Consider the following 56,966-nt stretch of genomic DNA (forward strand, 5'->3'; position numbering starts at 1 on the left):
AACCGTGTGCTGCTCGCGTCCGACGCGGGCGCGACCCTCGAGATCTTCGTGCTCGAGGACGACATCGTGCGCGTGCGCGTGCTGCCCGACGCGACGCCGCGCAACCCGCGCACCTGGACGATCGCACCGGGCCTCGACGACGTGCCGCTCGAGGGCCGCGACCGTCTCGACCTCGGCGGGTTCGCGCTGCCCGTCTACGACTTCGGCGAAGACGACGGCGGCGTGCGCATCGAGACCGCGCAGATCCGTCTTACGGTAAGCCGGCAAGGCGGCCATTGCACGTGGTCGATGCGTGGTGCCGACGGCACGTGGCGCGTCGTGCTCGCCGACCGCGCGACGCAGGCGTACAACTTCGGCTGGTGGGACGACCGCGCCTATCACTACGTCGCCCGCGAGCGCGGCGACAAGGTGTACGGCCTCGGCGAACGCGCGGGCGACCTCGACCGTACCGGCGCGCGCTTCGAGATGCGCAACATCGACGCGATGGGCTACAGCGCGAAGCACACGGACCCGCTCTACAAGCACATCCCGTTCTACGTGACCTGGTCGCCCGACGCGTGCCAGGGCTTCGGGCTGTTCTACGACACGCTGTCGGATTGCACGTTCGACATGGGCCGCGAGCTCGACAACTACCATGGGCTGTACCGCTACTTCGTCGCCGAGCACGGCGATCTCGACTACTACTTCATCGCATCGCCCGACACGCCGCTCACGGCCGCACGGCGCTTCACGTGGCTCACCGGGCGCCCGGCGCGCACGCCGAAATGGGGGCTCGGCTATTCGGGATCGACGATGAGCTACACCGACGCGCCGGACGCGCAGCGCCAGATGAACCGGTTCGTCGAGCAGTGTGAATCGCACGACATCCTGTGCGATTCGTTCCACCTGTCGTCGGGCTATACGTCGATCGGCGCGAAGCGCTACGTGTTCAACTGGAACCGCGAGAAGTTTCCCGACGCGAAGGGTTTCGTGAAGCACTACCGAGACCACGGCATCCGCCTGTGCGCGAACATCAAGCCGTGCCTGCTGCGCGACCATCCCGCATTCGAAGACGCTGCAGCGCGCGGGCTGCTGATCCGCTCGGCGTCCGGCGAACCCGCGTGGGTGCAGTTCTGGGACGAGGTCGGCGCATATATCGACTTCACGCAACCGGACGCTTGCCGCTGGTGGCGCGAGCAGGTCACGTCGGCGCTGCTCGACTACGGGATCGAGTCGACCTGGAACGACAACAACGAATACGAGATCTGGTCGCCCGACGCGATCGCGCACGGCTTCGGCCAGCCATTTCCCGCGCGCGAGGCGAAAGTGCTGCAGACGATGCTGATGATGCGTGCGTCGCGCGACGCGCAGCGCGCGCATGCGCCGGCGCAGCGGCCGTTCCTCGTGTCACGCTCCGGCGGCGCCGGCATGCAGCGTTATGTGCAGACCTGGTCCGGCGACAACTACACGTCATGGGAAACGCTGCGCTACAACCTGAAGATGGGCCTCGGGCTCGCGCTGTCGGGCGTGTCGAACATCGGTCACGACATCGGCGGCTTCTCCGGTCCCGCACCGTCGCCCGAGCTGCTGCTGCGCTGGGTCCAGTTCGGCATCTTCATGCCGCGCTTCAGCATCCATTCGTGGAATGACGACGGCACCGTCAACGAACCGTGGATGTATCCGGAGATCACCGCGCGGATCGCGTCGCTGATCAAGCAGCGCTACCGGCTGCTGCCTTATCTCTATCACCTGCTGTGGCTGTCGACCACGCGCTACGAGCCCGTGCTGCGGCCGACCTTCGGCGACTTCCCCCGCGACCCGCGCTGCTACGACGAATGCGACGACATGATGCTCGGCGACGCGCTGCTCGTCGCGCCGGTGGTCGACCCGGGCCGCACGGAGCGCACGGTCTACCTGCCGTCGGGCGCGCGCTGGCTGTGCTGCGCGAGCGCGCGATCGTTCGACGGCGGCGCGAGCGTGACGCTGCCCGCGCCGCTCGACACGCCGGTGATGCTGTTGCGCGAAGGCCGCGTGCTGCCGCTGAACGTCGCCGAGCAACGCTTCGGCGCGCGCGCGGACACGCGCGGCTTCCTCGTCGCGCCGCGCATCGAGGACGGTGTCGCATACGGCGAATGCGTCGAGGACGACGGCGAAACGGAAGCGTGGCGCGACGGCGAATACGGGCTGTGGCGCATCGAGACCGGCCGCCAGGCGTCGGGCGAACTCGGCGTGTCGGTCCGCTGGGACGGCCGCATGCATCGCCCCGCCGAGCGCCTCGAGATCCTGCTGCCGGCGTCGCTGCAAGGCGCGCTTGCGGTGCGCGGCGCGCGCGTCGAGCACGATGCGCGGGACGGCGCGTGGCGTCGCCTCGTCGTGGCGCTCGACGACTGACCGCGCACGCTCGGGCAAGCGCCGAGCCATGTTCGGGCGGACCGCGCACGCGGCCCGCCCCGCCATCCAAGAGGAGGCCGTCCAGCCTCCCGCCCCCTGAAGAGACCTGGAGATCGACAATGAAGGCACCGCATCATCATTATGTAATCCTGATTTTATCCGCCGCGTCGCTCGGCGCTTCCGCCGCCCATGCGCAGAGCAGCGTGACGCTGTACGGCGTGGTCGACGATTCGCTCGCGTACGTGAACAACCAGCAAGGCCACTCGAACGTGTACATGCGCGACGGCAACCTGTATGCGTCGAAGTTCGGGCTGCGCGGCGACGAGGATCTCGGCGGCGGCACGCACGCGATCTTCGACCTGCAATCCGGCTTCAACCTGAACACCGGCGCGCAAGCCGCCGCCGGCACGATCTTCAACCGCCAGGCCTTCGTCGGGCTGCGCAACGACCATTACGGCACGGTGACGGCCGGCCGCCAGTACACGCCGTACTTCCTGCTGGTCGGCCCCTACGCGTCGAGCAGCTGGCTGACCGGTGCGACCGGCGCGCATCCGGGCGACATCGACGGCCTCGACACGACCATCCGCGTGAACAACTCGGTCACCTATACGTCTCCGATCTTGTCCGGGCTGACCGCGAGCGCGATGTACGCGTTCGGCGGCATCGCCGGCGCGACCGGCAAGGGCAATACGTTCAGCGCCGCGCTGCGCTATGCGAACGGGCCGGTCGGAATCGCGGCCGGCTACCTGCGCATCAACAGTTCGGGTTCGTCGGCGGGGTTCCTGAATCCGGCGACCGCGGCGTCGGGCAGCTTCGCCGTGTCGGTGCTGAACCAGGGCTACCTGACCGCGAAGGCCGTCGAGCAGGTCGCGACGGCCGGCAACTACACGCTCGGCAACCTGACGATTGGCCTCAACTACTCGAACGTGAAGTACCTGCCCGGCAACGGCTCCGCGTTCGCGAATACGGCCGTGTTCAACACCTACGGCGCGCTCGCCGCGTACCGCTTCACGCCGACCTTCTCGGTGGCCGGCGCGTTCGCGTACACGCTCGCGTCGAAGGCGAACGGCGTGTCGAACGCGGCCCGCTACCAGCAGTATTCGCTGAAGGAGTCGTACAGCCTGTCGAAGCGCACGACGCTCTATGCGCTGCAGGCGTATACGCATTCGAGCGGGCGCACGCTCGGCGCGCAAGGTGCCGGCCATATCGTCGACGCGGCGCCGATCGTCGGCGACTCGCAGCAGCTCACGCCGTCGACGACGCACGGCCAGTTCGTCGGCATGGCCGGGATCGCCGTGACGTTCTGAAATCGCGGCAGCGCATCGCCTGCCGGCGCCCCGGACGGTCCGCATCATCCGGGGCGCCGGATTCCGCGCCTCGTCTGCGCTCGGTCTGCGCTCCGTCGCACGCGCCGCGCAGTGCGAGGGTTTTCGCGATCGGCCCGATACCCTACAATTCATCAGGTTAATCCCTGCTGCTTGCCCCTTCTTGCAGTCCCGACACCGCGCTACACTCGACGCACGCCGTATCAGGGTCCGACGTGCGACGCGCGCGCCGGGCGGCGTCGCGCCTCGTTGCGCCCACAACTGGATGCCAGCCATGCCAGGTTCCCGTCCCTCCACCCCCACGGCGTTCGAGCCGCAGGCCGTCGCCCCCAGCACGCCCGCCACCGCGCGCGAGGCCATGCTGATGCCCTTCTTCCACTGGGGCTTCCATGCATGGGCGATCTACGGGCTGACGGGGCTCGTGCTCGCGTACTTCGGTTTCCGCTACAACCTGCCGCTGACGCTGCGGTCCGGGCTGTATCCGATGCTGCGGGAGCGCGTGAACGGCCGGATCGGCCACGCGGTCGACGCGTTCATCGCATCGTGCGGACGCGTGGCCTCCGACGGAGTCGCACGATGAGCGGCCTGCTGCACGATCGCACCGGCGACTTCATCGCGCTCGCGACGCTCGCGGTGCTTTACCTCGGTGGCGTCGGCCTCGCGCTGTGGCGAATCCGCACCGCCGCGCCGCGCGGCAAGGTCTACTGGATCGTCTGCATCGCGTTGCTGGCCGGCGGTGCGATCGCGATCACCGCCAACCTGTCGCCCGTGCCGAACAGCGGCGAGATGCCGCCCGGTTTCGCGCTCGGCGTCGAGGCGGTGCTGCTCGGGCTCGCGCTCGTCGCGGCGGGCTGCGCGTGGCTGATGTTGCGTGCGAGGCGCGGCTGATATCTGTCGTTTGCGCGGCGGCGCGGCCTTGCCTCGTCATGCGCAAACGGCAGCGTGCATGCCGAACGTCGGTCGTCCTCGTAGCCTGACGCGTCATGCAGACGGCGCCCGCGCCGTGACGAGCCAGCACGCCGCGTCGAACCGCACGTCAGCGCCCTGCACGTAAGGCTCGAACGCAGCGCGCACTGTTTCGACCACACGCCGCCGCGTCGCGTCGTCCGCGTCCTGAAGCGCGAGCCCGACCGGGCCCAGCCGCGCGATGTAGTCGTTCAATGCCGCCTCGGGCAACGCGCACGCCTGGTCGATCGGCTCGATCGCGATGTCGGCCCAGCCGCTGTCCGACAGCACCGACGCGACCCGCTGCCGGTCGCCGAACGCGAATTGCCCCGGCGCCCCCGGCTGCCGCGCCGGCAGGTCCGGCAGCAACGTTGCCGCGACACGTTCGGCCGTCGTCATGAACGGATTGTCGGCGGCGCCGCGCCATGCAACGAATCGCAGTTGCGCGTTCGCGCGCGCCGCTTGCCGCAGGTTCGCGAAGGCGCGCACCGGATCGTCGAAGAACATCACGCCGAAGCGCGACACGATCAGGTCGAACCGAGCCGGCGCGAATGCATGCGTCTGCGCATCGGCATGCGCGAAGCCGGCGCCCAGGCCGGCGCGTTCGGCACGCGCCCGTGCGGCGGCAATCATCCGCGCCGAAATATCGACGCCGGTACAGTGCGCGTGCCTGCCAAGCCGCCGTGCGATCGCGAGCGTCACCGCGCCGGTGCCGCAGCCGACGTCGAGCACGCTGCGCGCGGATGCCGCGGCCGCCGCGTCCGCGAGCAGCGTCTCGAACGGCTCGAACATCCGGTCGAGCGAGCGCTGCGCGTCGACCCATGCCAGCCCCGACGGACCATTCCACAGCGCAGACTGCGCTTCGTTTGCCCGGCTGTCTTTCATCGTCGATTCTCCTTTTTCGTCCGTATCGTTGACCGTGATCCGGACTATGCTGCTTCAAGCCGGCTTGAGGTCAAGGCCGCGACCGCGGCACGACTCGCGCGCCGGCCGGCCGTCGGACTCCGCCCTTCACATTTCTTACACTCGCGCTGCGTATCGTTGACGACTTTCCTACGGTGCCTCTCATGCGACGACTCCTCCCGCGCGCACTGCTCGCGCGCTGCGCTCCGCTTGTTGCCCTCGCGGCGCTGTCCGCGTGTTCGAATCACATCGATACGCCCGCCGATCCGGCCAGCGCCGCGATCAACCTCCAGGCCGCGTGGGTCGAGATCGGCGACGCGAACCAGGCGATCGCACGCGTGATCACGAGCTACAGCCCCGCATCCGCGAGCGATCCGCTGTGCCCGCAACTGTCCGTCGACGGCAAGCTGTCACGCATGACGCTGCGCGCCGGCGCCGCGACCGTCGCGCAGCGTCCGACGGCGAGCGCCGCGGCCGACTCGAAACCGTCGAGCTTCCCGGTGTCGGTCTGCGAAGGGGCGCTGCCGGCCGATGCGCAAACGGCGAGCGTCGCGGGCCGCGCACTGCCGCTGCCGAAAGCGCAGCCGCAGCGCATCGCGATCATCGCCGACACCGGTTGCCGGATGAAGAAGGCCGACAACGCATGGCAGGCGTGCAACGACGCGACGGTCTGGCCGTTCGACACGATTGCGGCGAGCGTCGCGAAGCTGTCGCCGGACCTCGTGCTGCACGTCGGCGACTATCACTACCGCGAAAACGCGTGCCCGCCCGACATCGCCGGCTGCAAGGACAGCCCGTGGGGCTATGGCTGGGATGCGTGGCAGGCCGACCTGTTCCGCCCGGCCGCGCCGCTGTTCGCGAAAGCGCCGTGGGTCGTCGTGCGCGGCAACCACGAGGAATGCGCACGGGCCGGCCAGGGCTGGTACCGCTTCCTCGATCCGCGCCCGTATTCGGCGGCCCGTTCGTGCGACGATCCGGCCAACGACGACGACGCGAACTACTCGGATCCCTATGCGGTGTCGCTCGGCGGCGGTACGCAGGTGATCGTGTTCGACACCGCGAAGGTCGGCCGCAATCCGCTGAAGACGACCGACGCGCAATTCCGCATCTACCAGAAGCAGTTCCAGACGGTCGCGTCGCTCGCGTCGAAGGCCGGCATGTCGACGACGATCTTCACGAACCATCATCCGATCCTCGCGTTCGCGCCGATCGCCGGCAGCACGCCCGCGCCGGGCAACCTCGCGCTGCAGTCGGTGATGGCGAGCCTGAACGCGCAGGCGTACTACCCGCCCGGCATCCACGTCGCGCTGCACGGGCACGTGCACGACTTCCAGGCGATCAACTTCTCGTCCGGGCATCCGGCGACGATCGTGTCCGGCAACGGCGGCGACAACCTCGACGTCGCGCTGCCCGACCCGTTCCCCGCCGGCCTGACGCCGGCGCCGGGCGCCGTGATCGAACGGCTGTCGCACAACAACAGCTTCGGTTTCCTGATCATGGAGCGACGCGCGGCGCCGGCGACGGGCTGGGTGTTCCATGCGTATTCGGCGGCGGGCAAGCTGCTCGCGTCGTGCGACCAGTCGGGCAACACGCTCGCATGCGACAAGACGGGGTTCATCGCGCCGTGAGTGATGAAGTTCGATTGCATGGCGGTTTGATGGATTCGGCGTGTTCGGTGGATTCGGTGGATTCGGCGTATGCGGCGTATGCGGCGTGTTCGGCGTGTTCGGCGGATGCGGCCGGCTGCCGGGGACGAACTGCTGGATCGCGAAGGCAGCCGATTCCTTCGGTCGCCCTCGCCGGGCGTTCGGCGTCCGCCGCGGTTCCGGCCGCCGGCGGACGGGCGGTACGCGCCCTTGCCGCCGCCGTGCTCGCCGGAGCGGCGCTCGCGGCCCACGGCGCACCTGCCGAAACGACCCTGCTCCCCGGCGCGCCGCCTGCGCGCGTCGTCGGCACGATCGGCAACGGCACGCCGCAGGTGACCGACAAGGTCGACGCGGCCACCGCCCGTTTCGCGCCCGACCCGACGCTGGTTGCGCTGGGCCGCCGGATCTTCTTCGATCCGCGGCTGTCCGAGCCGCGCGGCATGTCGTGCGCGGGCTGCCACGATCCGGGGCGCGCGTTCGCGCCGACCTTGTCGGCCGCTTCGCTCGCGGGGCCGGGCGTGCCGGAAGGCAGCCGCCACGGGCGCTTCAGCCAGCGCAACGCGCCATCGCTGCTCTACGTGCGCTACGTGCCGCGCCGCCACTTCTACCAGGACGACGACGCGCCCGCGCCGTCGCCGTTCGGCGGCCTGTTCAGCGACGGCCGCGCGGACACGCTCGCCGAACAGATCCGCGGGCCGTTGTTCGACCCGAACGAGATGAACAACCGGTCGCCGGCCGCGCTGCTGCGCAAGGTCGACGGCACCAAACTGGCGGGCGATCTCGCCGCGCGCTTCGGCACGTCGGTGCGGCGCGATCCCGAGCAACTGGTGCGGGCGCTCGGCTCGGCCGTCGAGGCCTATCTGCAGAGCGACGAGATGGCGCCGTTCACGTCGCGCTTCGACGCGTTCCTGCGCACGCGCAAGCCGCTCGCGCCGGCCGAGATGCGCGGCCTGGCGCTGTTCCGCAATCCCGACAAGGGCAATTGCATGAGCTGCCATACGCTGTCGGAAACGTCGAGCCGGCCGGAGCGCTCGCTCTTCACCGATTTCGGCTACGACGCGATCGCGGTGCCGCGCAACCACGCGCTGCCCGCGAACCGCGATCCGCGCCATTTCGACAACGGTCTGTGCGATACGGCTGCGCGGCTGCGCTGGCCCGAGCCGACGCAATGGTGCGGCTACCTGCGCACGCCGGGACTGCGCAACGTCGCGGTCAAGCAGACGTTCATGCACAACGGCGTGTTCACGACGCTGCGCGACGCGGTCGCGTTCTACAACACGCGCTCGACCGACCCTGGCCGCTGGTATCACGGCGCCCGGACGTTCGACGACGTGCCGGCCGCCTATCGCGGCAACATCAACGTCAATTCGACGCCGATGAACCGCCGGCCCGGCACGCCGCCCGCGCTGACCGACGCGGAAATCGACGACATCGTCGCGTTCCTCGGCACGCTGACCGACGCACGCTACGCGAATCCCGTCCCGGCCGCCGCCCGCATCGCCCGCGCCGCCGCGCCGGCGCGTTGACCCTGGCCGAACGGCCAGGCGCGTGCGCATCCGCTTGCGGTCGCCGCAAACACTGGTTATATTTACAGTACTGTATTTATGAACAGTGAGGTGCGCGATGGAACATCTGGTCCGTATCGTCAACGACACCGATCGCCAAGTGCTGGCATGGCTGCGTGCGCAGGTGGGCGACGCCCGCGTCGAGCGTGCGGCGCGCCAGCTCGGGCATACGCGAAAGCCCTTTCCGTCGGCGGTATGCCGGTATCTGGGCATGAGCGCGCCGGCCACGCTGCGCCCGGCGGAGCGGCCGCGTGCCGCACGCGACTTCTCGGTCGGAGATCGCTATCTGTCGCTGATCCGTCAGCACCTCGCCGCGCATGCGGTCAGCCGATGAAATCGCCGAAATCGTATCGTCGGCGCGTCGCCGCGCGGCGGCCGGCCGCGGAGAATGCGGCGAGCCGGATCGGCCGGCCCGTGCTCTCGTCACGACCGCCGAGCCCGGTAGCCAACGCGCCGGCCCGATCGACACCCGCCCTGCTCACGCAGCGGCCGACGCGTCGCGTATCAACTGGCCGAGCGTTTCGATTGCCGCTTCATGTGCCGTGTCGAACACCCGCGTGCAGGCAAGCCGGATATACGCGTCAAAGCGGTCGGAATTCGAGAAGATCGCGCCTGGCGCGATCCTTACCCCGCGTGCGAGCGCGGCATCGAACAAGGCTTCGGAACGCACGCCGTCGGGCAGCGCGATCCACAGCAGCATGCCGCCGGGCGGCCGGTTCATCCGCGTGCCGGCGGGAAAATGGCGCGCGATCGCATCGATCGTCACATCGCGCTGCACGCGAAGCTGTTCGCGAAACCGGTGCAGGTGGCGGTCGAACGCACCCGAGCCGACGAATTCGGCCGCGACGGCCTGCAGCAACGCGGCGTTGTGCCGGCTTTGCGCGAACTTGAGCATCTTCACGCGCGCGTGCCAGCGGCCCGCGCTCATCCAGCCGAGCCGCATTCCGGGCGCCAGCACCTTGTTGAGCGACGGGCAATAGATCACCGTGCCGTCGCGATCCCATGCCTTCACGGGTTTCACCGCGTGCGGCGCTTCCACGAGTTCGCGATACGGCTCGTCCTCGATCACGGCCACGCCGTGACGCGAGCACAGCGCGACCAGCGCGGCCTTGCGTTCGTCGGGCATCACGCTGCCGAGCGGGTTCTGCAGATTCGGCACGACGACCACGGCCCGAATATCCGGGTACGCGGACAGCGCCACGTCGAGCGCTTCGATCGACAACCCGGTCGTCGGGCTGGCCGGAATCTCGAGCGCGCGCAGGCCGAGGCTTTCGAGCAGCTGGATCAAGCCGAAAAAGGCCGGCGATTCGATCGCGATCGTGTCGCCGGGGCGTCCCACCGCGCGCAACGCGAGATTCACGGCATCGACGCCGCCGCTCGTCGACATCACGTCGTCCGGCGACACGGTCACGCCGTACGACAACGCGCGTTTGGCCATCGTTTGCCGGAATTCGGCCGAACCGCCAACCGGCCCCGCGTCGGTCAGCAGCGTCGGCTTGCGCCGTAGCAGCCGGATCGCCAGCGCCTGCAAGCGCTCGGCCGGGTACAGCGTCGCCAGCGCGGATGCGCCACCGAGATTCAGCGCGTCGGGCGTCGCATTCGCGCGATCGATCACGCGCGACACGCGTTCGTGCAGCCCCGCGAACGGCGGCTCGACGCTCAGCGGCTGCCCGTCGCTTTCCGGCAGCGTGTCGAGCGCGGCCGCCGCGCGCCGGCGCACGAAGTAGCCCGAGCGCGGCCTGGCTTCGCACCAGCCCGTGTCCTCGAGCCGCCGGAAGGCCTGGGTCGCGGTAGACAGGCTCACGCCGTGCTGCGCCATGAACGCACGCACGGACGGCATCCGGTCGCCGGGCGACAGCGTGCCGGCCGCGATGATGCGGCGGTAATGCTCGGCGAGCCGTTCGTAAAGCGGCTCGCCGGCCATCGGCAAAGTCATGCGGGATGGATCGGTGATGGGCGTCATGCGGGCCATCCTGCCCGCGCGCCCGGGCGCACGCCAGATACAGATTCCGGGGAAACTCACCGATACAGCAACATGAAATCGCCGTCTGCACCGTAACAGATACCCGTCCCCTGAATCTGTCCTGCCCGCACGCGTTTCCTTAACCTGATTGCACGCCGTCGCCCTGCCATCGCCGGGCCGCGCAACCGGGAAAAGGACACGCCATGCGGACGCACGACATCCGGCTCGACGCCGGGCAAAGCCACTTTGCGTGGTTCGACAAGGGCAGCCGCGTCATCGTGCTCGACGGCGCGCTCGCGGTCACGTTACGTCACGGCGGGCTCGACTGGCTGCCCGATGCGCCGCAATACGTTCGCCGCGTGCTCGACGAAGGCGAATGCCTGACAATCGAGACGGCCGGTCACGTGGCATTGTCCGCCGGCGGCGCCGGGCCGGTTGCCGCGACCGTCGCGGCGCCCGTGGCTAGGCCCGGCGTGTTCGCGGTGTGGCGTGCGTGGCTGCAGCGGGCGTCCGCGCGGCTGCTCGGCGAGCGGCATGTGCGCGAGCAGTCCTGACGCGACGGCTACACACCGTCGCCGGTGTCGCCACGCGATCACCGCGTCGCTCCACCCGGCGACGAATTCGAGCCCGGCCGCGCGACGGCTACACACCGTCGCCGTTGTCGCCGCACGATCACCGTGTCGCCACCCGGCGACGAATTCGAGCCCGACCGCGCGACGCCTACACGCCGTCGCCGTTGTCGCCGCACGATCACCGTGTCGCTCCCCGGCGACGAATTCCAGCCCTGCCGGCGCCCTCGCCGGGCCGATTCGGCCACGCCGACAACCTCGGCCGCAGCAGCCGCGCGTTGCTACCGCACCTTCCGCGCGCGCTCGATCCATTCGAACAATGCCATCCCGGCCAGCATCGCGCCGACGAACGCGATGCCCTTCACCGACCCGAGCCCGATCGACACGATCGCCGGCCCCGGGCAGAACCCGGCAAGCCCCCAGCCGATGCCGAACACGGCGCTGCCGGCGACGAGGCGCACGGTAATCGTCCGCACGGCCGGCCACTGGATCGGCAGGCCGAGCAACGACCGCGACCGGTGCTTCGCCCATGCGAACGCGAACACGGCGACGCCGATCGCGCCGGCCATCACGAATGCGAGCGACGGATCCCAGCGGCCGGCCAGGTCGAGAAAGCCGAGTACCTTCTGCGGGTTGGCCATCCCCGACACGATGAGGCCGACGCCGAACACCAGCCCCGCGAGAAACGCGAATCCTGCCTGCATGTCAGCCCCCGAGCACGTGCCGTTGCACGAATACGGTCGCGAAGCCCGCGACCATGAAGACCGCCGTCGCGACGATCGAGCGCGTCGCGCCGCGCGACAGCCCGCAGACGCCGTGACCGCTCGTGCATCCGCCCGCATAGCGCGTGCCGATCCCGACCAGCAGGCCGGCCGCCAGCAACTCGCCCCAACCTGCATCGACCTGCGGCGTCACGGCGGCACCGGCGACACGCATCAGCAGCGGCGCGGCGATCAGCCCGGCGACGAACGCGGCACGCCAGCCGCGCTCCGCCGCACCGACCGTAAACAGGCTGCCGACGATACCGCTGATTCCGGCGATCCGCCCGTTGAACGCCATGAGCCACGCGGCCGCAAGCCCGATCAGCACGCCGCCGGCAAGCGACAGCCACGGCGTGAAATGAAGCGCATCAAGCTGCATCGCGCGTCCCCTTCGCGGCCGGGCCGCAGAACTGTTCGTACAGCACGCCCATCACCGCAATCGCAGCCGGGCTGTCGAGCGAGTAGTGGATGTTCTTGCCTTCGCGGCGCGTGCGGACGAGCGCGTTGTCCCGCAACACGCCGAGCTGCTGCGACAGTGTCGGCTGGCGAATATCCAGCCGCGCCTCGAGATCGCTCACGCAGCGTTCCCCCTGCGACAGTTCGCACAGCAGCAGCAAGCGATCGGGATTGGACAGTACCTTGAGCAGCGCGCACGCCGATTCGGCGGCGGCGCGCATCTGATCGGGCTCGGGCAGCCCGGTGGAAGGGTCGGCGTTCATGAGGGCGATCGCATTCGATTAACGAATCGATATTATATATATTTATATATCGTTGACTCGTACTTTCGGTCGGCGCCATCAGAAATCAGAAAAAAGGAAAGCGCCGTCTGCGACGCCCACCCCCGCCTCCGCTACGCCTGCTCGCCGGCAAGCGCATCGGCTGCCGCCGCGCGCTTCTCGCCGGCCCGTACCGCGCCCAGCACCAGCACCGCGATCCCGGCGATCACGCACGGCACCGCGACGAATGCGAAGGCGATCGGCAACGGCAGCCCCGTCGCGAGCATCGCCCCGCCCGCCATCGAACCGACGACCGACCCGCCGCGGCCGATCCCGTTCGCCCAGCTCACGCCCGTGGTCCGGCACTCGGTCGGGTAGTACGCGGCCGACAGCGCGTTCGCGCCGACCTGCGAGCCCGACACGCAAAAGCCCGCGGCGAACACGACCAGCGCGGCGCCCGCCGGCGACGCGGCCAGCACGCCGATCGCCGCGACGAACACGCCGGCCGCCGCATAGCTGCATGCCAACACGCGATGCGGATCGAAGCGGTCCATCAGCCCGCCGAGCACGATCGCGCCGAGCGTGCCGCCGACCTGGAACATCGCGGTCACGCGCGCGGCCGTCTGCAACGTCGCGCCGGTCGTGCGCAACAGCGTCGGCAGCCAGCTCGACAACAGGTAGATGACGAGCAGGCTCATGAAGAACGTGAGCCACAGCAGCAGCGTGCCGCGCAGCAGGTCGGCGCCGAACAGGCGGCCGAGCGGCGAAGCGGCCGGCTTGCCGCGCGGTGCGATGAACGACGCGTGCGCGAGATGCGGGTCCGGTGCGATGCGTGCGAGCATCGCCGCGACCCGTTCGCGCGCCGCGCCGGTGTTGACGAGGTAGCGCACCGATTCGGGCAAGCGCCATGCGAGCACCGGCAGAAGCAGCAGCGGCGCGGCACCGCCGACGACGAGCACCGCGCGCCAGCCGTCGCGTTCGATCAGCGACGCGGCCGCGAGTCCGCCGAGCGCGGAGCCGATCGTGAAGCCGCAGAACATCGTCGTCACGAGCAGCGAGCGCCGCCGCGCGGGGCAATACTCGGACGTCAGCGTGATCGCGTTCGGCATCGCGCCGCCGAGCCCGAGGCCCGTCACGAAGCGCCACGCGATCAGTTCGGTCAGACCGCCCGCGCTCGCCGACGCCGCACTCGCGATGCCGAAACACGCGACACAGGCGAGCAGCAGGCGCTTGCGGCCGAACCGGTCGCCGAACGGCCCGAACACGAGCGCACCGGCCATCAGCCCGGCGAGCCCCGCGCCGAACACCGGCGCGAGCTGCGCGGGCGACAGGCCCCATTCCGCGCGAATGACGGGGGCGATGAACCCGATCGATGCCGTGTCGAAACCGTCGATCGCGACGATCAGGAAGCACAGCACGACGATCGCGGCCTGAAACGGCGCAACGCGATGCCGGTCGATCCATTCGCTGACGTCGATGGACAGCGTATCGGCCATGATGATGTCTCCTCCATGAAGGCGGTCGCGCGCGATGTCGTTGAAATGCGCGCCGCCGGATGCAAACCGAAATGGGTCAGGCAACGGATGTCAGGCAATCCTCCGCGCGCCAGCCGTGCAGCCAGTCGAGCGAATCGTAGAACTGCGCCTGCGTGCGTCCGACCCACAGCGCGTTGCGCACCTGCCGCTCGACGCCCTTCGCGTGATAGATCCGCCCCATCTCGCGCGCCGAATACAGCACGCGCGCGGTGCGCGGAATCCGCACGCGCTCGTACAGCGCAAACGCGGCCTCGAAGTCGCCGTCGGTCTGCGCGACGGCCGCGCCGAGCGTCACCGCATCCTCGAGCGCCTGGCACGCGCCCTGCGCGAGGTATTGCGTCATCGGATGGGCAGCGTCGCCGAGCACCGTCGCGCGGCCCGCACTCCAGCGCTCGACCGGGTCGCGGTCGGCGGTCGCCCAGCGCTTCCACGACGTCGGCCGGTCGAGCATCTGCTTCGGCAGCGGATGGATGCCGTCGAAGTACGACAGCACTTCCTCCTTGCTGCCGTCGCGCACGCCCCAGGTTTCCTGCTCGCGGCTGTGGAACGTGACGACGAGGTTGTACTGCCGGCCGCCGCGCAGCGGATAGTGGACGAGATGGCAATGCGGGCCGGCCCAGACGACCGGCGCATTGATCTGTAGATCCTTCGGCATGTTGTCGACGTCGACGACCGCGCGATACACGACGTGCCCCGTCACGCGATGCGCGTCGCCGATCAGCGCGTGACGGATCGCGGACTTCACGCCGTCGCATCCGATCACCGCATCGGCGCGATAACGCTCGCCGTGCTGGTCGATCACGGTCACGCCGTGGTCATCCTGCTCGAACCCGCACACCTGCGTGCTGGTCCGGAACTCGATCAGCGGATGATCCTTGACCGCCTCGTAGATCGACAGGTGGATGTCCGCGCGATGGATCACCGCATACGGGTTGCCGAAGCGTTCGCGATACGCGGCGCCCGTATCGATGCACGCGACTTCCCGCGCATCGACCGCATCCATCAGTTGCAGCCAGTCGGTAAACACCGCCCGGCCGCGCGCGGCCTCGCCGACGCCCAGCGCGTCGAGCGCGTTGAACGCGTTTGCGGCGAGCTGGATGCCCGCGCCGATCTCGCCGATTTGCGCGGCCTGCTCGAGCAGCTTCACGCGAATGCCCTGGCGCGCGAGCGCCAGCGCCGCCGCGAGCCCGCCGATGCCGCCGCCGATCACGAGTACGCGTCGGCCTGTGTTGTGTGTCTCGCCCATGTCTGTCTCCTGCTTCGTGTTACGCGATGTAGTCCGGTTGCCGCTGCGGCTGCGCTGCGTCGAATGCCGGCTCGCGCCGCGCGTGTTCATGAATCGCGAGGCTGCGCGGATACGCGCTCAGGTCGCAATCCATCCGCAGCGCGTTCGCGACCTGCGGCACGAGGCATACGTCGGCGAGCGTCGGCGCCTCGCCGAAACACCACGGGCCCGTGTCCGCGCGCACGAGCAGACGCTCGACGCCGGCCATCCCTTCCGCGACCCAGTGCCGGTACCACGCGCTCTTCTGCTGCGGCGTGACCTGCAGTTCGCTGTCGAGGTAGCGCAGCACCCGCAGGTTGTTGACCGGGTGGATGTCGCATGCGATCAGCGTCGCGAGTTCCAGCACGCGTGCGCGCTGCCGCGGTTCGAGCGGAATCAGCCGCGGCGCCGGATGAATCCGGTCGAGGTAGTCGATGATCGCGAGCGACTGGCCGAGACGGAAATCGCCGTCGACGAGCGCCGGCACCGACGCCGACGGATTCACCTGCGCGACGTAGCCGGCCTCGCGGTGCTCGCCCGTGCGGATGTTCACGGGCAGCGTGTCGTACGGCAGTCCTTTCAGCGCGAGCGCGATGCGCACCCGATAGGACGTCGAACTGTTGAAGAAGCTATGCAGTTGCACGATGTGACCTTTCGAGGAAAGCAAGGCGCGCGCGTCAGACCACGCGCACGGCCAGTTCGCCGAGCCGCTCGACGCCGACCTGCATCACGTCGCCCTTGACCACCGCGCCGACGCCTTCCGGCGTGCCGGTGAAGATCACGTCGCCCGGCTCGAGGCGGAAGAACTTCGACAGGTCGGCGACCGTTTCCGCGACCGACCAGATCAGGTGCGACACGTCGCTCTTCTGCTTCGTCGCGCCGTTGACGGTCAGCCACAGGCCGGCCTGCTCGACATGACCGACTTCGCTCGCCGGATGCACGGGGCCGATCGGCGCGGAACGGTCGAACGCCTTGCCGATTTCCCACGGCCGGCCCATCTCGCGCATCTTCATCTGCAGGTCGCGGCGCGTCATGTCGAGGCCGACCGCATAACCCCACACGTGCTCGAGCGCACGCTCGAGCGGAATGTCGGCGCCGCCCTTGCCGATCACCGCGACGAGTTCGGCTTCGTAGTGATAGTTCTGCGTCTGCGACGGATACGCGAGATCGAGCGTTTCGCCGTAGGCGACCGGCACGATCGAATCGGCCGGCTTGCAGAAGAAGAACGGCGGTTCGCGATCGGGATCGAAACCCATTTCGCGCGCATGGGCCGCGTAGTTGCGGCCGACGCAGTACACGCGGCGCACCGCGAAGCGGGCGTCGCTGCCGGCGACGGGAAGCGCCACCGGCGCTTCGGGCGGGAAAACATAAGTCATGAACGGCTCCAGCGTAGGCATGAAGGAAGGAACGCGCGCCGCGTCGGCGGCGCACGCAACGAAGCGTGGAAAACCGGCGTCAGTCGCGCGCTTCGCGCAGCAGGTTCAGCGCGGACAGCACCGGCCGGTCGGAATAGCTGAACAGCACGCTGTCGGACGACGCCGACAGCCGCACCGGCGCCCACGACGGCGCGACGAAGATGTCGTGCGGCTCGAACGCGAACGCGTCGGCGCCGATGTGCGCGGTGCCGCTGCCTTCGACGACGCAGTAGATCGTCGCGTCGGTGCTGCGATACGTGCGGCCGTCGAAGCCGGCCGGCAGGAACTGCATGAAGGTCGCGATCGTCGGCATCGGCCAGCCGCCCGTGGCGGGGTTCACGTAGCGCAGCTTCACGCCGTCCCACGCGTCGAGTTCGCCGTTGCGGTACAGCGCGTCGAGCGCGTCGCGGGTGCGCGCATACGGATAGCTGAACACCGGCGACGTCGGATCGCTCGCGCGATGCCGCACCGGCGCCATGTTGTGGCCGAAGCGCGCGAAGCTGTCGCCTTCCGCGCGGCTCACCGGCTGCTCGGCCGTCGGATGGTTTTCGGCGAAACCCGCGTCGAGGTTCGCGACGAGCGGAATGTCGAGCCCGTCGAGCCACACGACCGGCTCGCCGCCGTCTTCCACCGCCGGGTTGCCGTGGTCGTGCCACGCCCAAGACGGCGTGATGATGAAGTCGCCCGGATGCATCGTCGTGCGCTCGCCGTTCACCGCGGTCCATGCGCCCTTGCCTTCGACGATGAACCGCAGCGCCGACTGCGTATGGCGGTGGCTCGGCGCGATCTCGCCGGGCTGGATCAGCTGCAGGCCTGCGTACAGGGTCGGCGTCATGCTCGACTTGCCGGGCAGGCCCGGGTTCTCCAGCACCAGCACGCGGCGCACGGCTTCTTCCGCGCTGATCACGCTGCCGGCCTGCATCACCAGGTCGCGCACCCGCGCGTACTTCCAGATCGCGGCCTGCGCGGCCGGCTGCGGCGTCTTCGGCACGAGGTTGTGCAGCGATTCCCACAACGGCGCGAGGCGCTGCTCGGCGATCCGGGCGTAGTAATCGGCGCGCGACGTATCCGGGTGTCGGCTGGTCATGATGTCTCCTTGGGGCGGCCGATCGCGGTCGGCGCTGTGTCGGGTCGGGGACCGCGTGCCGCAGTCCGTTAGCGCATTTATATTCGACGCAGACATACCCGGTAAAATGACGAAATCATCTAATCCATATTGATTCGGATATACCTTCCGATACGGAGCGTGCGATGGACTGGACCCACCGGCTGCGATTGCGGCACCTGCAGGTCCTGCTGAGCCTGGCCAGCACGGGCAACCTGAGCCAGTCGGCGGCTGCGCTCGCGACCACCCAGCCGGCGCTGTCGAAATGGCTGAAGGAACTCGAGGAGGATGTCGGCCTGCCGCTGTTCGAGCGGCATGCGCGCGGCTTGCGGCCGACGGCCTATGGCGACGCGCTGATCGAGCATGCGCGCCGCGTGGAGGCGCAGCTCGACGTCGCGCGCGACGACATGGCCGCGCTGCGCGAAGGCGGCAGCGGCCTGGTCACGATCGGCACGTCGGGCGTCGCGGCCGCCGATACGGTACCGCTCGCGGTATCGCAGTTGCTGAAGCGGATGCCGCGCGCGCAGGTGCGGCTCGCGGAGAGCACGATGAACCAGCTGATGCCGCAGCTCGCGCGCGGTGAGCTGGACATCGTCGTCGGCCGTTCAGGGTCCGCGTCCGTCGATCCGCACCTGCACGCCGAAGCGCTGTATGTCGATCCGGTGGTGTTCGTCGCGCGGCCCGATCACCCGCTCGTCGGCGCGGCATCCGTCGGCTGGGACGAGGTGCTGGCCTGCTCGTGGATCGTCTGGCCGCCCGGCACCCCCGTGCACAACGCGCTACAGGTCGCGCTGACGGCCGCCGGGCGCGTGCAGCCGCCGCATTGCGTCGAATCGAATTCGTCGATCCTGAACCTCACGCTGCTGAACAACACCGACCTGCTCGGCGTCGCATCGCATCGTGCCGCGCGGCGCTTCGAGCAATTGAACGCGATCCGCATCCTGCCGATGCGGCTCGAGGGCCAGGGCGCGGTGTCGATCTACTGGCATCCGGACAGCGCGAAGCGCGCGGCCGTGGCCGCCGCGATCGAGTGCCTGCGTGCCTGTGCGGCGCCGCAGGTGGGCGGATGGGAGAAAGTGAAGGCGGAGTGAGCGACGCAGCGACCCGGCGCGAACCGGGCGCTGCGCCGTGGCGCATCAGGCGCCGTCGCAGGACGCGATGTCGTCCAGCATCAGCGTGCCGACTCGCGCGGGCACGAGCGGCGTGCGCGGCACCGGCGGCGTCCAGCCGAACAGCGCCTGCGCGGCCGCGCCGCACACGCGGCCCTGGCATGCGCCCATCCCGCAGCGCGTCTGCAGCTTCGCGGCCGTCCAGCCCTGCGCCGGCGCGGCCGCGTCTGCGACCGCGTCGAAGCGCACGTCCTCGCAACGGCACAGCAGCGTGTCGGGGCGCGCGAGCTTGCGGATCGGCTCGCGTATCGCGAAGCGCTCGCGCACCGCATCCGCGAACGCCTGCCAGTGCGCGCGTTGCGCAATCCGCTCGGCCAGCGGCGCCGTCTGCCCGGTGGCCGCGTAGCCGGCGATTTCGCCTTCGACCATCGCCAGTTCGCTGCCGCCGACACCCGTGCACTCGCCCGCCGCGAAACAGCCGTCGCGGCTCGTGCGCTGATGCGCGTCGACCACCACCGCGCCGTTTTCTATCCGGCAGCCGAGGTGGCTCGGCAGCACGGTGTTCGGCACGAGGCCGAAGCCGCACGCGAGCCGGTCGCAGTCGACCTCGAACTCGCGCTCGCCCTGCCGGATCCGCACGCGTTCGAGCCGCTTGTCGCCGAACGCCTCGACGACGTGGGCATTGGGCCGGTAGGCTGCCGTGACGAGCTTCGCCGCCTGCATGAGTTTCGACGGCCAGCGCCAAAGCCCCGCGCCGAAACCGGCCACGTCGCTCCACGCCACCTGTTCGAGCACGTGCGACACCTGCGCGCCGGCCTGACGGGCCGTCGCCGCGCTCGCGAGCAGCAGCGGGCCGCTGCCGGCGATCACCGTGCGCTGCCCGCGCACGTCGAGGCCGTACTTGATCAGGGCCTGCAGGCCACCCGCGCCGGTCACGCCCGGCAGCGTCCAGCCCGGGAACGGCAGCAGCAGCTCGCGCGCGCCGCAACACACGATCAGCGTGTGGAATTCGAGCAGGAAGCCGCGCTCGTCGTCCTCGAGCAGCAGCGTGCCCGGCTGCGTTTCGGCCACGATGCGCGTGGCCGCGAGATGCGTGACGTTCGGCTGACGCAGCACGGCCAGGCGTTCCGCCGCGGCCGGCACCGGCGTCGCGGCCGCCGCCTGGCGCCAGATCTGCCCGCCCGCGCGCGGATTGTCGTCGACGATCGCGACCGTCGCGCCGCTTCGTGCGGCGGCCCGCGCCGCCGACAGCCCGGCCGGGCCCGCGCCGACAATCGCGACGTCGACGCTCAGTCGTTCCTGTTTCGCCGTGCTCATCGCGTGCGCTCCACCCGCATCCCGTCGCGGCACAGCGTCTGGCAAGCCAGGCGGCGGCGGCCGTCGATCGTCATCCTGCACTCCTGGCAGATGCCCATACCGCAAAACGGCGCGCGCGCCGCACCCGTGCACGACACGCGCGTCGTGTCGTCGCCGCTCGCCGCGACGGCGGCCGCGACGGTCGCACCGTCGGCCACCGTCAGCGCGCGGCCGTCCAGATGAATGATCATGTGAGCCTCCGGCGGGCCGCCCCCGCGGGGGGCGCCTTGCATGGGACCGGGGTAAGCGCTGAAGCGCCAACTCCGGTCGACGGCGAACGAAGTGTGCGTGGGGGTCGTTTCATGTCAGCGCTCCAGCTACGGGGGACGTCGTCAGGAAACGTCCCGGCAAATACGGTTCGATGTCGATGGGCGGCCGCTCGCCGGTCATCAATGCGGCGACGAGCCGCGCACTGCCCGGCGCGGTCGTCACGCCCAGCCCTTCGTGCCCGACCGCGAGCCATACGCCCGGCCGCGCCGGATGTTCGCCGAGCAGCGGCAGACCGTCGGGGCTCGCGGAACGGAAACCCGTCCATGCGCGAATCCCGTTCAGGTCGGCCAGGTCGGGCAAATAGCCGACAGCGCGGCGCAGCATGCGCGCGAGGACCGGCGGCTCGATGCGCGCGTCCTCGGTATCGAACTGGCGCGACGAGCCGATCAGCAGCTGGCCGGTCGGCCGCGGCTGCACGTTGAACGCGACCGACGTGCCGTCGCTCGCGTGCGCGCTCGCCGCATAGCCGAGTTCGACGAGCTGGTGCGACACTTGGCCCGGGTAACGATCGGTGATCAGCAGATGGCCCTTCTTCGGGCGCAGCGGCAGCTCGGGCAACAGCGTGCGCGCGGCGACGCCGTTCGCGACGACCACGCGTTCCGCGCGCAGCGTGTCGCCGTTCGCGAGCGTCACGCTCGGGCCGTCGACCGCCACCGCGCGTTCGCGCCGCAACGTGATGCCCGGCGCACGCTGCAGCAGCCAGCTGGCGGCGACGGGCGCATAGAGAATCGCGTCTCCGGGAATCTTCAGCGCGCCGCCGAGGCCCGCGCGCAGCATCGGCTCGAGTTGCGCCAGCGTCGCCGCGTCGATCAGTTCGCCCGCGACGCCATGTGCGGCGAGCGTCGCCTGCTTGGTGCGCGCGAGGTCCATCTCGCTGGCATCGGCCGCGAGCCACAGCGTGCCGCAGTTGCGGTACGCGCAGCCTTCCGGCATCTCGCCGGCGAGCGCGCCCCACAGCTCGATCGAGTAATGGCTCAGCGCGAGCTCCGCCGCGTTGTCGTCCATCGCGACGAGGTGCCCCATGCCGGCGCCGGTTGCGCCGCCGCTCGCGTCGTCGACGACGAGCACGCGCAGCCCGCGCTGCGCGAGTTCGTGCGCACACGCCGCGCCGACGATGCCGGCGCCGATCACGACGACGTCGGTCCTGATTTCACTCACGACACGATGCCCCAGCCGAACGGATCGTCTTCCTCGATCAGCAGCGTCGCTTCCGCGCTCAGGTGCGCGCTGCCGCGGATCGTCGGCACGATGCCGCCGTCGGCCTGCGCATAGCTCGCCTGGAACACGCTGCCGATCACGCTCGCCTGGCGCCACACGACGCCCGGCTCGAGCTTGCCGTCGGCCGCGAGGCACGCGAGCTTCGCGCTCGTGCCGGTGCCGCACGGCGAACGGTCGTACGCGTGGCCCGGGCACAGCACGAAGCTGCGGCTGTCGTGCTCGGGATCGTCAGCGAACAGTTCGATATGGTCGATCTCGCCGCCGTTCGCGCCGGTGATGCCCGCGCGCTCGAGCCCCGCGCGCACCGCGGACGAATAGGCGGTAAGCGCCGCAACGTTGTCGCCGGCCACGCGCTGGCCGTGATCGCTGATCAGGAAGAACCAGTTGCCGCCCCACGCGATGTCGCCCTTCACGGGGCCGTAGCCCGGCACGTCGACATCGACGGCCTTCGCGTGGCGATACGCGAGCACGTTGCGCACGCTGACCGACAGGTCGTCGTGCAGCGTCGCCTCGACGGTGCCGACCGGCGTTTCGATCCGGTGCACGCCCGGCTCGATGCGGCCCATGTGATGCAGCGTGCGCACGACGCCGATCGTGCCGTGCCCGCACATCCCGAGATAGCCGCTGTTGTTGAAGAAGATCACGCCGGCCGCCGCCTCCGGCGACACGGGATCGCACAGCAGCGCGCCGACCAGCACGTCGCTGCCGCGCGGCTCGAGAATGCACGCGGTGCGATAGCGATCGTGCTCGCGCGCGAGCACGTCGCGGCGCTCGGCCATCGTGCCGTTGCCGAGCGAGGGGAAACCGGACACGACGAGCCGCGTGGGTTCGCCGCCCGTGTGCGAATCGATGATCTGGATGCGCTTCATCATGAGCCGTCCGATGTGGGGAAAAGAGCATAGCTTCCTCCGTCGCGCGTCCGTCCGCTTGTGGCTTTTCGATAAGGACGGCGACGAAATCGGCACAGTGCGAAGCGCCCTTCGCGGCCCTTCCGGCCACTGTGCCGATTTCGTCATTTTGCTCCGCGATCCGGCTCAAGCGTGATGGGTGTTTGCACGGCGATACTGGTTGCACGTCGACACGCCTGTCGTCGACCGATACGAAGCAGGAGATTGCAGTGAGCCGAAACGCCATCCAGCGGACCGGAGTTTTCCCCGCCCTCAGCAACCGGTTCGCACCGGGCGCTTCCATCGCTTTCGACGCCGCGCACCGCGCCGAACGGAACCGGGCGAACCGCTGACCGATTTCCCCCCCGGCGGTGCAACGGCATCCCCCGTCGCATCGCCGCTTCCGGTCCGGCATGGCTCGCGCGGGCCGTTCGCTGCGGCGCCAACCCGCGCCGCGCATGAACGGCCCCCGGCCCGCGCCGGTCGCTCGAACCGGTCGCACGCCGGCCGGCAGGTGTTGCGCCGCTGCTCCGTCGGAGCGCGGCGCAAGCCACACCTGCACCGATATTTCCCAGGAGACAAACCCATGCCAGGCCAAGGCAACACCCACCCGTCCGTCCCGCTTTCCCGTTCCGTGCCCGCCGACGGCGGTCACGGCAAATTCAAGAAGCAGCTGTCGCTGACCGACCTGACGTTCATCGGCCTCGGCGCGATCTTCGGTTCGGGCTGGCTGTTCGCCGCGAGTCACGTGTCGACGATCGCCGGCCCGGCCGGCATCTTCTCGTGGCTGCTCGGCGGCTTCGCGGTGCTGCTGCTCGGCATCGTCTACTGCGAGCTCGGCGCCGCGCTGCCGCGCGCGGGCGGCGTGGTCCGCTACCCGGTGTTCTCGCACGGCCCGCTGCTCGGCTACCTGATGGGCTTCATCACGCTGATCGCGTTCTCGAGCCTGATCGCGATCGAAGTGGTCGCGGCGCGCCAATATGCGGCCGCGTGGTTTCCCGGTCTCACCAAGGCCGGCTCGAGCGACCCGACCACGCTCGGCTGGCTCGTGCAGGCCGCGCTGCTGTGCTTGTTCTTTTACCTGAACTATTCGAGCGTGAAGACGTTCGCGAAGGCGAACAACATCATCAGCATCTTCAAGTTCATCGTGCCGCTGTCGGTGATCGCGGTGCTGTTCACGTTCTTCAAGCCCGCCAACCTGACCATGCACGGCTTCGCGCCGTTCGGCATGCCGGGCATCGAGATGGCCGTGTCGGCCGGCGGCATCATCTTCGCGTACCTCGGCCTCACGCCGATCGTGTCGGTCGCGAGCGAAGTGCGCAATCCGCAGCGCACGATCCCGATCGCGCTGATCCTGTCGATCCTGCTGTCCACGCTGATCTACGTGCTGCTGCAGCTCGCCTTCATCGGCAGCATCCCGACCGACATGCTCGCCGCCGGCTGGCACGACGTGAGCAAGGCCTTCTCGCTGCCGTACCGCGACATCGCGCTCGCGCTCGGCGTGGGCTGGCTCGCGGTGATGGTGGTGGCCGACGCGATGATCTCGCCGAGCGGCTGCGGCAACATCTACATGAACGCGACGCCGCGCGTCGTCTACGGCTGGGCGAAGACGGGCACGTTCTTCAAGGTGTTCACGCGTGTCGACGAAGCGTCGGGCATCCCGCGCGCGGGCCTGTGGCTCACGTTCGGCCTCGCGATCTTCTGGACCATGCCGTTCCCGTCGTGGGAAGCGCTGATCAACATCGTGTCGGCCGCGCTCGTGCTGAGCTACGCGGTCGCGCCCGTGTCGGTCGCCGCGCTGCGCCGCACCGCGCCCGGCCTGCCGCGGCCGTTCCGCGCGGTGGCGTTCGGCATCACCGGCCCCGCGTCGTTCGTGATCGCCGCGCTGATCGTCTACTGGTCGGGCTGGAGCACGGTGTCCTGGCTGCTCGGCCTGCAGATCGTGATGTTCGTGATCTATCTCGCGTGCCGCCGCTGGGTGCCGACCGCGCACCTGAGCATCGCCGAACAGGTGCGCTCGTCCGCGTGGCTGATCGCGTTCTACGCGGCCATGATCGTGCTGTCGTACTTCGGCGGCTTCGGCGGCACGGGCCAGCTCGCGCATCCGTACGACACGGTCGTCGTCGCGGCCGTCGCGCTCGTGATCTTCTACTGGGGCGCCAACACCGGCATCCGTTCCGACAAGCTGCAGCTCGAAGACGACGAAGACTGACGCACCCGCTTTCCCCTTTCCACTCCGGCCGGGCGCATCACGTCCGGCCCCGCATTTTCCGAGGAAGAACCATGCAACTCACAGGTCAGCTCCTGATCGGCCAGTCGGCCGTCGCCGGACAGAACGGCACCCTTCACGCGATCGCCGCCGCGACCGGCGAACCGCTCGAGCCCGCGTTCGGCGGCGCGAGCCTGCGCGACCTGGAGACGGCCTGCGCGCTCGCCGACGAAGCCTTCGACACGTATCGCGAAACGGGCCCCGAGCAACGCGCCGCGTTTCTCGACGCGATCGGCCGCAACATCATGGCGCTCGGCGACGACCTGATCGAGCGCTGCGTCACCGAAACGGGGCTGCCGCGCGCACGCATCGAAGGCGAACGCGGCCGCACGGTCGGCCAGCTCGCGCTGTTCGCGTCGCTCGTGCGCGACGGCGGCTACGTCGATGCGCGCATCGACCCGGCCCGTCCGGACCGCAAGCCGCTGCCGCGCGTCGACCTGCGCCTGCGCAACGTCGCGATCGGGCCGGTCGCCGTGTTCGGCGCGTCGAACTTCCCGCTCGCGTTCTCGGTCGCGGGCGGCGATACGGCATCGGCACTCGCGGCCGGCTGCCCGGTGATCGTCAAGGCGCACTCCGCGCACCCGGGCACGTCCGAGCTCGTCGGCCGTGCGATCCAGCGGGCCGTGCGCGAATGCGGGCTGCCGGCCGGCGTGTTCTCGCTGCTGTTCGACGCGTCGCGTGAAATCGGCCAGGCGCTCGTCGCCGATCCGCGCATCAAGGCCGTCGGCTTCACCGGCTCGCGCCGCGGCGGCGTCGCGCTGATGAACATCGCGGCCGCGCGCCACGAGCCGATTCCGGTCTATGCGGAAATGAGCTCGATCAACCCGGTGCTGCTGTTCCCGGCCGCGCTCGACGCGCGCCACGACACGATCGCTCCGCAATTCGTCGCGTCGCTCGCCCTCGGCGCCGGCCAGTTCTGCACGAACCCGGGCCTCGTGCTCGCGGTCGACGGCCCCGCGCTGCGCGCGTTCGAAGCCGCGGCGGCCACCGCCGTGCAAGCAACCGCCGCGCAGACGATGCTGACGCCGCACATCCACGCGAGCTATGCGCAGGGCGTGGCCACCCTGCGCGCGCACGACGCGGTCGAGTTGCTCGCGGAAGGCGTGGAAGGCGGCCGCTACCAGGCGCGCGCGGCGCTGTTCGCGACGTCGGCGGACGCGTTCATCGCCCACCCCGAACTGCGCGACGAAGTGTTCGGCCCCGCGTCGCTGATCGTGCGCTGCCCGGATGCCGACACGCTGCACCGCGTGCTGAAGTCGCTCGAAGGCCAGCTGACGATCGCCGCGCATCTCGCCGACGGCGACGCCGCGCTGTTCGCCGCGCTGCGCCCGACGCTCGAGCGCAAGGCCGGCCGCATTCTCGTCAACGGCTTCGGCACGGGCGTCGAGGTCGGTCATGCGATGGTGCACGGCGGCCCGTTCCCGGCCACGTCCGACACGCGCACCACGTCGGTCGGCGCACGCGCGATCGAGCGCTTCCTGCGCCCCGTGTCGTACCAGGACGTGCCGGACGCGCTGCTGCCCGACGCCATCCGCAACGGCAACCCGCTGAACGTGCCGCAACGCATCGACGGCGTGCCCGCGCCGCGGGAAGCGAGCGATGTCTGAGCCGCTCGCCGAAGTCGTCCTGTCGCTCGACGAGGTGCACGCACTCGCGCTGCGGGTGCTGACGCACCACGGGATGTCCGCTGCGCACGCGCAGGCGATCGCCAGCGTGATCACGCAGGGCCAGCGCGACGAGTGCCACTCGCACGGCGTGTACCGGCTGCTCGTGTGCGTGCGCTCGCTGAAGAAAGGCAAGGTCGATCCGCAGGCCGTGCCGACGCTGCGCCGGCTGTCGTCGTCGATCGTCTCGGTCGACGCGCATCGCGGCTTCTCGCTGCTGAGCTTCGAGACCGGCCTGCCGGTGCTCGTCGAGATGGCGAAGCAGCACGGAATCGCCGCGATGACGATCAACCGCTGCTACCACTTCTCGGCGCTGTGGCCCGAGGTCGAGGCGATCGCCGCCGAGGGGCTGGCCGGCATCGCGATGAACCCGAGCCACAGCTGGGTCGCGCCGGAAGGCGGCCGCGAACCGGTGTTCGGCACGAACCCGATCGCATTCGCGTGGCCGCGCCCGGACGGCGTGCCGTTCGTGTTCGACTTCGCGACCAGCGCGATCGCGCGCGGCGACATCGAGCTGCATGCGAAACAGGGCAAGGCGATCCCGCCGCACTGGGCGATCAATGCCGACGGTCAGCCGACCACCGACCCGAAGGCCGCGCTGCAGGGCGCGATGCGTACCTTCGGCGGCCACAAGGGCTCGGCGCTCGCGGCGATGGTCGAACTGCTCGGCGGCGCGCTGATCGGCGACATGACGAGCCAGGAGTCGATGGATTTCGACGAAGGCGTCGGCGCGACGCCGTGCCACGGCGAACTCGTGATCGCGTTCGACCCGAAGGTGTTCCTCGGCGACGAGCTCGACGCAGGCCTCGCGCGCGGCGAGCGGATGTTCGCGTCGATCATCGGGCAAGGCGCGCGGCTGCCGTCGCAGCGGCGCTTCGATGCCCGCGCGCGCAGCATCGCGCACGGCGTGCGGATTCCGAAGGCGCTGTACGACGAAATCCTGACGCTGCTCGACTGACGCGCGATCGGCGGGTACGGCGCACTGCTTCATCGTCGGCAGAACGGGCGATGACGCCGCCGCCCGGCTCCGCCGGCGATGGCCGGCGTCCGCCTTCGTGCCTGGTGCGCCCGGTTCGCCTTCACGCTCGGCGCACCAAGGCGCTGTCCGGCGCACCACGCCACCCGCGCCCTCGCCCGCGTCCGCGGGCGCCGCACGCCCGGCGGCTGTGGGATAATCGCCGAGTTTGCCCAGGGCGCAGCTCAAGAGGTTGTTCGCACGGGCGCGCGAGAGGCCTTTATTCCCGTGCCTCCACCCTTTTCCGCGATATTTCTTCAGCCATACCATGCCCACATACCGTTCCAAAACTTCCACCGCCGGCCGCAACATGGCAGGTGCGCGCTCGCTGTGGCGCGCCACCGGCATGAAAGACGACGATTTCTCGAAGCCGATCATCGCGGTCGTCAACTCGTTCACGCAGTTCGTGCCCGGGCACGTGCACCTGAAGGATCTCGGCCAGCTCGTCGCGCGCGAGATCGAGGCCGCCGGCGGCGTCGCGAAGGAATTCAACACGATCGCGGTCGACGACGGCATCGCGATGGGCCATGACGGCATGCTCTACTCGCTGCCGAGCCGCGACATCATCGCCGACTCGGTCGAGTACATGGTGAACGCGCACTGCGCGGACGCGATGGTCTGCATCTCGAACTGCGACAAGATCACGCCGGGGATGCTGATGGCCGCGATGCGCCTGAACATCCCGGTGATCTTCGTGTCGGGCGGCCCGATGGAAGCCGGCAAGACGCGCCTCGCGAACCCGGTCACCAAGGCCATCGAACTGAAGAAGCTCGACCTCGTCGACGCGATGGTGATCGCGGCCGACCAGTCGTACTCGGACGCCGACGTCGCCGAAGTCGAACGCTCGGCGTGCCCGACCTGCGGTTCGTGCTCGGGCATGTTCACCGCGAACTCGATGAACTGCCTGACCGAAGCGCTCGGCCTGTCGCTGCCCGGCAACGGCACGGTCGTCGCGACGCACGCCGATCGCGAGCAGCTGTTCAAGCGCGCCGGCCGCCGCATCGTCGAGCTGACCCGCCAGCACTACGAGCAGGACGACCTGCGCGTGCTGCCGCGCTCGGTCGGCTTCAAGGCGTTCGAGAACGCGATGACGCTCGACATCGCGATGGGCGGTTCGACCAACACGATCCTGCACCTGCTGGCGATCGCGCAGGAAGCCGGCATCGACTTCACGATGAAGGACATCGACCGCCTGTCGCGCAGCGTGCCGCAGCTGTGCAAGGTCGCGCCGAACACGAACAAGTACCACATCGAGGACGTGCACCGCGCCGGCGGCATCATGGCGATCCTCGGCGAGCTCGACCGCGCCGGCAAGCTGCACACCGACGTGCCGACCGTGCACGCGCCGTCGCTGAAGGACGCGCTCGACCAGTGGGACATCGTCCGCACCGAAGACGAAGCGGTCCGCACGTTCTACCTGGCCGGCCCGGCCGGGATCCCGACGCAGGTCGCGTTCAGCCAGGACACGCGCTGGCCGAGCCTCGACCTCGACCGCGCCGAAGGCTGCATCCGCTCGTACGAGCATGCGTTCTCGAAGGAAGGCGGCCTCGCCGTGCTGACCGGCAACATCGCGCTCGACGGCTGCGTGGTGAAGACGGCCGGCGTCGATGAAAGCATCCTCGTGTTCGAGGGCTCGGCCCACGTGACCGAGTCGCAGGACGAAGCGGTCGAGAACATCCTGAACGACAAGGTCAAGGCCGGCGACGTCGTGATCGTCCGCTACGAAGGCCCGAAGGGCGGCCCCGGAATGCAGGAAATGCTGTACCCGACGAGCTACATCAAGTCGAAGGGCCTCGGCAAGGCATGCGCGCTGCTGACCGACGGCCGCTTCTCGGGCGGCACGTCGGGGCTGTCGATCGGTCACTGCTCGCCGGAAGCGGCAGCGGGCGGCGCGATCGGCCTCGTGCGCGACGGCGACAAGATCCGCATCGACATCCCGAACCGCACGATCGACGTGCTCGTTTCGGACGAGGAGCTCGCACGGCGCCGCGAGGAGCAGAACGCGAAGGGCTGGAAACCGGCGCAACTGCGCCCGCGCAAGGTGTCCGCCGCGCTGAAGGCCTATGCGAAGCTGGTGATGTCGGCCGACAAGGGCGCCGTGCGCGACCTGTCGCTGCTCGACGACTGACGCGCGCGGCGGGCCGTACGACGGGCCCGCCCGCCTAGATCGGGAGCCGCTCTCCGGAGCGGCATCGGACTGCTGACGAACCCCACGTTTTTCGGAGCGTGGGGTTTCGTTTTTTCAGGAACAGGCTTGCAGGGGCGCGATGAGCGAGCCGACCGATCCGTTTTTCGTCCGGCGCAGGCCAAGGGCCGCGACCCCGCTGCCGTCGGCCGGTCAACGGCGAAACTCGTCGCTGCTGCCTCCACCCCCGCCACCGCCGTGGTTCCCGCCTCCGTTTCCACCGCCCTGCGGCCGTGCGCCGCCGTAACCTCCACCACCCTGATGCGTCGGCGGCACCATCATCCGGGCCGCGCCACCGCTCGGTGCGGGCGGTGACGATTGCGGCGGGGGCGCCGGCTGACGGGCAGCCGCGCCAGGCATCGGCGCGGGCGCGGGTGCGGCCTGCGGCGCCGGCGCGCGGTTCGGGCCGTTCCAGCCGCCGCGCGTGGCCGACGGCCGTGCATCATGCCGCTCGGACGGCTCGCCGCCCGGCACGCGCTGAACCGGCCCGCCCGGCTGCGGGCGCCCGTAGGCCGGCGGCATCCCGCCGGGGCCGATGCGCGGCTCGGCACGATGCTCCCAGCGGTCGCGATCGTGAAACCACGGCCGGTGGCGGTAATAGCGGTCCCAGTACGCGCCGATCGCGAACCCGGTCACCGGCACGCCGATGATCGCGCCGTATTCGAGCAACGGCACGTAATTGCCCTGGTACGGATAGTCGAGCTGCTCCGCGTCGATCCAGCCGCGCACGCCCGGCAGCGCGACGTCGCACCACGAGTAGTCGCTGAGGCAGCCGAACACGTCCAGCGCGGTGCCGGGCGGGACCTGCGCGACGACCGGATAATCGGGCGCCGGCCCCGCATAGATTTCGGCCCCGGAATTCGTATAGGCGCTGCTTTGCGCGTCGGCGAGGCCCGGTATCGCGGCGACACCGAACAGGACGACGCACAGACTTCGGATGATCGTGTTGCTCATGTTGCTCTCCCGCGCGGTGCCGCCACGCGTCGGTCAGTGTCGATGGCCCCCGCCCCAATGCCCGCCTCCCCAGTGGCCGCCGCCCCAGGGACGGCGCCAGTACCCGCCGCGGTAGCCGCCGCCCCAATGCCCCCAGAAGCCGAGGCCGATCGTGACGGGCGGCCCGTACCAGCCCGGGTAATACGCGGGATAGTAGGCCGGGTAAGGCACATAGACCGGCGCGGCATAGACCGGAGCCGGCGCGTCGGCGTAATCGTCCGCCGGCGGCGGCACGGCCGGCACCGCGGGTGTCGACGGGACGACCGGCCCGGCATTTGCCGGCGCTGCCGGGAGTTCGCGCTGCGACACCGTGGCAGGCACGGGTGCGTAATACGGCGCATAGCCGTACGGGCTCGTGTAATAACAACCGCTCAGCGCGAGCATGGCCAGCGCCATGACGGCAGGCCTCGCGGCGGAAATCGGGTTCATTTCATGCTCCGAAGGAATCCGCGCGTCGCTGCGTGGCGCGCGCCTGACTCTAGCTTACGTCCCCCGCATATTTCTGCGGGTTTGATCCGTTACTTTTTGTTTCCACGGATCGAATGCGGTCGTAACCGGGCGGGCATGCCGCATGCTCGCGCGTCAGCCGCGCCGACGTTGAAGTTGACGCAAATGCCCTCAACTTGAACATCGAGTCAGGCTGGCCGGCGCGGACGGGCGTTCGCGGCCCCCGGGAGCCTGAAACCCGCGGACTTCGGCCCGCCCAGACAGGAACGCGGCTCACGCCGCCATCGACATGACTACGCCACGCCCCACGCTTCGGGCGGACACGCCCCTCGATCCGATCATCCAGCTGCTGGCGCTTGCCGGCGAACAGGGTTATCTGACGCACGCCGACCTCGTCGACGCGCTGCCGCCGGAAAGCGACAGCCCCGACGCGCTGGACGTCGTGCGCGCCGCGCTCGCGGACATCGGCATCGCCGTGCTCGACGAGCCGGCCGCGCCGGTGCCGTTCGCCGGTGCGGCGCCGGTCGACGTCGATCGCGACGCGCTCGACGAGGGCCGTGCGCTGCTCGGCGATCTGGCCCGCGGCACGAGCGCATCGACCGATCCGCTCGCGCTCTACATGCGGCGCATCCATGCGGTGCCCCTGCTCAAGCGCGAGGACGAAATCGTGCTGGCCCGCGAGATCGAAACGGGCCGCCATCAGATCCTGCACGCGCTCGCCGGCTGTCCGGCGGCCGTCGAGGCGCTGCTCGCGCGCCACGGCGCGACGAGCGCAACCGGCGCGGCCGCCAACGACGGCGATGACATCGGCGACGGCGAAGGCAACGCACCGGTGCCTGCACGCTACGACACGCTGCAGGACGCGGTGATGGCCGTGCGCCGCGCATTGCACGCGCAGGGCTGCCGCTCGGCCGAATACCGCGACGCGCGCAACCGTCTGGCCGCGCTGCTCGGTTCGCTCGCGTGGGTGGCACCGGCCGTCGACGACGCAAGCCGCGTCGTGCGCGCACTGGCCGCCGCGCCGGTCGGCGCCGCGACGGACGCCGCCGCGGGCACCGACGCCGCATGCTTCGACATGGTCGCGCGGCGTGCGCTCGGCGCCGCGCTGAGCGACGGCCAGCAGAAGGTGCGCGACGGTACGCGCGCGATGCTCGAGGCGAACCTGCGGCTCGTGCTGTCGATCGCGCGCAAGTACATGAACCGCGGCGTCGACCTGCCCGACCTCGTGCAGGACGGCTGCCTCGGCCTGATGCGCGCGATCGAGAAGTTCGAATACCGGCGCGGCTTCAAGTTCTCGACCTACGCGACCTGGTGGATCCGGCAGGCGGTCGCGCGCGCGGTAGCCGATCGCGCGCGCACGATCCGCGTGCCGGTGCACGTCGGCGATCAGTACCAGCGCGTGCATCGGCACGCACTGCGCTTCCGCCAGCGCACCGGCCGGCGCGCGACGCCGGCCGAACTCGCGGCCGAAACCGGGCTCGCCGAGGACAAGCTGCGCGCGGTGCTCGCGCTCCCTGCCGAGCCGGTGTCGCTCGACACGCCGCTGCCCGACGCGGACGCCGGCCTCGTCGACCTGATCGAGGACCAGGCATCGGCGAGCCCGTTCGAGCAGTTGGCCGACACGCGGATGCGCGAATGCGTGACGTCGCTGCTGCGCTCGGTCACGCCGGCCGAGGCCGACGTGCTGCGCCGCCGGTTCGGCCTCGGCGGCGCCGAGCCCGACACCTACGACGCGATCGCACAGGACGCGGGCATGTCGCGCGAACGCGTGCGGCAAATCGAGAAGCGCGCGCTCGCCGCGCTGCGCACGGCCGCGGAGGCAGAAGGCGCGCAGACGTTCCTCGAAGCGTGACGCATCGCACGTTCGTGCCGCGACCCGGCACGAACATGCGCGGCCCGCTTCCGCCTGTGCAACGTTTGCTATTGACGCACATCAAGTTTTGTTCGTCGCCCGCCCCGACAATATGTTGAAATAAAAGGTAGACCGGCGCGTGACCCGCCGCGTCCATTCCGTTTGCACATCCCCGGGCTCCGCACATGCAAACGACCATCGGCCAGACACACGAGGAAAACCGGCAAATCGCGGCCTGCCTGCGCGAAGCCGCGCAGTTGCTTGCCGAACAGGGGGCGAATCCTTATCGGGTTGCCGCCTACCGCGCGTCGGCCGACACGATCGCCGCGCTCGAAGACGGCATCCGCACCCGGTTCGACGCGGGCGGCGTCGATTCGCTCGGTGCACTGCCGGAGATCGGCACGGGCGTCGCCCAGGCGATCGCCGAATTGCTGGTGACCGGACGCTGGCGCCTGCTCGACCGGCTGCGCGGCGACGCGGAGCGCGCGTCCGCATTCGAAGCCGTGCCGGGCATCGGCCACGCGCTCGCGCTGCGGATTCACGACCAGTTGCACATCGATACGCTCGAGGATCTCGAACGCGCGGCCCGCAGCGGACAGCTCGAAGCGATCGCGGGCGTCGGCCCGCGTCGCGCGTCCGGCATCCGCGCGGCGCTCGACGACGTGCTGACCCGGCGCCGGCGCTGGCAAGGCCACGCGCGCAACGCCGATCTCGGCACGGAGCCGCCGGTCGAGCTGCTGCTTTATATCGACCGCCTGTACCGCAACAAGGCCGCCGCCGGCATCCTGCCCACGCTCGTGTCGCGTCGGCTGAACGCGGACCTGAGCGTTCAGCCGCCCGTGATGCACATGACGAAAGGCGGCTGGCATTTCACCGCGCTGTGCCCGTATCCGGTTCGCCCGCAGGAGTCCACCCGCACCGCCGACTGGGTCGCGCTCTACTTCTACGATGCGCTGCAATGCGAGTACCAGAGGACGGTCGTCACCGAAACGCTCGGCTCGCTCGTCGGCAAGCGCATCGTGCGCGGACGCGAGATGGAGTGTCGTGTGTATTACGCGGGATGATCCGCTCGGGAGCGCCGGCCGCCGCGGTACGGCCGCCCCGCCGCCCGCCCGCGCGCGCGCCGTTCCGGCAAACCGGACCGCTTGACCGCTTACGTGCCGTCCGTCTTCGTGCGGCGCACCGGATGACGATGCGCGGCGATGCGCAGCAGCTTGCGGAACGACGGACACTCGAGATGACTCGGCGCCGAGCACACGGCCGCATGGCGCAACGCATCGCGCACCGCGCCGAGACGGCGGATCGTACGGTCGAGCTCGTCGGCCTTGTCGTCGAGTTTCGCGCGGTCGATCGCGAGCCGGCCGTCCGCGCCGAACATCGCGACGATGTCGTCCAGCGAAAAACCGGCCTCGCGGCCGAGCGCGATCAGCGCCAGGCGCTCCAGCACCGATTCGTCATACTGGCGCCGCAGCCCGTGACGGCCGGTCGGCACGATCAATCCCTTTTCCTCGTAGTAGCGCAGCGTCGACGCGGGCAGTCCCGAGCGGCGCGCGACATCGGCGATGTCCAGACGGCTCATGCTTGATCTCAAGTGAACTTGAGGTTGCAAGATAGCGGCCCGACTCCTCCGACACAAGCCCGGACCGCCCCGCCGTTGCCGCAGCCGCCCCGCTGCTGCCGGCCGATTCAGCGGCGCCGCGCCCGCGCCCGCGTCATTCGCCGCCGCTGTCGATCAGGTTGTGACGCACGCGCCCGAGCAGGCGCACGAGCGTGTCGCGCTCGTCGCGCGTGAAGCCGCGCAGCCCATCGTCGGTGACGGTGTCGCCCACTTCCAGCATCTGCGGAAAGATCTCGCGCGACTTGTCGGTCAGCCGGATCACGAACGCGCGGCGATCGTCGTCGTTCGCGATGCGTTCGATCCACCCGCAGCCTTCCATCCGGTCGAGCAGCCGCGTCAGCGAGATCGGCGTGATCTCGAGCCACTCCGCGAGCCGCGCCTGATTCATCTCGCCCTTCCACGTCAGGTACGCGAGCACGCGGCTTTGCGCGCGCGTCAGCCCGATGCGCTTCGCGCGCCGGTCGAACAGGCGTCCTTGCAGGCGGGCCACGTCGGAAATCAGGTAGCCGATCCGGTTCTCGTAAGTCTTGTCCATGCGGCGATTATAGGGGCAGGCCGCGAATGACCCGCGGCTCGGATCAAGCGATGAGCACAAACATAATAAGCATGCTTATAATTCGAGCCGTACCGGATCGCCGCCCACGGCGACCACCCCACGGAGACACCCGCTTGAATCCCGCCGCCGACGCCCCCGCCTCGCCGCCCGCCCTCAATCGGCCGATGCTGACCCTGTCGATCATGCTCGCGACGCTGATCCAGACGCTCGACAGCACGATCGCGAACGTCGCGCTGCCGCACATGCAGGGCACGCTGTCCGCGTCGCAGGACGAAATCACCTGGGTACTGACTTCCTACATCGTCGCCGCGGCGATCGCGACGCCGCTGACCGGCTGGCTGTCCGACCGGCTCAGCATGAAACGGCTGCTGACGATCTCGATCGCGGGCTTCACGATCGCGTCCGCGCTGTGCGGGCTGTCCGAGTCGCTCGTGCAGATCGTCGGCGCGCGGCTGCTGCAGGGCGTATTCGGCGCCGCGCTGGTGCCGCTGTCGCAGTCGATCCTGCTCGACATCAACCCGCGCGAGAAACAGGGCCAGGCGATGGCGATCTGGGGGATGGGCGTGATGGTCGGCCCGATCCTCGGCCCGACGCTCGGCGGCTGGCTCACCGACAGTTACAACTGGCGCTGGGTGTTCTTCATCAACGTGCCGATCGGCGCGTTCGCACTGGCCGGCGTGCTGACCTTCCTACCCGCGCGCGCACCGCGCCCGCACGTGAAATTCGACGCGTTCGGCTTCGCGACGCTCGCGCTCGCGATCGGCGCGTTCCAGGCGATGCTCGACCGCGGCGAACAGCTCGACTGGTTCGGTTCGTACGAGATCCGCATCGAGGCGCTCGTCGCGGCACTGAGCTTCGCGTTCTTCCTCGTGCATACGGCGACCGCCGGCCACGCATCGTTCTTCAAGTCGGAATTGCTGCGCGACCCGAACTTCGCGACCGGCACGCTGTTCATCTTCGTCGTCGGCGCGGTGCTGTACGCAACGCGCGCGCTGCTGCCGCCGATGCTGCAGAACCTGATGGGCTATCCGGTCGCGACGACGGGGCTCGTCACCGCGCCGAGCGGCGCGGGCACGATGATCGCGATGCTGTTCGTCGGACGATTGCTGAAATACGTGGACGCGCGGGCGCTGCTGCTCGCCGGGCTGGCGATTTCCGCGCTCGCGCTGTGGCAGATGATGCAGTACACGATCGTGCTGTCCGAGGCGGACATCGTGTGGCCCGGGGTGGTCCAGGGCTTCGGCCTGGGGCTCGTGTTCGTGCCGCTGAGCGCGCTGTCGTTCTCGACGCTGCAGCCCGAACTGCGCGCGGACGGCACGGCCACCTACAGCCTGATGCGCAACATCGGCAGCAGTATCGGCATCTCGATCGTCCAGACGCTGATGACGCGCAACACGCAGGTCGCGCATGCCGACCTCGCGACCCACATCACGCCGTTCGACCCGGCCGTGCAGGCGATGGCCGGCAGCCACGTCGACATCGCGCTGCTCGACCGCACGATCAACCAGCAGGCCGCGATGATCGCCTACCTGAACGACTTCAAGCTGATGTTCGTCGCGACGCTGCTGATGATCCCGCTGTTGCTGCTGATCCGCCCGCCGCAGAAAACGGCGAGCGTCGACGTCGCGCACGCGGCGATGGATTGACGCAGTGCGGCGGGCACCTGCCCGCCGCGGGTCGCGACGTCAGGCCTTCATCGTCCCGGTGCGCACGTAGCGCTCGTGCCACGACAGCGCCTCGGCGAGCAGGTGCGGCGTGTGCTTGCCGAAGCTCTCGCGCGACGCGCGCTCGAAGTAGTCCTCGAGCATCGGCCGGTAGTCGGGATGCGCGCAGGTCGCGATGATCTTGCGCGCGCGCTGCTTCGGCGACAGGCCGCGCAGGTCGGCGAGCCCCTGCTCGGTGACGACCACCGCGACGTCGTGCTCCGTATGGTCGACGTGGCTCGCCATCGGCACGATCCGCGAGATCGCGCCGCCCTTCGCGGTACTCGCCGACATGAAGCACGACAGGTAGCCGTTGCGCGCGAAGTCGCCCGAACCGCCGATGCCGTTCTGGATCTTCGTGCCCATCACGTGCGTCGAGTTCACGTTGCCGTAGATGTCGGCCTCGATCATCCCGTTCATCGCGATGCAGCCGAGGCGGCGCACGAGTTCCGGATGATTGCTGATCTCCTGCGGGCGCAGCAGGATCTTTTCGCGGAACGTCGCGATCTCGTCCGCGAAGCGCTGCACCGCGGCCGGGCTCAGCGACAACGCCGTGGCCGACGCGAAGCTCAGCGTGCCGTCGTCGAGCAGGTCGAGCATGCCGTCCTGGATCACTTCCGTGTACGCGGTCAGGTTCGAGAAGCCGGCCGAGCTGAGTTCCGCGAGCACCGCGTTCGTGATGTTGCCGACGCCCGACTGCAGCGGCAGCAGGTTTTCAGGCAGGCGGCCGCGCTTCACCTCGTGGCGCAGGAAGTCGATCAGTTGCAGCGCGATCTGCTTCGACGTGGCGTCCGGCGCAGAGAATGCGTTGCTGCGGTCCGGCGCGTCGGTCTCGACGATCGCGACGATCTTCTCGGCCGGGCAGCGCAGGTACGGCTCGCCGATCCGGTCGTCGCTTTTCGTCAGCGGAATCGGCTTGCGGTGCGGCGGCAGCGCGGTGCCGTAATAGACGTCGTGCATCCCGTCGAGGCCGAGCGGCTGGCGCGCGTTGACTTCGAGGATCACGTGCTTCGCCTGCTCGAGCCACGTCTTGTTGTTGCCGATCGACGCGGACGGGATCAGCAACCCGTCCTCGCGGATACCCGCGACTTCGACGATCGCGACGTCGAGGTCGCCGTACAGCCCGAACCATGCGTATTGCGCGACGTGGCTCAGGTGGACGTCCTGGTAATCGACTTCGCCGTTGTTGATCTTGTCGCGCAGCGTCGGGTCGGACTGGTACGGCAGGCGCATCGAGATGCCGTTGGTGCGGGCGAGCGCGCCGTCGAGTTCCGGCGCGGTCGATGCGCCGGTCAGCACGTTGATCCGGAAGTCCTCGCCGCGCGCGTGGGCCGCGTCGATGTGGGCGGCGAGCGCGGCGGGCACGGCCTTCGGATAGCCGGAACCGGTGAAGCCGCTCATGGCGACGGTCATGCCGGGGCGGATCAGCGCGGCGGCTTCGTCGGCGGTGCGGACGAGCGAACGCAGGGCGGGAGCGAGGATGCGTGAAGAAGACATGGCTGTATATCTGACGCTTTTGGTCTGTCGTTGACGTCGCGGGGGGTGTCTCCTGGGCGACGCGAAGCCCTTGGGGCCGCGAGGGGCGGCCCGGCACCACGGGCACGGTCGGAGTATCGCAGAGGCCATCGCCGCGAAATGTCCGTTGAATGCAAAAGATACTTGCCGAATGCGCCGGGTATCGAACGGCCGTTCTGTGACAGGGAGCCGGCTGCGCATCGAATGCAGTCGAAAGGTGCGCGAAAGCGGACCGCCAATTTGCCGCACGCGGATTACAAATTGCTTGACGCCAATCGATCGAGATCTTTCCGGATTGACCGCGCAAACGCGGGGAATCCGCATGCGACGGCCGATCGGCGATCGCCGCAGCCGATTGTCTCCCGACGCGGCTTTTGCGGGCCTGATGCACATCAACGCGTCGACGCGCGCGGAGCGCCGCCGCGCCCGCGCGCAAGGCCCGTCCGCCCTTGACAGCCGCGCGACGCGAACCACACTGAAGCTGGTAAGGCCCGCCTGCGCGAACGCCGTTTCGCGCATCCGGTTCGCAACCGCCGATGTCCGGAATGCGCGGTAACACTCCCGTATGTCAGGACATTGATCGAATAAAAAGCAACAAATTACAATTCCGTATATATTTCGCCGATGGACCAAAGAAAAACCGCCACACGTTCCGAACCGCCCCTGCCACGCACCTGGGATGCGCGGCTCGCGCGCTCGCTCGTACGCCCGCTGATCGACACGCCCGTCACCCCGAATCACCTCACTACCCTTCGTCTGCTGATCGGCCTCGCCGGTGCCTGGTGCCTCGCGCAAGGCGGCTTCGCCTGGATCAACGCGGGGGCATTCCTGATCGTGCTGTCGAACTTCGTCGACCACACCGACGGCGAACTCGCGCGCATCAGCGGCAAGTCCAGCAAGATCGGTCACTTTTACGACCTCGCGGCCGACGCGCTCGTGACGGTCGCGCTGTTCGTCAGCATGGGCCTCGGCATCGTCGCCCAGGGCGGCCAGATGGCCGCGTCGCCGGTGCTGCTCGGCGCGGTGGCCGGTGCGGCCGTCGCGCTGATCTTCTTCCTGCGCATGCGGATCGAATCGATCGCCGGCAAGGCCGGCACCAAGCAGGCGTTCGCCGGCGGCTTCGAGACGGAAGACGTGCTCTACCTGCTGCCGATCGTGACGCTCGTCGACGGCGTGCAGCCGTTCCTGCTCGCGGCATCGATCGGCGCCCCGCTGTTCGCCGCGTGGGTCGTGATCGACTGGTGGCGCATCGTCCGCCGCGGCAATCTCCCGCAGAACCCTACCGAAATCCAGGTTTCCAAATGACTCCTAGCACGCGCGACGACTCCGTGCTGAGCCCGGCACGCCCCGCGCCTGCGCGCGCGGCAGCGGCCGATCCCGATCGCACCGTGGCCGACTGCGTCGGCCGTCTCGACCTCGACCGCCTGCGCGGCGACTACACGCGCCAGGGCTCGTTCCTGTACCTCGACGCATTCCTGCCGGCCGACGCGCACGCGAAGCTCGCGGCCGCCGCCCGCGCGATGCAGGCCGGCCTGAACCGCAATTACCTGCCCGGCCACAAGCAGGGCGGCAGCGTGAGCCGGCACACGATCGACGAGCAGGCGCCGTACATCGCGGAGCTGTACCGCTCGAAGGCGCTGATCGGCTTCCTCGAGAAGGTCACCGGCGACAAGCTGATGCTGTCGCCGGACGACGATCCGCATGCGTACGCGCTGTACTACTACACGAAGCCGGGCGACCACATCGGCTGGCACTACGACACGTCGTACTACGACGGCCGTCGTTACACGCTGCTGATCGGCGTGATCGACGAGTCGTCGTGCCGGCTCGACTACGAACTGCATACGCGCAATCCTGACGTGCCCGACGAATCGGGTTCCGTGCAGATCGCCGACGGCGGCATCGTGCTGTTCGACGGCGACAAGCTGCGCCATCGCATCACGCCGCTCGGCCAGAACGAGACGCGCGTGTCGCTCACGTTCGAATACGTGACCAACCCCGGCATGCGGCCGTGGAAGCGCTTCATCTCGAACATGAAGGACGCGATCGCGTATTTCGGTTTCCGCCAGGTGTTCAAGCAGCTGGCTACGCGCCGGTCGAGCGGGTCATGACACGCGCCGGCCTGATCCTGCTGTCCCTCGGAACGGCACTGTTCGTCGCCCTGCTCGCGTGGCAGGGCGTCGGCGCGGTCGGGTCGACGTTCCTCGCGGCCGGCTGGGGCCTCGCGCTCGTCGCGGCATTCCACGTCGTCCCGCTCGTGATCGACGCGCTGGCGATCTCGGTGATGTTCCGCCGCGGCCAGCCGGGCGCCGAGCTCGGCAACGCGCTGCGCGCGCGCTGGGTCGGCGAATCGGTGAACAGCCTGCTGCCCGCCGGGCAGATCGGCGGCCCGGTGCTGATGGTGCGCCACCTCGCGCAGCGCGGCACGCGGATGGCCGACGCGGCCGCCGCGGTCACCGTCAGCACGACGATGCAGGCGCTCGCGCAGATGGCGTTCGCGCTGATCGGCATCGCCACGTTCAGCGTGTATGCGACGCACGAGTCGGTCGCGCACCTGCGCACGCCGGCGCTGATCGCCACCGGCGTGCTCGGCGCGCTGGCCGTCGCGTTCTACGCGGCGCAGCGGCGCGGGCTGTTCGGCCGCGGGTTGCGTCTCGCGTCGAAGATGCTCGGCCCGCGCGACTGGTCGTCGCTCGCGACCCGCGCGGACGCGATCGACGACGCGGTCGGCGCGCTGTACCGCGATCGCGCGAAGGTCGCGAAGACCTTCGGATTGAGCCTCGCCGGCTGGATCGTCGGCACCGCCGAAGTGTGGCTCGCGCTGCACTTCCTCGGGCACCCGGTCAGCTGGCTCGACGCGCTGCTGCTCGAGAGCGTCGGCCAGGCGATTCGCGGTGCGGCATTCGCGATCCCGGGCTCGCTCGGCGCACAGGAAGGCGGTTACCTGCTGCTCGCCCCGCTGGTCGGCCTGCCGCCCGACGCGGCGCTCGCGCTGTCGCTCGCGAAGCGCGCGCGCGAACTCGCGCTCGGCCTGCCCGGCCTGCTCTATCTGCATTTCAGTGAAAGAAACTGGCAGCGGCGCCGTGCGCCGCAGCCCATCGCCGACTGATCGTTCAGATCCGCCGGCTTTTTGGTTGGAGAACCCATGCGAGCCATCATTCTTGCGGCAGGCCTCGGCTTGCGCCTGCAACAACCGCCCGAGGCGCAATTCCCGAAGTGCCTGCTGCGCTTCGACGACGTGTCGCTGCTCGAGCGCCATCTGCGCGTGCTCGACGCCGCGGGCGTCGATGAAATCGTGCTCGGGCTCGGCTTTCAGCACGAGAAGGTCGAGCAGGAACTGAAGCGCCTCGGCCGCACCGCCGAGATCGTGATCAACGAGCGCTACGACCTCGGCAGCGTGCTGACCGTGCATACCGTCGCCGACGCGATGACGCGCGGCGGCGACGTGCTGCTGATGGACGCCGACGTGCTGTACGACGAGAACATCCTGCACGCGCTGGTCGCCGATGCCGACCAGTCGGTCGACCGCCTGCTGATCGATCGCGACTTCGAGGCCGGCGACGAACCCGTCAAGCTGTGCCTGAAGAACGGCGTGCCGGTCGAGCTGCGCAAGCAGCTCGCGGTCGACCTCGACTACGACACGATCGGCGAGTCGGTCGGCTTCTTCCGCTTCACCGAAGGCACCGCGCGCCGCCTCGCGAAAATCGTCGCGGGCTACGTCGACAGCGGCCGCGCAAACATGCCGCACGAGGAAGCCGTGCGCGACCTGCTGCTCGAAGGCGGCCACGCGTTCGACGTCGCCGACGTCACGGGTTCGCCGTGGATCGAGATCGACTTCCCGAACGACGTCGCACGCGCGACGCAAGAAATTCTCCCCCTGATTCAACGCACGACCGCCGGAGCCGCACGATGAACGCACGCGAACCCAACTTCTCCGAATCGCGCAGCGCACGCCTGCGCCGCATGCTCGTCAGCAGCGAACTCGAATTCCTGATGGAAGCGCACAACGGCCTGTCCGCGCGCATCGTCCGCGAAGCGGGCTTCAAGGGGATCTGGGCATCGGGCCTCGCGATCTCCGCGCAGTTCGGCGTGCGCGACAACAACGAGGCAAGCTGGACGCAGGTCGTCGACGTGCTCGAGTTCATGGCCGACGCGAGCGACCTGCCGATCCTGCTCGACGGCGACACCGGCTACGGCAACTTCAACAACGTGCGCCGCCTCGTGAAGAAGCTCGAGCAGCGCGGCATCGCCGGCGTCTGTATCGAGGACAAGCAGTTCCCGAAGACCAACAGCTTCATCGGCGGCGAGCGCCAGCCGCTCGCGGAAATCGACGAGTTCTGCGGCAAGATCAAGGCCGGCAAGGATTCGCAGACCGATCCCGACTTCTCGATCGTCGCGCGTGTCGAAGCGCTGATCGCAGGCTGGGGGATGGACGAGGCGCTGCGTCGCGCGAACGCGTACGCGGAAGCCGGCGCCGACGCAATCCTGATCCACAGCAAGCTGTCGCGCCCGGACGAGATCCTGCAGTTCGCGCGCGAATGGAGCGGCAAGGCGCCGCTCGTGATCGTGCCGACCAAGTACTACAGCACGCCGACCGACGTGTTCCGCCAGGCCGGCATCAGCACCGTGATCTGGGCGAACCACCTGATCCGCGCGTCGGCATCCGCGATGCAGGCGACCGCGCGCGAGATCCACGAGAGCGAAACGCTGATCAACGTCGAGGACCGCGTTGCATCGGTCAACGAGATCTTCCGTCTGCAGGACGCCGACGAGTACTCGGCCGCCGAGCGCATCTACCTGTCGTCGTCGTCGCGCGCGTCGAACGCCGCGATCGTGCTCGCCGCGAGCCGCGGCAAGGGCCTCGAAGCCGTCACCGAAGACAAGCCGAAGGTCATGCTGCCGGTCGCCGGCAAGCCGTTGCTGCGCTGGCTCGTCGACGGCTTCAAGACGCACGGCGTGAACGACATCACCGTGGTCGGCGGCTATCGCGCCGACGCGATCGACACGTCGGGCATCAAGCTCGTGGTCAACGAACGCCATGCGCAGACGGGCGAACTCGCGTCGCTCGCATGTGCGGCCGAACGCCTGACCGGCGACACCGTGATCTCGTACGGCGACCTGCTGTTCCGCAGCTACATCGTGCGCGACCTCGCGGAGAGCGAGGCCGAGTTCAGCGTCGTCGTCGATTCGTCGCTGACGGAAACCAACCAGAGCGTGCGCGACTTCGCGCTGTGCTCGGCGGCGGACGACCGCGGCCTGTTCGGCCAGAAGACGTATCTGCAACGTGTGTCGAGCGACGTCGCCGCCGGCACGCCGCACGGCCGCTGGATCGGTCTCCTGAACGTGCGCGGCGCGGGCGTCGACCGCCTGAAGGCGATGCTCGCGACGCTGCAGGCACGCGACGATTTCGACACGCTCGACATCCCGTCGCTGCTCAACGAGCTGATCGCCGCCGGCGAGAAGATCGAGGTGCAGTACGTGCACGGCCACTGGCGCGGCGTCAACGACCTGGAAGACTTCCGCCGCGCGGGCGACTTCGCGCACGGCCAGACGCCGCTGTCCGAGCCGGGCGCCGGCAACGGGGGCGCGCAATGATCGAAGCGGCCCAGTTCGTCGAGGCCGCGCGCGAACGCGGTTTCGACTGGTACGCGGGCGTGCCCTGCTCGTACCTGACGCCGTTCATCAACTACGTGCTGCAGGACCCGACGCTGCACTACGTGTCGGCCGCGAACGAAGGCGACGCGGTCGCGCTGATCGCGGGCGCCACGCTCGGCGGCAAGCGCGGGATCGCGATGATGCAGAACTCGGGGCTCGGCAACGCGGTGAGCCCGCTCACGTCGCTGACCTGGACGTTCCGGCTGCCGCAGCTGCTGATCGTCACGTGGCGCGGCCAGCCGGGTGTCGCCGACGAGCCGCAGCATGCGCTGATGGGCCCGATCACGCCGGCGATGCTCGACACGATGGAGATCCCGTGGGAGACGTTCCCGACCGACCCCGAACAGGTCGGCCCGGCGCTCGACCGCGCGATCGCGCACATGGACGCGACGGGCCGCCCGTACGCGCTCGTGATGCAGAAAGGAAGCGTCGCGCCGTATGAGCTGAAGGCGAACCCGGCGGCCGCGCCGCGCGCGCATGTCGCCGCGCAATCGTCGTCGCGTGCCGCGTCGGCCGACGCGTGGCCGACCCGCCACGACGCGCTGCAGCGCGTGATCGCGCACACGCCGGTCGATTCGACCGTCGTGCTCGCGTCGACCGGCTTCTGCGGCCGCGAGCTCTATGCGATCGACGACCGCCCGAACCAGCTGTACATGGTCGGCTCGATGGGCTGCGTGACGCCGCTCGCGCTGGGTCTCGCGCTCGCGCGCCCCGACCTGCGCGTGGTGGCCGTCGACGGCGACGGCGCCGCGCTGATGCGCATGGGCGTGTTCGCGACGCTCGGCACCTACGGCCCGGCCAACCTCACGCACGTGCTGCTCGACAACGGCGCACACGAATCGACGGGCGGCCAGGCGACCGTGTCGCAGCATGTGTCGTTCGCGGGTGTCGCGGCCGCATGCGGCTATGCGTCGGCGGTCGAAGGCGACACGCTCGACGTGCTCGATGCAACGCTCGCCGCGCGGGCCGACGGTGCGCAGTTCGTGCGCGTGGCGATCCGCACGGGCGTGCCCGACGGCCTGCCCCGCCCGACCGTCACGCCGGTCGAAGTCAAGACCCGCCTGATGCGGCATATCGGCGCCGCGCAGGCTGAAGCCCACGCCGAAGGAGCTCATTGATGCTGCTGCTGAATCCCGGCCCGGTCACGCTCACCGAACGCGTGCGCCGCAGCCTGCTGCAACCCGACCTGTGCCATCGCGAAAGCGAATTCTTCGATCTGCAGGATGAAGCGCGTGCGCGCCTCGTCGCCGCGTACGAGCTCGATCCGGCCGAGTGGGCCGCCGTGCTGATGACCGGCTCGGGCACCGCCGCCGTCGAGAGCATGATCGCGGCGCTCGTGCCGCAGGACGGCAAGCTGCTCGTGATCGAGAACGGCGTGTACGGCGAGCGCATCACGCAGATCGCGACGCAGTACGGAATCGCGCACGAGGTGCTGAAGCACGAATGGATGCAGGCGCCCGATCTCGCGCAGATCGCCGCGCGTCTCGACGCGGGCGGTTATTCGCACGTCGCGGTGATTCATCACGAAACGACGACCGGCCGGCTGAACGACCTCGGCGCGATCGCCGACGTGTGCCGTGCGCGCGGCGTGAAGATGCTCGTCGACGGCGTCAGCAGCTTCGGCGCCGAAGCGATCGACTTCGCCGGCGGCGTGATCGACGCGGTCGCCGCGACCGCGAACAAGTGCCTGCACGGCGTGCCGGGTGCCGCGTTCGTGATCGTGCGCCGCAGCGCGCTCGCGAAGGCGGCGAGCCGCACGTATTACCTTGATCTCGGCCGGCTCGCGAAGCTGCAGGATCAGCGCAATACGCCGTTCACGCCGTCCGTGCACGCGTACTACGCGCTCGTCGAGGCGCTGCGCGAGTTCGATGAGGCCGGCGGCTGGCGTGCGCGGCATGCGCACTACAAGGCGCTCGCCGATCAGGCGCAGGCCGGGCTCGCGGCGCGCGGGATGTCGCTCGTGCTGCCGGAAGGCGCGTCGTCGGTCGTGCTGCGTGCGTACCGGCTGCCGCAAGGCGTCACGTACGAGACGCTGCACGACGGGCTGAAGGCGCGCGGCTTCGTGATTTATGCGGGGCAAGGCGGGTTGTCGAAGGAACTGTTCCGGATCTCGACGATGGGCGCGATTCAAGCGGCTGATGTCGAGCGGTTGCTGGAGGGGTTTACGGCGCTGACGCAGTAACGCTGAACGCTTTGGCAACGAAAGGCCCGCAAGGGCCTTTTTTGTTGGTCGCGAGATTTCGGGAAGGACGCTGCTGTGTGGGGTGACGTTTGGGCGGCAGCAGGTACATGCGACTGGCTGTTGGCGCCCCTTCTGCGCCGTTCGAGTCTTCCGCAACTCGATGGCGGCTATCCGAGTCCAACGGTCATCCGCCTTCACATTCGCTCGGCCAGGTGATCGGCCGACTCTGCCGCTGCATCGGATTGGACGGATTTCACGGGCAGATGGTCACAACGCCCCGTCCGGCTGGACGGCGACTCCTCGACGGGCTGTCCTGTAGGACTCCGATGCAAGTGTCGGTCCGATCAACAATTTGCCGAAGGTGAATTCCGTAGCCGGCCGGATTCGATGCGAATCTCGTGTGATCGAGTTCGTCAAGGTAACGCGGAAGCAGCCACCGAAATGATCCAGCGGCGCGCATTGGAGGAAGCTCAGAGCAAGGCGGTGCGGCACGGTACCTGATTCGGGGTAAAACGCAAAAAACCCCTCGCACGAGGCGAGGGGCCCAAAGCCAGGCCGAGGGGAAAGCCCCTCGGCGAAAGGCTCGACAGCTTAGGGACGGTCCATACTCAGGTTGTAGAAGTTTTGCGCGGCATTGGCGCTGATCGATGCGGAAAGTCCCGCTGCGGCGATTCTCAGGCCGATCGATTCGTTGACGTTCGTGGCAGCGGCCCGATGCCGCAGGCCAACAACGGGATCGTTGATGGTCCAGGTATCCACGCGCCCATCCTCGATACGTGTCCGGGTATAGGAGTTCGCGGTGGTGTCGACAGAGTCGATCCTGTTGCTGTAAGCGTCGAAGGCACTCATTGCGCCGGTCCGACTCATCGTCAAGTCCCAATAGGCATTCGTCGTGCCGACGGTCGGCAGCGTCATGGTGTAGGCCTTGGTAGCAACCGTGAAGCCACCAGGACGCGTCCAGAACATGGAGACGTGGCCATCGGTGCCGACGAAAGTGATCGCATATCCGGTGCCGCCGTTGGAAGGCGTGCTTGCCAGACCGTCCGCCCCTTCGGTGAAGACCGGGAAATCAGCGTCCGTCCAGACGTAGCACGGGACGCCCGCAAAGCAGCGACTGCCGGCCGTGACCTTGCCGTCGGCGCCGAGCGTCATGTTGACGCGACTCGGTACCAGATTGCCGGCGCTGTTGGCATTGGTCGCGTAGGTAAGACCCACCCAATTTCCCGCCTTTTGGTCCATGGAGACCTTTTGCGCCGGTACCAGGAACCTTGCGTACGTGGAGGCGCCACGCACGTCGCGCAAGAGCGCGATCCCGCCCTTGCCGACGACCATGTCATAGCCGTACTGACTATCCGAATTGAGGAAGCGGCACGCCTGACTGGAATCAGCCGTAAGCGTATCGACCGCGCCATCGCGCTGATAGGTCACGTTGAGCTTTGCAGCGTCCACTGTCACCGGCTCGATCGAGTTGTCGGCCGTATTGATACTGAAGTACTTGCCGCTGCGAAAGCTGGCGCAGGACGCCGCCGAAGGTTGCAGGATAGTTTGAATCGGGCCGGCCGAATTGCCGCCGGGATTCGCCGCGACTGCCGTGGATAGATCTTCCAGGGTCGTGCCGGACGAGGCCATCGCGGCACCGAGTTTGTCGATGGCCTGATCCATGGCGTTGCCGGCAGTACTGCCGGTTGCTGCGACAAGCGTGTCCGAAATGGGGTTCGCCCCACCCAGATCGACAATGCCGCTAAGCGTGAGGCTGACTGCCGAGACCGCGCTGGTGACGCCCTCGGAGGTCAGCTTGCCTTGCGCGGTCGGGTCAAAAGTATTGAAAAAATCAGTAGTGCTACCGCCTGCGATGGCCGCCGTAACGAGCTCGGTCAGCGGCGTGATATTCGCAACCGCAGCTGTGCCGGAACCCGCATCCACGACCGAGTGCATCACCGTCCCGTTCGGAGCCTGGACGCTCAGCACGCACGGGCGCACGGCGTTCGGAATATCAACAGTAAAGGTGCCATCCGCGGCAGTCGTGGCCGTACCCGCCCCCGTCGCGCATTTGGCTTGAACGGTGGCTCCCGCCAGTGCCGCACCCGTCGCCGCGGTGCCGCTGATCTTCGTCGTCGAGGTAGTCGTAGCCGCCCCACTGTTCTCGCCACCGCCACAAGCCGTCAAGGTAGCCGCAGCGACAGCCACAGCAAGCAGTTCTGCTTTCATTTTTCTGGCTCCTTAAAGTATCCCGCGCCCGGATCTGAACGACCCGTAGCGCCTTCCCGTCCGCTCTTTTTTGGTTTCGGCATGCGCAGCAAACAACCTGTGCAGCCGGGGAAAGTATGCGAGTGGAGCCAGAATGTCCGCATCATCAATATTGATAGTGAAACAACAGACCGTTTCACGGTATCGAACACACCTGCCATAGAGCGGCCGCCCACGCGAGCGAGCTTCAACGACCGATCCGTTTTCCGACAAGCCCGGTATCGGCGATGCGTTCGGCAACGCGGTTGCTGCGAACAACCCCGTCTGCTTTGAAATACCATGCAGCAACAGGCTCGGTCATCGGAGCGCCGCTGTGCCCGCGCCAGTCAATTGACCTTGTGTTGTGAGAGTACCGATAACATCGTGCTCACGGCTTTGACCTGCGATCGAGCGTCGGTCTTTGCAAGAATGGCCCGCACTTGGTATCTGACCGTGTTGGGTGAGACCCCTTTGGTGTCCGCATAATCCTCCGGCGGCGTGCCTTCGATCAGCGCCTCCGCCACGGCCGCTTCCGCTGGCGTCAAACCAAAAGCCTGTTGCAACTGCTTGGCGGTGACAGGCGGCCCGTTTCCACGCATCCTTGCCGTGATCAGGACCGATGCCGAGCCGAAAGTGGTCAGCGATTGCCCCGGAATGGCCGCAATACTCATGAACAGGTCGTGACTGGCTCCGGTGGCGTTTCGCAGCGCCAGGCTTTCCCCGTGTCTGGATCGCGCAACCCGAAGGATCGCCGCGAGCAGCGCGTCATTCTCCGGAGCGTGTGGCGCTGCCAGTCGACCGTACCTGAGCCTGAGCGCAGTGCCGGATTTCAGCATCGCCTCCCCAGCCTGATTGGAAAACACGAGGCGCCCATCCTTGTCGAGCGCGAAGACGGCAAGGCCCAGTTGCTCCATGAGTTCAGTCCCCAGCGCGGCGTCCCGGTGCAGTGCGTTGGCATCCTGCCAAAGATTGATCGTTCGGTGCAGGTGTGGGATCAGGCTGGCGGCAGTCTCCCGGTCTTCGTCCGAGTACGGAGTCCGCCCGGCGGCGCGCAGCAGGCCCAGGAGGGTATCGCTGCTGCCTGGTCGGGTAAGGCGGGCTCCCAGAAGATAGCGCAGCCCTGCGGTCGGGATCTGGTAGTCCTGGTAGAACTCGCTTTGCGCTACGTCACGCTCGCTGATGTGATCCTGGCAGGCGACGAGCGTGCCGGCGGGCGCTCGCTCCACCAAGCTCCGTCTCGGGTCCAGCGCACCATAGTATTGCTCGTAGAGCGTGATGATCGGGTCCCAGTCGATCCCTGGTGAATACACCGAGAGCCCGGGGCGGTTGTTCTCCGAATCCCAACTGAACATATGGAACCAGGTCGCGCCGATCGCCTCTGTAGTGCGCTGCAGGACTTCCAGGAAATCATCTTGCCGGATGGCGGCCTCGTAGAGGTCCCCAATCAGATGGTCTCTTAGCATGTCCGCTCCCCAACGGATTAGCGACCGGAGCCTGTCGGGCGGCTCTTGGGTCGAGGCTCGTAGATTTACTAGGTAAGGACGATAGCGAATCGTAATAACCCTGTAAAGCCACGTTGATCCGGAGGTGCGTAAACGCGAATACCGTGTCCGTAATGGATTTTTCGCCCGAGCCAATTAACGGGACGGTGTCAAGTAGGCAAACTGCGGACGCAGCCGCTCGCGCGGCCAGTTTTTAATTCCAGGGCCCGGATGCTGTGGACTGGCCGCGTCCGTTTCTTCGTTTGCTGCCTAAGACGGATCGCGCCACACACAGGTCAAGATCTACGAGATCGCAAGCGTCAAGAGACCTGAAATTGCATCCGTCACGATGTGCTCGACATAGGGGATGCGGTAGTGACTCGTGTGTGAGTACGCGTCGCCCAACGTTGTCAGGACGCCAACGATCAGCGCATTGCCGTATCGATGCGCGTAGAGTTTCGCCAAAGGCGTGAAAGTCAACAGTACGGCGAGAGTCTAGTAAGCAGTCCTGTATGAAATGCAATAGTCCAGCGCGCGAGGCTCATGACATTCCCCTGCTCCCCGGCATGCAGGTCATGCACGCACTGGTCGGCTGCCAGAAACGCTGGATAAACAGTCTGACGCGGTGCTTCTACTCGGTTGACATGATGCATTCCCATCGGTGACTGACCTGGGTGCCGGTTGTGAATGGCTGATAATGGCGGCGGATTCAACCGGTCGATGCAACAGCATGATGGAATCGTTCAGCCGGTGTATCGAAGTTTAGTGTCTTGCGTGGACGATCGCGGCCGTCGCGTTCGACACGCTGCCGCAAAGCAAGAACCCCGACGAAAGCCGCAAGCTGCAGATCGTCGCGCTGGTCGAGGGCGGCAAGGTCGTCGCGGCCGAGAAATCGACCGTCGAGGAAGACGCCACCACCGAAGTCGGCCCGAACAGCTATCGCATCGACACCGCGCCGTACCGTCTGTCGCCCGGCGTACGCGCGTTCGGCGTCGTGTTCGTGAGCAGCGCGCGCGGGCCGAGCTGTCCCGACGCGAATGCCGGCGAGGAGCTGACGCTGTGGGTGCGCGACGGCACCCGCATCCGGCCGGTGTTCGGCACCAATCTGTACGGCTGGATCAGCGTCGAAGGCGAGGCTTGCGGCGCCGGTGCCGGCGACGCGCGCAGCGAAGACGCGAAGATGACGATCGCCGTCGAGAAGACGATGAGCCACGGCTTTGCGGACCTGTCGATCACCGCGCACATCACGCAGACGAAACGCGAAGACGGCACCTATTCGGATACGGGCAAGCGAACCGCGCGCACGGTCGTCCGATACGACGGCAAGTCGTACGGAATCGATATGTTCCGGACCTTCTGGTATTCGCCGACGGCGGTCAAGCGCTTCAAGTGACGCGGCGGCGGGCCGCGACTCGCCAGCCTACTCCGCCACCTTCGGCCCGATCGCGTCGGCCGGCGCCGGCATCCGCAGCGCATCGTCGCGCATGCGTCGCGCCTCGCGCGCCGTATAGCGATCCTTCAACCGCAGGAACGGCTTCTCGACGAGGAAGTAGCTGGCCGTCGCGGCCAGCAGCGCCCACACGATGCCAAGTGGAAACGCATGCGCAACCGGCAGGCCCGGATTCGCGAACGGCTGCTGCCACAGATACAGGCTGAACGAGATCGTGCCGACGAACACGACCGGCGCGGCCCGCAGCCAGCGCGCGCACCAGAACTCGCTGCGAAAATTCAGCACGACGATCACGATCGCGATCAACGCGGCCTCGAGCGTCACGCCGTAGGTCGCATTCCAGAAGCCGCCGAGCCGATGTTCGGCAAGCGGCATCCCGAACAGCACGACGAAGACGAGCGCCGTCACGATGCGCGTCTCGCCGCGCCACGAGCCGATCCATGCTTCGAGCCGTTCGCGTTCGAGCGCCGCGTAGCAGCCGATCAGGATCGGATCGACGCCCGTATGCAGCATCATCCCGAGCTGCCCGCGCAGCGCCGGCGCGACGAAATACGTGAGCGCGCGCGCGAGCGGCACGGCCAGGATCAGCGCGGCCAGCCAGCGCGTGCCGCGACGGCGGGCGCCAAACACGAACAGCAACGGCCAGAACCAGTAGAACTGCTCCTCGAGCGCGAGCGACCAGAAATGGCCGAGATACCACGCGCCGTCCGGGTGCAGCACGTTGTCGCCGCTCAGCCCGAACCATGCCGAGTAATTCCACAGATGCAGCGCCGCATACAGCCACTGGCGGCGCCCGACGTCGAGCCAGCCGACGGCGGCGAGCACGCCGATGGTCGCGAGATACACGTAGCACGCCGGCCAGATCCGCAGCGCGCGGCGCACATAGAACGACGTCAGCGCGATCCCGCCGGTGCGCGCGCACTCCGCGCGCAGCACGTTGGTGATCAGGAAGCCGCTGAGGACGAAGAAGATCAGCACGCCGAGCCGGCCGTCGGCGACGAGCCGCAGCGGCGCGAGCCAGCCGGTATAGCCGCCCGGCAGCACGCGTTCCGCATGGCCGACGACGACCATCGTGACCGCGACGGCGCGCAACCCGGTCAGTTGCTTGACGCGATGGTTCATCGGTTCGTTTCCCGTTGGCACGGCGGAGGAACGGAATGAAGGCCGGCGCCCGCGATCGGTGCGCCGATATGCCGCCAGGATTTTGTCTGAAAAATATCGGAACGAAATTGGCGAAAAAAATTCCGCCGAGCATGCCGGCCGCCATGCCGCGCCGTGCAACCGGCTGCGCCATCGCACGCAACGGCCGGAATGAATGGGCATAATGACAAGCCTTGCCCGGCGGCCGCCGGGCCGATGCCGACACAACGAATCTGCGGCGCCGCAATATCCGCGATACCGGCGCTGCCGTATTCCGATCGCCCACCGGCCCGTGCCTCGTCCGCCGCCCTGCCGACCCTCACCCGGAGCCTGCCTGTGTACCCACCGATCGAACCCTACGCCCACGGCCACCTCGACACCGGCGACGGCCACCGCATCTACTGGGAGCGCTGCGGCAACCCGTCCGGCAAGCCCGCGGTGTTCCTGCACGGCGGCCCGGGCGCGGGCTGCAGCCCCGACCATCGCCGCCTGTTCGATCCCGAGCGCTACGACATCCTGCTGTTCGACCAGCGCGGCTGCGGGCGCTCCACACCGCATGCGAGCCTCGACAACAACACGACCTGGGACCTGGTGGCCGACATCGAGCGGTTGCGCGAGATGGTCGGCGCGCAACAGTGGCTCGTGTTCGGCGGCTCATGGGGCAGCGCGCTCGCCCTCGCCTACGCGCAGACGCATCCGCAACGCGTCAGCGCACTCGTCGTGCGCGGCATCTTCACGATGCGCCGCGCGGAGTTGCTGTGGTACTACCAGGAAGGCGCGTCGTGGCTGTTCCCGGACCTGTGGGAAGAATTCCTCGCGCCGATTCCGCAAGCCGAGCGCGATGACCTGATGGCCGCGTACCATCGCCGGCTGACGGGCGACGACGAAGCCGCGAAGCTCGAAGCCGCGCGCGCATGGAGCCTCTGGGAAGGCCGCACGATCACGCTGCTGCCGGACCCGGCGCTGGCCGCGCACTTCGCGGACGGCCACTATGCGCTCGCGTTCGCGCGGATCGAAAACCACTACTTCGTGAATCGCGGGTTCGTCGAGGAGGGCCAGTTGCTGCGCGACGCGCATCGCCTCGCCGGGATTCCGGGCGTGATCGTGCAAGGCCGCTACGATATCGCGACGCCCGCACGCACCGCGTGGGATCTCGCGAAGGCATGGCCCGACGCGAGGTTCGAGATCGTGCCGGATGCCGGACACGCGTTCAACGAACCGGGCATCCTGAAGGCGCTGCTCGCGGCGACGGACCGGTTCGCGGCGTAAGCGCAAGCAACGCAGCACGTACCGCGCAATACCACGCGGCGCGCGGCAGCCGGCCATGCCGGCCGGCGCGCGCCGCCCCGCTCAGAGCGCCGCTTCGACGATCGTGCGGCCGCTGATCGCCCGCTCGACGAGTCGTTCATCGCCAACCTTGCGGATCGCATCGTCGAGCAACCCTTCCGGCTCCTCGGTCGCGACCTTCAGCAGGCCCGACAGGCCACGCGCGTCGAGCACCACGAGCGTTTCCATCGAATCCGCACGGCTCACGAGCACGCGGCGGAACGCCGGGCCCGCGCCGAAGCTCGCGCAAAGCTCGATCGTCTCGTTGCCGAGCGTGTAGTCGAAGTTCTTGATCATGTCTGCCGCCGTTGCAAGGGAATGGCGACGCGCGACGGCGCGGCGCCGTGACGTCGACGCACCCGTGCGTGCCGCCGGCGCCGGATCGGGTCCGATCCGTTCGCCGGCAACACCATGCTAGGCGGGCAGTATTAACGACGACTTAAACGTCCGGCGGCCGGCGCATCAGGCCTTAGAGCGCCTCGTCGAGCGGCTCGACCGTCACACCGACCTTCAGCTCCTGATCCGCGCCGCCGCCGCGAATCACGCCGCGCAGCGGCGTCACGTCCGCGTAGTCGCGGCCGATCGACAGCATCACGTAGTCGTCGCCCGGCGCGCGGTCGTTGGTCGGATCGAGCTGCAGCCAGCCGCCGTCTTCGGGCCACGCCGGGTCGTACACGTCGACCCATGCATGCGATGCGTCCGCACCGATCAGCCGCGGCTGCCCGGGCGGCGGCTGCGTCAACAGATACCCGCTCACGTAGCGCGCGGCGAGCCCGAGCGAGCGCAGCGCGCCGATCATCACGTGCGCGAAATCCTGGCAGACGCCCTTGCGCAATCGCAATGCATCGAGCGCCGTCGTCGTGATGTCGGTGCTGTTCGGCGTATACGCGAAGTCGGCGTGAATCCGCCGCATCAGGTCCCATGCGGCCTGCACGAGCGGCCGCTGCGGCTTGAAGCTGGCGGCCGCATACGCAGCCAGTTCCGGATCGCACGCCACGTGCGGCGACGCGAACACGAACTCGCTCGCCGCGTCGTACGGCTGCCCCGCGCGAAACCGCAGGCGGTCGCGCACGACTTCCCATGCGGTTGCGTGCTCGGGGTCGGGATGCGCGATCGCGGGCGGCGGCGCGCCGCGTGCGCCCTGCGACCAGACGGGCGGGCTCACGCGCACCGTGCTGCAGCTGCGCACGAGCAGCGCATCGTGCGGCTGGTTCAGCGCGAACGATGCGCGCGCGTTGCCGAACGCGTCGATCTCGGTGCCGACCGTTTCCGGTCCGGGTTCGATGTCGAGCGCGAACGACAGCACCTGCTGGCGCGGCGTCGCGAGCGGCTGCAGCCGCGCCTGGTGCTGGGCCGATTCGACGCGGGCCGCGTAGCGATATTCGGTGTCGTGCGTGACACGCAGGACACGACCGGCCGACGTCGTCGGCGTGGCCGACGTGGCCGATGCATTCGAGGCCGCGGGCACGACCGCCGCCGCTGTCTGCTTCGCACTGCCGGGGGCGGCCGCGGGCGGCGTCTTCGCCGCGTGTTTCGGCGTCACCATAGCGTCCTGCCCGCCTCGCGAACGTGGCTGAAATATCGCTCGCCGATCCGGTTCGACAGATCCCACACGGCCTTCACGGTCGTGTCGAGCGCATCGAGCAGCGCGTCGTGCCGACCATCGTCGCCGGTTTCACACAGTTCGTGCAGCGACCACGCGGGCACGTCCGGAATCGTCTCGGCCAGTTCGGACAGCGCATAGCCCTCGCTGCGCTCGACCTTCGTCAGCCGGCCGCGCAACGCCTGCACGACCCAGCCGAGCGAGCGCGGATTGTCGGTGTCGAGCACGACGAGCGACAGCAGCGGCGCGACGTCGAAGCCGCGCTGGAAGCGCGAGCGGAACGTGATCGTGCTGTCGAACAGCTCCAGCACGAGTTCGAAGCCGTCCTGCCGGTGCACCGCGCCTTCGTCGAACGCGAACTTCAGCACGCTGCACAGGAAGTCCAGCCGGTCGATCTGCCGCCCGATCGACAACAGCCGCCAGCCGTCGTCGCGCGTCATGTTGTCGGTCTGCGCGCCGGTGATCGCGCCGAGCAGCAGCCCGAGGCGCTCCAGCAACTGCAGCGCCTCGTTGCCGATCTGCTCCTCGGCTTCCGGATGATCGGCGCTGTCGGCGAACAGTTGCGTCGCGTCGTCGATCAGCCGCCACTGATCGCTCGACAGCCGTTCGCGGATCGCCGCAGCCGCGCCGCGCATCCCGAACAGGCAGGACGCGATGCCCGACGTGCGGTCCGCGCCGCGCGTCAGCGACGTCGCGAGCGCGTACTGGAACGCACGCGGCGCATCGACGGCGTTCGGCGCGTCGGGCGCGATCAGGCCGGTGTCGCGGCACAACGTGTCGATCAACTCGAGATGCGCGGGACTGTCGACGTCGTCCTCGCCGCGCAGCCGTTCGAGCGCGGCGCGCGCGAGACGCATCAGGTTGGTCGCGCGCTCGGTATAGCGGCCGAGCCAGAACAGGTTCTCCGCGGCGCGGCTCGCGATCGCGCGCGGACGCTCGACCAGGTCGTCGGGGCCGAGACGCGTCTGCAGCAGCGTCGTCGAATCGACGATGCCTTCGGTCATCACCCACGTATCGACCGTGCTGCCGCCGCGCGGCATCGGCGCGTTGAACAGCGTATCGCGCGTGCCGACCCGCGACAGTCCACCCGGCAGCAGCCGCCAGCGCTGCGCGCCGTCGGCGAGCGCGAACACGCGCAGCAGCAGCGGCTTCGGCACGATGCGC

50 protein-coding genes and 3 pseudogenes (2 of these 53 running past the window's edge) are annotated in these 56,966 nt (G+C 68.7%); 27 read left to right on the top strand and 26 right to left on the bottom strand.

Annotation, left to right across the window (positions count from 1 at the left end; translation table 11 throughout):
- The 4 genes and pseudogenes from U4Z64_RS15910 to U4Z64_RS15925 all read left to right on the top strand — a co-directional run.
- Positions 1-2,370 carry the 3' portion of a glycoside hydrolase family 31 protein gene (locus U4Z64_RS15910; protein ID WP_321820444.1) on the top strand. 51 nt of this gene lie to the left of the window's left edge, so the window shows 2,370 of its 2,421 coding nt (coding positions 52-2,421); the start codon falls outside the window, past its left edge; it ends in the stop codon at positions 2,368-2,370.
- 119 nt (positions 2,371-2,489) lie between these two features.
- The gene (locus U4Z64_RS15915) at positions 2,490-3,677 is read left to right on the top strand and encodes a porin (RefSeq protein ID WP_321820445.1); all 1,188 of its coding nucleotides are present in this window, start codon (positions 2,490-2,492) and stop codon (positions 3,675-3,677) included.
- Positions 3,678-4,005: 328 nt separating this feature from the next.
- Positions 4,006-4,266, top strand: a pseudogene (locus U4Z64_RS15920) (BCCT family transporter); the annotation flags it as partial.
- A 5-nt stretch (positions 4,267-4,271) separates the two neighbouring features.
- The gene (locus tag U4Z64_RS15925) at positions 4,272-4,583 is read left to right on the top strand and encodes a hypothetical protein (protein WP_044843140.1); all 312 of its coding nucleotides are present in this window, start codon (positions 4,272-4,274) and stop codon (positions 4,581-4,583) included.
- A 93-nt stretch (positions 4,584-4,676) separates the two neighbouring features.
- On the opposite strand, the gene U4Z64_RS15930 is transcribed toward U4Z64_RS15925, so the two are convergent.
- Positions 4,677-5,525 carry a class I SAM-dependent methyltransferase gene (locus U4Z64_RS15930; protein WP_321820446.1) on the bottom strand — a complete coding sequence of 283 codons (849 nt, stop codon included), beginning with the start codon at positions 5,523-5,525 and terminating at the stop codon, positions 4,677-4,679.
- Positions 5,526-5,707: 182 nt separating this feature from the next.
- On the opposite strand from U4Z64_RS15930, the gene U4Z64_RS15935 reads away from it, so the two are divergent.
- The 3 genes from U4Z64_RS15935 to U4Z64_RS15945 all read left to right on the top strand — a co-directional run bounded on the left by U4Z64_RS15935 (position 5,708) and on the right by U4Z64_RS15945 (position 9,088).
- Positions 5,708-7,171, top strand: coding sequence for a metallophosphoesterase (locus tag U4Z64_RS15935; protein ID WP_321820447.1), 1,464 nt, complete (start codon positions 5,708-5,710; stop codon positions 7,169-7,171).
- A 239-nt stretch (positions 7,172-7,410) separates the two neighbouring features.
- Positions 7,411-8,715, top strand: coding sequence for a cytochrome-c peroxidase (locus U4Z64_RS15940; protein WP_415750577.1), 1,305 nt, complete (start codon positions 7,411-7,413; stop codon positions 8,713-8,715).
- A gap of 97 nt (positions 8,716-8,812) precedes the next feature.
- Positions 8,813-9,088: a hypothetical protein gene (locus U4Z64_RS15945; protein ID WP_044842898.1), complete on the top strand. Its 276-nt coding sequence runs from the start codon at positions 8,813-8,815 to the stop codon at positions 9,086-9,088.
- A gap of 144 nt (positions 9,089-9,232) precedes the next feature.
- Here the strand turns inward: U4Z64_RS15945 and U4Z64_RS15950 are convergent, their stop codons facing one another.
- Positions 9,233-10,717: a PLP-dependent aminotransferase family protein gene (locus U4Z64_RS15950; protein WP_321820449.1), complete on the bottom strand. Its 1,485-nt coding sequence runs from the start codon at positions 10,715-10,717 to the stop codon at positions 9,233-9,235.
- A 203-nt stretch (positions 10,718-10,920) separates the two neighbouring features.
- On the opposite strand from U4Z64_RS15950, the gene U4Z64_RS15955 reads away from it, so the two are divergent.
- Positions 10,921-11,271 carry a hypothetical protein gene (locus U4Z64_RS15955; protein WP_124485012.1) on the top strand — a complete coding sequence of 117 codons (351 nt, stop codon included), beginning with the start codon at positions 10,921-10,923 and terminating at the stop codon, positions 11,269-11,271.
- A gap of 296 nt (positions 11,272-11,567) precedes the next feature.
- Here the strand turns inward: U4Z64_RS15955 and U4Z64_RS15960 are convergent, their stop codons facing one another.
- The 8 genes from U4Z64_RS15960 to gtdA form a co-directional block, all read right to left on the bottom strand.
- Positions 11,568-11,990 (bottom strand): DUF6691 family protein, encoded by a 423-nt coding sequence (locus U4Z64_RS15960; RefSeq protein WP_321820450.1) that lies wholly within the window; start codon positions 11,988-11,990, stop codon positions 11,568-11,570.
- Position 11,991: 1 nt separating this feature from the next.
- Positions 11,992-12,426, bottom strand: coding sequence for a YeeE/YedE family protein (locus tag U4Z64_RS15965; RefSeq protein WP_321820451.1), 435 nt, complete (start codon positions 12,424-12,426; stop codon positions 11,992-11,994).
- Entirely contained in the window at positions 12,416-12,766 is a 351-nt protein-coding gene (locus tag U4Z64_RS15970) for an ArsR/SmtB family transcription factor (protein ID WP_044842893.1), read from the bottom strand. The genes U4Z64_RS15965 and U4Z64_RS15970 overlap by 11 nt, the downstream gene beginning before the upstream one ends.
- A gap of 131 nt (positions 12,767-12,897) precedes the next feature.
- On the bottom strand, positions 12,898-14,259 hold the full coding sequence (locus tag U4Z64_RS15975; protein WP_321820452.1) for an aromatic acid/H+ symport family MFS transporter: 1,362 nt from the start codon (positions 14,257-14,259) through the stop codon (positions 12,898-12,900).
- Between the two features lie 76 nt (positions 14,260-14,335).
- Positions 14,336-15,544 carry a 3-hydroxybenzoate 6-monooxygenase gene (locus U4Z64_RS15980; RefSeq protein WP_321820453.1) on the bottom strand — a complete coding sequence of 403 codons (1,209 nt, stop codon included), beginning with the start codon at positions 15,542-15,544 and terminating at the stop codon, positions 14,336-14,338.
- Between the two features lie 19 nt (positions 15,545-15,563).
- A complete protein-coding gene (gene maiA, locus U4Z64_RS15985; RefSeq protein ID WP_124891568.1) occupies positions 15,564-16,205 on the bottom strand; it encodes a maleylacetoacetate isomerase in 642 nt (213 codons plus the stop codon).
- A 34-nt stretch (positions 16,206-16,239) separates the two neighbouring features.
- Complete coding sequence (locus tag U4Z64_RS15990; RefSeq protein WP_321805823.1) at positions 16,240-16,938, bottom strand: fumarylacetoacetate hydrolase family protein; 699 nt, start codon at positions 16,936-16,938, stop codon at positions 16,240-16,242.
- Between the two features lie 79 nt (positions 16,939-17,017).
- A complete protein-coding gene (gene gtdA / locus U4Z64_RS15995; protein ID WP_321820454.1) occupies positions 17,018-18,064 on the bottom strand; it encodes a gentisate 1,2-dioxygenase in 1,047 nt (348 codons plus the stop codon).
- Between the two features lie 164 nt (positions 18,065-18,228).
- Between gtdA and U4Z64_RS16000 the strand changes: the two genes are divergently transcribed.
- Positions 18,229-19,173 (top strand): LysR family transcriptional regulator, encoded by a 945-nt coding sequence (locus tag U4Z64_RS16000; protein ID WP_044842887.1) that lies wholly within the window; start codon positions 18,229-18,231, stop codon positions 19,171-19,173.
- 45 nt (positions 19,174-19,218) lie between these two features.
- On the opposite strand, the gene U4Z64_RS16005 is transcribed toward U4Z64_RS16000, so the two are convergent.
- From U4Z64_RS16005 to U4Z64_RS16020, 4 genes are all read right to left on the bottom strand, one after another.
- On the bottom strand, positions 19,219-20,508 hold the full coding sequence (locus U4Z64_RS16005; protein WP_321820455.1) for an FAD/NAD(P)-binding oxidoreductase: 1,290 nt from the start codon (positions 20,506-20,508) through the stop codon (positions 19,219-19,221).
- Positions 20,505-20,738, bottom strand: a complete 234-nt coding sequence (locus U4Z64_RS16010) for a 2Fe-2S iron-sulfur cluster-binding protein (RefSeq protein ID WP_011658575.1) — start codon at positions 20,736-20,738, stop codon at positions 20,505-20,507. Before U4Z64_RS16010 ends, U4Z64_RS16005 begins: the two co-directional genes overlap by 4 nt.
- Before the next feature lie 109 nt (positions 20,739-20,847).
- Positions 20,848-21,975 (bottom strand): FAD-dependent oxidoreductase, encoded by a 1,128-nt coding sequence (locus tag U4Z64_RS16015; protein ID WP_321820456.1) that lies wholly within the window; start codon positions 21,973-21,975, stop codon positions 20,848-20,850.
- On the bottom strand, positions 21,972-22,904 hold the full coding sequence (locus U4Z64_RS16020; RefSeq protein ID WP_044843139.1) for a 4-hydroxyproline epimerase: 933 nt from the start codon (positions 22,902-22,904) through the stop codon (positions 21,972-21,974). Before U4Z64_RS16020 ends, U4Z64_RS16015 begins: the two co-directional genes overlap by 4 nt.
- A gap of 604 nt (positions 22,905-23,508) precedes the next feature.
- Here U4Z64_RS16020 and U4Z64_RS16025 point away from each other — a divergent pair.
- From U4Z64_RS16025 to ilvD, 4 genes are all read left to right on the top strand, one after another.
- Positions 23,509-25,134, top strand: a complete 1,626-nt coding sequence (locus U4Z64_RS16025) for an APC family permease (RefSeq protein ID WP_044842883.1) — start codon at positions 23,509-23,511, stop codon at positions 25,132-25,134.
- 71 nt (positions 25,135-25,205) lie between these two features.
- Positions 25,206-26,798: an aldehyde dehydrogenase (NADP(+)) gene (locus U4Z64_RS16030; RefSeq protein ID WP_321820457.1), complete on the top strand. Its 1,593-nt coding sequence runs from the start codon at positions 25,206-25,208 to the stop codon at positions 26,796-26,798.
- Positions 26,791-27,813 carry an Ldh family oxidoreductase gene (locus U4Z64_RS16035; protein WP_321820458.1) on the top strand — a complete coding sequence of 341 codons (1,023 nt, stop codon included), beginning with the start codon at positions 26,791-26,793 and terminating at the stop codon, positions 27,811-27,813. Before U4Z64_RS16030 ends, U4Z64_RS16035 begins: the two co-directional genes overlap by 8 nt.
- 325 nt (positions 27,814-28,138) lie before the next feature.
- Positions 28,139-29,998 carry a dihydroxy-acid dehydratase gene (ilvD, locus tag U4Z64_RS16040; RefSeq protein WP_321820459.1) on the top strand — a complete coding sequence of 620 codons (1,860 nt, stop codon included), beginning with the start codon at positions 28,139-28,141 and terminating at the stop codon, positions 29,996-29,998.
- Between the two features lie 210 nt (positions 29,999-30,208).
- On the opposite strand, the gene U4Z64_RS16045 is transcribed toward ilvD, so the two are convergent.
- Positions 30,209-31,009: an SH3 domain-containing protein gene (locus U4Z64_RS16045; protein ID WP_321820460.1), complete on the bottom strand. Its 801-nt coding sequence runs from the start codon at positions 31,007-31,009 to the stop codon at positions 30,209-30,211.
- A gap of 33 nt (positions 31,010-31,042) precedes the next feature.
- Entirely contained in the window at positions 31,043-31,477 is a 435-nt protein-coding gene (locus tag U4Z64_RS16050) for a hypothetical protein (protein WP_044843995.1), read from the bottom strand.
- Positions 31,478-31,784: 307 nt separating this feature from the next.
- Here U4Z64_RS16050 and U4Z64_RS16055 point away from each other — a divergent pair, with 307 nt between their 5' ends.
- Together U4Z64_RS16055 and U4Z64_RS16060 are read left to right on the top strand one after the other, a co-directional pair.
- Positions 31,785-33,347, top strand: a complete 1,563-nt coding sequence (locus U4Z64_RS16055) for a sigma-70 family RNA polymerase sigma factor (RefSeq protein WP_321820461.1) — start codon at positions 31,785-31,787, stop codon at positions 33,345-33,347.
- 185 nt (positions 33,348-33,532) lie between these two features.
- Positions 33,533-34,411 (top strand): helix-hairpin-helix domain-containing protein, encoded by an 879-nt coding sequence (locus U4Z64_RS16060; protein WP_321820462.1) that lies wholly within the window; start codon positions 33,533-33,535, stop codon positions 34,409-34,411.
- A gap of 89 nt (positions 34,412-34,500) precedes the next feature.
- Here U4Z64_RS16060 and U4Z64_RS16065 read toward each other — a convergent pair whose 3' ends face one another.
- Positions 34,501-34,926, bottom strand: a complete 426-nt coding sequence (locus U4Z64_RS16065; protein ID WP_321820463.1) for a helix-turn-helix domain-containing protein — start codon at positions 34,924-34,926, stop codon at positions 34,501-34,503.
- Between the two features lie 133 nt (positions 34,927-35,059).
- Positions 35,060-35,500: a MarR family transcriptional regulator gene (locus U4Z64_RS16070; RefSeq protein WP_321811158.1), complete on the bottom strand. Its 441-nt coding sequence runs from the start codon at positions 35,498-35,500 to the stop codon at positions 35,060-35,062.
- Between the two features lie 134 nt (positions 35,501-35,634).
- Between U4Z64_RS16070 and U4Z64_RS16075 the strand changes: the two genes are divergently transcribed.
- Positions 35,635-37,167: a DHA2 family efflux MFS transporter permease subunit gene (locus tag U4Z64_RS16075; protein WP_321820464.1), complete on the top strand. Its 1,533-nt coding sequence runs from the start codon at positions 35,635-35,637 to the stop codon at positions 37,165-37,167.
- A gap of 39 nt (positions 37,168-37,206) precedes the next feature.
- On the opposite strand, the gene U4Z64_RS16080 is transcribed toward U4Z64_RS16075, so the two are convergent.
- Entirely contained in the window at positions 37,207-38,721 is a 1,515-nt protein-coding gene (locus tag U4Z64_RS16080; protein ID WP_044843989.1) for an acetyl-CoA hydrolase/transferase family protein, read from the bottom strand.
- 283 nt (positions 38,722-39,004) lie between these two features.
- Here U4Z64_RS16080 and U4Z64_RS16085 point away from each other — a divergent pair, with 283 nt between their 5' ends.
- The 8 genes from U4Z64_RS16085 to U4Z64_RS16120 all read left to right on the top strand — a co-directional run bounded on the left by U4Z64_RS16085 (position 39,005) and on the right by U4Z64_RS16120 (position 46,576).
- The gene (locus U4Z64_RS16085) at positions 39,005-39,295 is read left to right on the top strand and encodes a hypothetical protein (protein ID WP_321820465.1); all 291 of its coding nucleotides are present in this window, start codon (positions 39,005-39,007) and stop codon (positions 39,293-39,295) included.
- Between the two features lie 68 nt (positions 39,296-39,363).
- Complete coding sequence (locus U4Z64_RS16090) at positions 39,364-40,044, top strand: CDP-alcohol phosphatidyltransferase family protein (RefSeq protein WP_321820466.1); 681 nt, start codon at positions 39,364-39,366, stop codon at positions 40,042-40,044.
- The gene (locus U4Z64_RS16095) at positions 40,041-40,850 is read left to right on the top strand and encodes a 2OG-Fe(II) oxygenase (RefSeq protein ID WP_321820467.1); all 810 of its coding nucleotides are present in this window, start codon (positions 40,041-40,043) and stop codon (positions 40,848-40,850) included. Before U4Z64_RS16090 ends, U4Z64_RS16095 begins: the two co-directional genes overlap by 4 nt.
- The gene (locus U4Z64_RS16100) at positions 40,847-41,848 is read left to right on the top strand and encodes an HpnL family protein (protein ID WP_321820468.1); all 1,002 of its coding nucleotides are present in this window, start codon (positions 40,847-40,849) and stop codon (positions 41,846-41,848) included. The genes U4Z64_RS16095 and U4Z64_RS16100 overlap by 4 nt, the downstream gene beginning before the upstream one ends.
- 36 nt (positions 41,849-41,884) lie before the next feature.
- Positions 41,885-42,652 (top strand): phosphocholine cytidylyltransferase family protein, encoded by a 768-nt coding sequence (locus U4Z64_RS16105; protein WP_321795106.1) that lies wholly within the window; start codon positions 41,885-41,887, stop codon positions 42,650-42,652.
- Positions 42,649-44,334 (top strand): phosphoenolpyruvate mutase, encoded by a 1,686-nt coding sequence (gene aepX / locus U4Z64_RS16110; protein ID WP_321820469.1) that lies wholly within the window; start codon positions 42,649-42,651, stop codon positions 44,332-44,334. Before U4Z64_RS16105 ends, aepX begins: the two co-directional genes overlap by 4 nt.
- Positions 44,331-45,512 carry a phosphonopyruvate decarboxylase gene (aepY, locus tag U4Z64_RS16115; RefSeq protein WP_321820470.1) on the top strand — a complete coding sequence of 394 codons (1,182 nt, stop codon included), beginning with the start codon at positions 44,331-44,333 and terminating at the stop codon, positions 45,510-45,512. The genes aepX and aepY overlap by 4 nt, the downstream gene beginning before the upstream one ends.
- Complete coding sequence (locus U4Z64_RS16120; protein WP_321811152.1) at positions 45,512-46,576, top strand: 2-aminoethylphosphonate aminotransferase; 1,065 nt, start codon at positions 45,512-45,514, stop codon at positions 46,574-46,576. The genes aepY and U4Z64_RS16120 overlap by 1 nt, the downstream gene beginning before the upstream one ends.
- 591 nt (positions 46,577-47,167) lie before the next feature.
- Here the strand turns inward: U4Z64_RS16120 and U4Z64_RS16125 are convergent.
- The 3 genes and pseudogenes from U4Z64_RS16125 to U4Z64_RS16135 all read right to left on the bottom strand — a co-directional run bounded on the left by U4Z64_RS16125 (position 47,168) and on the right by U4Z64_RS16135 (position 50,899).
- Positions 47,168-48,784 (bottom strand): hypothetical protein, encoded by a 1,617-nt coding sequence (locus U4Z64_RS16125; protein ID WP_321820471.1) that lies wholly within the window; start codon positions 48,782-48,784, stop codon positions 47,168-47,170.
- Positions 48,785-49,149: 365 nt separating this feature from the next.
- On the bottom strand, positions 49,150-50,265 hold the full coding sequence (locus U4Z64_RS16130) for a LuxR C-terminal-related transcriptional regulator (protein ID WP_321820472.1): 1,116 nt from the start codon (positions 50,263-50,265) through the stop codon (positions 49,150-49,152).
- 321 nt (positions 50,266-50,586) lie between these two features.
- Positions 50,587-50,899 (bottom strand): annotated as a pseudogene (locus U4Z64_RS16135) (hypothetical protein).
- Between the two features lie 162 nt (positions 50,900-51,061).
- Between U4Z64_RS16135 and U4Z64_RS16140 the strand changes: the two are divergent.
- Positions 51,062-51,676: pseudogene (locus tag U4Z64_RS16140) on the top strand (multidrug ABC transporter ATPase); the annotation flags it as partial.
- Positions 51,677-51,703: 27 nt separating this feature from the next.
- Here the strand turns inward: U4Z64_RS16140 and U4Z64_RS16145 are convergent.
- Entirely contained in the window at positions 51,704-52,855 is a 1,152-nt protein-coding gene (locus U4Z64_RS16145; protein ID WP_321820473.1) for an acyltransferase, read from the bottom strand.
- Positions 52,856-52,890: 35 nt separating this feature from the next.
- Here U4Z64_RS16145 and U4Z64_RS16150 point away from each other — a divergent pair, with 35 nt between their 5' ends.
- Complete coding sequence (locus U4Z64_RS16150; protein ID WP_321795091.1) at positions 52,891-53,058, top strand: hypothetical protein; 168 nt, start codon at positions 52,891-52,893, stop codon at positions 53,056-53,058.
- A 151-nt stretch (positions 53,059-53,209) separates the two neighbouring features.
- Positions 53,210-54,142 (top strand): prolyl aminopeptidase, encoded by a 933-nt coding sequence (gene pip, locus U4Z64_RS16155; protein WP_321795089.1) that lies wholly within the window; start codon positions 53,210-53,212, stop codon positions 54,140-54,142.
- Positions 54,143-54,223: 81 nt separating this feature from the next.
- Here pip and U4Z64_RS16160 read toward each other — a convergent pair whose 3' ends face one another.
- The 3 genes from U4Z64_RS16160 to U4Z64_RS16170 form a co-directional block, all read right to left on the bottom strand.
- Positions 54,224-54,496, bottom strand: a complete 273-nt coding sequence (locus tag U4Z64_RS16160) for a hypothetical protein (protein ID WP_124485046.1) — start codon at positions 54,494-54,496, stop codon at positions 54,224-54,226.
- 172 nt (positions 54,497-54,668) lie between these two features.
- Positions 54,669-55,745 (bottom strand): transglutaminase family protein, encoded by a 1,077-nt coding sequence (locus tag U4Z64_RS16165; RefSeq protein WP_321820474.1) that lies wholly within the window; start codon positions 55,743-55,745, stop codon positions 54,669-54,671.
- A protein-coding gene (locus U4Z64_RS16170) for a circularly permuted type 2 ATP-grasp protein (protein WP_124485088.1) crosses the window boundary here: on the bottom strand, positions 55,739-56,966 show its 3' end. 1,379 nt of this gene lie beyond the right edge of the window; the window shows 1,228 of its 2,607 coding nt (coding positions 1,380-2,607); the start codon falls outside the window, past its right edge; it ends in the stop codon at positions 55,739-55,741. The genes U4Z64_RS16165 and U4Z64_RS16170 overlap by 7 nt, the downstream gene beginning before the upstream one ends.

Origin of the sequence: Burkholderia sp. BCC1996, from assembly GCF_905339955.1 — a bacterium.
Taxonomy (GTDB): domain Bacteria; phylum Pseudomonadota; class Gammaproteobacteria; order Burkholderiales; family Burkholderiaceae; genus Burkholderia.

Bases quoted from the DNA above. Each gene is read 5' to 3' on its own strand.
- U4Z64_RS16065 (WP_321820463.1), bottom strand. From the start codon at position 34,926: ATGAGCCGTCTGGACATCGCCGATGTCGCGCGCCGCTCGGGACTGCCC.
- U4Z64_RS16090 (WP_321820466.1), top strand. From the start codon at position 39,364: ATGGACCAAAGAAAAACCGCCACACGTTCCGAACCGCCCCTGCCACGC.
- U4Z64_RS16105 (WP_321795106.1), top strand. From the start codon at position 41,885: ATGCGAGCCATCATTCTTGCGGCAGGCCTCGGCTTGCGCCTGCAACAA.
- aepX (WP_321820469.1), top strand. From the start codon at position 42,649: ATGAACGCACGCGAACCCAACTTCTCCGAATCGCGCAGCGCACGCCTG.
- U4Z64_RS16030 (WP_321820457.1), top strand. From the start codon at position 25,206: ATGCAACTCACAGGTCAGCTCCTGATCGGCCAGTCGGCCGTCGCCGGA.
- U4Z64_RS15975 (WP_321820452.1), bottom strand. From the start codon at position 14,259: ATGGCCGATACGCTGTCCATCGACGTCAGCGAATGGATCGACCGGCAT.
- U4Z64_RS16095 (WP_321820467.1), top strand. From the start codon at position 40,041: ATGACTCCTAGCACGCGCGACGACTCCGTGCTGAGCCCGGCACGCCCC.
- U4Z64_RS15945 (WP_044842898.1), top strand. From the start codon at position 8,813: ATGGAACATCTGGTCCGTATCGTCAACGACACCGATCGCCAAGTGCTG.
- U4Z64_RS16100 (WP_321820468.1), top strand. From the start codon at position 40,847: ATGACACGCGCCGGCCTGATCCTGCTGTCCCTCGGAACGGCACTGTTC.
- U4Z64_RS16055 (WP_321820461.1), top strand. From the start codon at position 31,785: ATGACTACGCCACGCCCCACGCTTCGGGCGGACACGCCCCTCGATCCG.
- U4Z64_RS16020 (WP_044843139.1), bottom strand. From the start codon at position 22,904: ATGAAGCGCATCCAGATCATCGATTCGCACACGGGCGGCGAACCCACG.
- U4Z64_RS15935 (WP_321820447.1), top strand. From the start codon at position 5,708: ATGCGACGACTCCTCCCGCGCGCACTGCTCGCGCGCTGCGCTCCGCTT.
- U4Z64_RS16060 (WP_321820462.1), top strand. From the start codon at position 33,533: ATGCAAACGACCATCGGCCAGACACACGAGGAAAACCGGCAAATCGCG.
- U4Z64_RS15990 (WP_321805823.1), bottom strand. From the start codon at position 16,938: ATGACTTATGTTTTCCCGCCCGAAGCGCCGGTGGCGCTTCCCGTCGCC.
- U4Z64_RS16165 (WP_321820474.1), bottom strand. From the start codon at position 55,745: ATGGTGACGCCGAAACACGCGGCGAAGACGCCGCCCGCGGCCGCCCCC.
- U4Z64_RS15980 (WP_321820453.1), bottom strand. From the start codon at position 15,544: ATGGGCGAGACACACAACACAGGCCGACGCGTACTCGTGATCGGCGGC.
- U4Z64_RS15955 (WP_124485012.1), top strand. From the start codon at position 10,921: ATGCGGACGCACGACATCCGGCTCGACGCCGGGCAAAGCCACTTTGCG.
- U4Z64_RS16145 (WP_321820473.1), bottom strand. From the start codon at position 52,855: ATGAACCATCGCGTCAAGCAACTGACCGGGTTGCGCGCCGTCGCGGTC.
- U4Z64_RS15930 (WP_321820446.1), bottom strand. From the start codon at position 5,525: ATGAAAGACAGCCGGGCAAACGAAGCGCAGTCTGCGCTGTGGAATGGT.
- U4Z64_RS15960 (WP_321820450.1), bottom strand. From the start codon at position 11,990: ATGCAGGCAGGATTCGCGTTTCTCGCGGGGCTGGTGTTCGGCGTCGGC.
- U4Z64_RS15950 (WP_321820449.1), bottom strand. From the start codon at position 10,717: ATGACGCCCATCACCGATCCATCCCGCATGACTTTGCCGATGGCCGGC.
- U4Z64_RS16050 (WP_044843995.1), bottom strand. From the start codon at position 31,477: ATGAACCCGATTTCCGCCGCGAGGCCTGCCGTCATGGCGCTGGCCATG.
- U4Z64_RS15925 (WP_044843140.1), top strand. From the start codon at position 4,272: ATGAGCGGCCTGCTGCACGATCGCACCGGCGACTTCATCGCGCTCGCG.
- U4Z64_RS16000 (WP_044842887.1), top strand. From the start codon at position 18,229: ATGGACTGGACCCACCGGCTGCGATTGCGGCACCTGCAGGTCCTGCTG.
- U4Z64_RS16025 (WP_044842883.1), top strand. From the start codon at position 23,509: ATGCCAGGCCAAGGCAACACCCACCCGTCCGTCCCGCTTTCCCGTTCC.
- U4Z64_RS16125 (WP_321820471.1), bottom strand. From the start codon at position 48,784: ATGAAAGCAGAACTGCTTGCTGTGGCTGTCGCTGCGGCTACCTTGACG.
- U4Z64_RS15965 (WP_321820451.1), bottom strand. From the start codon at position 12,426: ATGCAGCTTGATGCGCTTCATTTCACGCCGTGGCTGTCGCTTGCCGGC.
- U4Z64_RS16070 (WP_321811158.1), bottom strand. From the start codon at position 35,500: ATGGACAAGACTTACGAGAACCGGATCGGCTACCTGATTTCCGACGTG.
- U4Z64_RS16160 (WP_124485046.1), bottom strand. From the start codon at position 54,496: ATGATCAAGAACTTCGACTACACGCTCGGCAACGAGACGATCGAGCTT.
- U4Z64_RS16035 (WP_321820458.1), top strand. From the start codon at position 26,791: ATGTCTGAGCCGCTCGCCGAAGTCGTCCTGTCGCTCGACGAGGTGCAC.
- aepY (WP_321820470.1), top strand. From the start codon at position 44,331: ATGATCGAAGCGGCCCAGTTCGTCGAGGCCGCGCGCGAACGCGGTTTC.
- U4Z64_RS16045 (WP_321820460.1), bottom strand. From the start codon at position 31,009: ATGAGCAACACGATCATCCGAAGTCTGTGCGTCGTCCTGTTCGGTGTC.
- U4Z64_RS16005 (WP_321820455.1), bottom strand. From the start codon at position 20,508: ATGAGCACGGCGAAACAGGAACGACTGAGCGTCGACGTCGCGATTGTC.
- U4Z64_RS16130 (WP_321820472.1), bottom strand. From the start codon at position 50,265: ATGCTAAGAGACCATCTGATTGGGGACCTCTACGAGGCCGCCATCCGG.
- gtdA (WP_321820454.1), bottom strand. From the start codon at position 18,064: ATGACCAGCCGACACCCGGATACGTCGCGCGCCGATTACTACGCCCGG.
- U4Z64_RS15915 (WP_321820445.1), top strand. From the start codon at position 2,490: ATGAAGGCACCGCATCATCATTATGTAATCCTGATTTTATCCGCCGCG.
- U4Z64_RS15970 (WP_044842893.1), bottom strand. From the start codon at position 12,766: ATGAACGCCGACCCTTCCACCGGGCTGCCCGAGCCCGATCAGATGCGC.
- ilvD (WP_321820459.1), top strand. From the start codon at position 28,139: ATGCCCACATACCGTTCCAAAACTTCCACCGCCGGCCGCAACATGGCA.
- U4Z64_RS16150 (WP_321795091.1), top strand. From the start codon at position 52,891: ATGAAGGCCGGCGCCCGCGATCGGTGCGCCGATATGCCGCCAGGATTT.
- U4Z64_RS16010 (WP_011658575.1), bottom strand. From the start codon at position 20,738: ATGATCATTCATCTGGACGGCCGCGCGCTGACGGTGGCCGACGGTGCG.
- U4Z64_RS16120 (WP_321811152.1), top strand. From the start codon at position 45,512: ATGCTGCTGCTGAATCCCGGCCCGGTCACGCTCACCGAACGCGTGCGC.
- U4Z64_RS16080 (WP_044843989.1), bottom strand. From the start codon at position 38,721: ATGTCTTCTTCACGCATCCTCGCTCCCGCCCTGCGTTCGCTCGTCCGC.